Genomic DNA, 44,768 nt, shown 5'->3' with positions numbered 1-44,768 from the left:
CGTTCGACAGGTCATATTCGACCTCAAGATAGTGATCGACGAATGTGCTGTTCTGCTCTGGATCAAGCACCTCGAGCATTGCCGACGCGGGATCGCCACGGAAATCCTGCCCCATCTTGTCGATCTCATCGAGCAGGATCAGCGGGTTCGTGGTTTTCGCCTTCTTCAACGCCTGAATGATCTTACCGGGCATGGAGCCGATATAGGTCCGGCGGTGACCGCGAATTTCGGATTCGTCACGCACACCACCCAAAGAGATGCGAATGAATTCGCGCCCTGTGGCTTTGGCGACGGACTTGCCAAGCGATGTTTTACCCACACCTGGAGGGCCGACCAAACACATGATCGGGCCTTTCAGCTTGGCCGAGCGTTGTTGTACCGCAAGATACTCGACGATGCGTTCCTTGACCTTCTCAAGACCGTAGTGGTCGTTATCAAGCACCTCTTGCGCCTTGTGCAGGTCCTTTTTGGTGCGTGATTTGACGCCCCAAGGAACGCCCAAGATCCAGTCCAGATAATTGCGCACCACGGTCGCTTCCGCAGACATCGGCGACATGTTCTTGAGCTTTTTCAGCTCTGCATCGACCTTTTCGCGGGCTTCCTTGGACAGTTTGGTTTCGGCGATCTTGGCTTCAAGCTCGTCAACCTCGTTCTGGCCTTCTTCGCCATCGCCAAGTTCTTTCTGAATGGCCTTCATCTGCTCATTCAAATAGTACTCGCGCTGGGTGCGCTCCATCTGGGTTTTGACGCGGGTCTTGATCTTTTTCTCGACCTGCAGCACGGACATTTCGCCCTGCATCATGCCAAAGACTTTTTCCAGCCGTTCAGCCACGGACAGAGTCTCAAGCAAGCCCTGCTTTTGATCCACTTCGATCCCAAGGTGACCTGCAACCAGATCGGCCAGCTTTGCAGGCTCGGTGGCTTCGCCGACGGCGGCCATCGCCTCTTCGGGGATGTTTTTCTTGATCTTGGCATAGCGCTCGAACTCTGCCGCGACATTGCGCACCAGTGCTTCGACCTCGTCAGGATCGCCCATTGTTTCGGTCAGATAGGCACAAGATGCTTCAAAGAAGCTGTCATTGGGCAGAAAGCCTGTGATCTTCACACGGCTGCGCCCTTCGACCAGCACCTTTACTGTGCCATCGGGCAGTTTCAGCAGTTGCAGCACATTGGCCAGAACACCGGTTTTATAGATGCCCTCTTGATCAGGATCATCTGCACCGGGGTCAACCTGGCTGGACAGCAGGATTTGCTTGTCGTCCTGCATCACTTCTTCAAGCGCGCGAACAGACTTTTCCCGGCCCACAAACAGCGGCACGATCATATGCGGGAACACCACAATATCGCGCAGCGGCAGGACAGGGTAGGATGAACTCAATGGTTCTTGCATGCTCATTTTCCTTTTTTGGCAAGACGCCCAGTCCCGCTACTGCGGCAACATGGAGCATCTCCTCTTGGCCTCAATATGTGGGGTCGCATTTGTGATGATGCAACTAGACTTTCGTGCAGTTGTTACAATTCTTGCCGCAACACATCCCAAACCGCAACCAATCCTCTGTGGAATGGCACATTCAGGTAAAGGAACCACCAAGCCGATCACAGCGGTTCGATATCGCCCAATGCTCGGTGATTGTGAAAATCCGCTTCCCAATCAGCAAACGCGCCCGCGCTGATCGCATCCCGCATCCCCTGCATAATATCCTGAAAGTAATGCAGATTATGCCATGTCAGCAGCATGCCAGAGATCATTTCCTGCGCCCGAAACACATGGTGCAGATAGGCGCGGGAATAGTTGCTGCACGCCGGACAGGTGCAATTTTCATCCAAGGGCCGCGGATCATCCGCATGGCGCGCATTCTTGATGTTCACAACTCCGCGACGGGTAAATGCCTGTCCGGTGCGGCCGGACCTGCTGGGCAGGACGCAATCCATCATGTCGATTCCGCGTTTGACCGCGCCCACGATATCATCGGGCTTGCCCACCCCCATCAGATAGCGGGGTTTATCCGTGGGCAGTTGGTCAGGCGCAAAGTCGAGCACACCGAACATGGCCTCCTGACCCTCGCCAACAGCAAGACCGCCGACAGCATAGCCGTCAAATTCCACCGCGCGCAGTGCCTCGGCAGATTGCCCGCGCAGGTCTTCTTCCAGCCCGCCCTGCTGAATACCAAAGAGCGCGTGACCCGGACGATCCCCAAACGCATCGCGCGACCGCTGCGCCCATCGCATCGACAATTCCATACTTTCCTGGATGCGCTTGCGATCCGCCGGCAGCGCGGGACATTCGTCGAAACACATGACGATATCGGAGCCGAGCAGCTTTTGGATTTCCATCGACCGTTCCGGCGTCAGTTCATGCTTGGACCCGTCGATATGGCTTTTGAAGGTCACGCCATGTTCGGTCAGCTTGCGCAGATCGGCCAGACTCATCACCTGAAAACCGCCGCTGTCGGTCAGAATCGGCTTTTGCCAATTCATGAATTTGTGCAGGCCACCCAAACGGGCAATCCGCTCTGCCGTCGGGCGCAGCATCAGGTGATAGGTATTGCCAAGCAGGATATCTGCACCTGTGGCCGCCACGCTTTCGGGCATCATTGCCTTGACGGTCGCCGCAGTGCCCACCGGCATAAAGGCTGGCGTGCGGATATCGCCGCGGGGCGTAGAGATAACCCCTGTGCGGGCCTTGCCGTCTGTGGCGTTCAAAGAAAAGGAAAAACGTTTTGTCATGGCCTCTCTTCCCCGATCTGAGGCAATTTGCCAAGAGCCAGCGCGGCCAATCGAAGCGGGCACTTCGCGCGGCACTTGCCAAACACCTTACAAGGCCCTCTTTACGCCCCCGCCGCCAAACCCTATATGTTTGGTCAGGAATACAGGAACCGATGACATGACCGACAGCACCGCCCCCCTTGAAGGCGCGCCCTTGATCGCCCCCTCGTCCACCGAGCATCCGCTGTACGATGATGTCGTAATGGCGTGCAAATCGGTCTATGACCCTGAAATTCCGGTCAATATCTATGATCTAGGCTTGATCTATACGATTGATATCAACGAAGATAACGCCGTCAGCATTGTTATGACGCTGACCGCGCCCGGATGCCCTGTCGCCGGTGAAATGCCCGGCTGGGTCGCCGATGCGGTAGAGCCCTTGCCCGGTGTAAAGCAAGTCGATGTGGAAATGACATTCGAGCCGCAATGGGGCATGGATATGATGTCCGACGAAGCGCGGCTTGAACTGGGTTTCATGTAATCCTGCCCTTTCGCCGGAAATCGATCACAATTCCCGCAAGCGACACCCCGCCATCTTGAGTGGTAGGGCTATCTGTCCTACATATGGGACCAAAGGAGCCAATCATGTTCGGCATTCCAGGCAAGCAAGCGGTGAGCATCACCGATAAAGCAGCGGCGCAAATCGCAAAGCTGATGCAGAAAGACGGCCATCAGGGTCTGCGGATCGGCGTCAAAAAGGGCGGCTGCGCGGGCATGGAGTATACGATGGACTACGTGACCGAAGTTGATCCACTTGATGAAGTGGTCGAGCAGGACGGCGCACGCGTCATGATCGCGCCTATGGCGCAGATGTTCCTTTTCGGCACCGAAATCGACTACGAAGTGTCTTTGCTGGAAGCGGGATTCAAGTTCCGCAATCCCAATGTGGTCGATGCCTGCGGCTGTGGCGAATCCATCAAGTTCAACGAGAATATCAGCGCAGGCTGATGTCTGCCTCGGACGCCGATATTGCTTTTGCAACCGATCTGTTTGCCGATCTTGGTCATCTGACAACCCGCAAAATGTTCGGAGGCCTGTGCCTTTATCATCAAGGCGTGGTCTTTGCCCTGCTGAACAGCGACGGGCGCATATATTTGAAAGCAAAAGGCGCTTTGGCGGGCGCGCTGCAATCCGATGGTTCCGAGCAATTCCACAACATGCCTTATTGGTCTTTGCCCATGTCCGCCCTTGACGATCCGGAAGAGGCCTGCACATTGGCCCGACGCACGCTCGCCACGCTCTAGCAAAAGGATCAGCCCATGCCGCGCAAGATTGCAGCCGGAAACTGGAAAATGAATGGTTTACGCGGCGATCTGGCCACGTTGAAAACCCTTGCGAATGCGCATGGTGATGCCGGCGTCGATATCCTGATCTGCCCGCCAGCGACACTGATCAGCGCCTGCGCCGACCTGCCCTTTCAAATTGGCGGGCAGGATTGCCATGCCGAAGCCTCTGGCGCGCACACCGGCGACATCAGCGCGCAAATGCTCGCGGATGCAGGCGCCACGGCTGTGATCACCGGACATTCGGAACGGCGCGCGGATCATGGCGAAACGGACGCCATCGTTGCCGCGAAATCCATGGCCGCCTATGCAGCGGGTCTGGTCGCAGTGATCTGTATCGGCGAGACCCTGACCGAGCGCGAAGCGGGCACAACGCTTGACGTGATTGATGGCCAGCTTGCGGGATCTGTCCCTGACGGGGCGACCGCATCGAATACAGTCATTGCCTATGAGCCGGTCTGGGCGATCGGCACCGGCAAGGTGCCCACGCTGGACCAGATTGCCGAAGTCCACGCCCATATCCGCGCAAGACTGACCGCGCGCTTTGCAGACGGGGCCGCGTTTTCCTTGCTTTATGGCGGATCGGTCAAGGGCAGCAATGCGGCCGATATCTTTGGCGTGCCGCATGTCGATGGCGCGCTTGTCGGCGGCGCAAGCCTGAAGGCGGATGACTTTTCACCCATCATCACAGCACTCCAGAACGCCTGACCGCCGCTCGTCTAACCTTTGATGCTTATACGTCCAGCGGCGTATCGATCACGCCCCGCAATTTGGCGACAGCCGTTCCGATATCGCTGATCACAGCATCTGCGCCGACAAGATCACAAATGTCGGGGTAGTGGTTTTGGATGTTACCGGTGACCACCAGATGCGCCAGCGGATGCGAAATCCGCAGAGCCAGAATAAGACGCGCCAGAGGTTTCAGCATCTGATCCGAATTGGCAACCAGGACAATCGCGCGATAGACCCGCCGGTCGGATTGATCCACCAGCATATCGTGGTCAAGGCCGACCATCATATCCACGTCCCATCCTTCGCGCCGGAACATATCTGTCGCGATCTCAATGCCCAGTGTATGCGTCTCTCCGGGGACAAGTGCGAACATAGCGGGCCATTCATCCCTGTCATGGACAATGCCGGGCGCAATCGCATGGCGCAGGCCGCGGATGATCCGATAAAGCTTGCCGCAGCCAAGGGTCACGTCGATGAATGACACCTCGTCGTCGTCCCACATCTCGCCCAGTCGGGTCGCGGCGCCGGCCATATACCCCAGATAGATCGTCTTGATGCTGGCGCCATCGCGCCGCACGGCAAGGATGAACCGCTCTGCGGCACGGTCATCCTTGGACAGGAGTGCCTCGCAAAGCTGGTCGATGTCCGCCTTATCGGGCATCTCTTCTTTCTTCACTTCCTTTGGCATCTGGACGGCAAGTCGTTTGACGACTTCGCGCGCAAGGTCGATGACGGCCTCTGGAGGCAAAGTCTTCTCTACCAATCGGAACTGTTTGTAGGCTCTCTCGTACTCGGATCGATCGAATGTCTTAAAGCTTAGCGCCTCGTCAGCCATAACCATCCCCCCATGTGTGCGTTGACCGCAGACTGTCCCAACTTGTTTTGGGCAGCTTTATGTATTCAACTGTATGCAAATCACACTAAAACACACGTACTTTCAGCGTGTCAGAGTGTCGCGGCTGCGTCACTTTGCATCAGATTTTGCACACCGCATTTGGGCTGCATCGGCGACCCGAAGTCCTTGATCAAGCGTTACTTTTCGTCCTTTTGTCACGCAAGGACCCTTGCAAAGCCCATGATGCCCGTACAAAGCTGTCATCATGATCCGCTTGCAGCAATCCCCCACCGATCCCGCTTTTGTCCAGAATCCCTATCCGTTTTATGACGTCGCGCGCGCGGAGGGTGATTTCATCTGGTGGGATGACTATGACATGGCCTGTGCTGTATCCCACACGATGGTTCACAAAGTCTTGCGGGACCGTCGCATGGGGCGCGAGTGCCCGCCTGAACTGGCCCCGCACGTCCCGCAGCATCTTCAGCCGTTCTATGATGTCGAGGCCCATTCCATGCTGGAACTGGAACCGCCCCGCCATACGCGGCTCCGCGCCCTTGTCCTGCGCGCCTTCACAAGCCGGACGATTGCGGCAATGGCACCGGAAATCACGCGCCTTTGCCACGCGCTGATTGATGCCTTTCCGTCCGGCCCCTTTGACCTGCTCACCGCTTATGCGCAGCCCGTGCCTGTCGTGATCATCTCGCGTCTGCTGGGCGTCCCCGAAGAACGCGCCGACGATCTGGTGCGCTGGTCCAACGCGATGGTCGCCATGTATCAGGCCCGCCGCACGCCGCAGATCGAAGCGGATGCCATTGCGGCCACGAATGATTTTGTCAGCTTCATGCGCGGTTATATCGCCAAGCGGCGCAAGACGCCCACCGATGATCTGATCTCGACCCTGATCGCTGCCGAACAGGACGGCGAGCGCCTGAGCGAAGACGAGTTGATCACCACCTGCATCCTGCTTTTGAACGCCGGCCACGAGGCCACCGTGCATACCTTGGGCAATGGCACCAAGACCTTGCTGGAGCATGGGGTGACCGCAATCACCGAGGCTGCGGTCGAGGAGATCATCCGCTTTGACCCGCCTTTGCATATGTTCACCCGCTGGGTTTACGAGGACGTCGCAATGAACGGCCACAGCTTCAAGCGCGGCGACCAGATCGCCTGTCTGCTGGGGGCCGCAAACCGTGATCCGGCGGCTTATTCCAATCCCAACACATTCGATCCGATCCGCAACGGCCCCCAAAACACTAGCTTTGGGGGCGGCATTCATTTTTGTGTGGGCGCACCACTCGCGCGTCTGGAACTGAAAATCGCGCTTGAGGTCCTTTTCGCACGCTGCCCCGGCCTGCAGCTTGAAGGGCAGCCCCGCTATGCCGATGTCTTTCATTTTCACGGATTAGAGCGGTTGATGGTTAGCACCCGCTGACCGCTAGAACCGTTGCAACCGGTCCGGCATGACCCGATAGACTTCATCAGCCAGATCATTGCTTTGCATGAACCGCGCGATGGAACCAAAGGTTGCCGTGCGCACCTCGGACCCGTGATCGGCTGTGGTCAAGGCTTGCGATGCGGCGGGGGCGAAAGCGCGTTGCAAACCGTTCAGCCTTACGGTCTGTGGCGTGAAATAGGCCGCGATATTGGCCTTGATCTGCGTGCGGTCGCTTGTGTCGTAAAGTGCGGCCATCAGCACATCGAGTGTATGTTCCGTGCAGTTCTGGAATTGCCCCGAACTGGGATTCGCCAGAACCGAATAGGAGGGGTTATGCAGCGCCGCATAGGTGGGGCTGGCGATGACGCCCAACAATTTGCGCTGCAAACGTGGATCAGGAATGATGACCCCGGCATCCAGACTATGCGCCCCGGCAAAGAAATCGGCAGGCGTATCCTGCACCAGATCGCTGCGGGTCAGGTCGCCTTCGGTTTGGTAAAGGTTATAGACACGGTAGCCCATGCCTGTGCTGCCATCCGCTTGGGTGATCCGCGAATACACCCAGAACGCGACATGCGTGTAGTTGATCCCATCCGGCAGAACCGAAGGGTCTCGCCCTACACGGGACACGATGGCGACATTTGCGCCGCGAGAGGCAAGGTCCTGCTGGACGCGGTTCGCGAAGGCCGCGACCTGCTCTGCGGGCAAAACCGGATTGCCTGCGGCACTGCTGCCAGCGGTGGCCTGAATAGGCAGCAATGCGGCAAGGGCAAAGGCGATGATGGATACCATGCGTTTCATGATCAGGTCTCCTTAGTCCAACCGCGGTGGGCCGTTAGGCGCCACACATGCTGGAGTTTGTCCTTGCGGACAGGTTGCGGCGTTCTGGGGACCAAGGCTGGCATCGAGGACCGCTGCTCCGGCTGACATCGAGGCATTGCCGACCTGCTCCAATGCGGCACCGCTGACGGTCAGAACCGACCCCGCCGCAATGACCGGCACGGCCGAGACTGTGGCGACACCTGATGCCACTGCACTTGCCCCGTGGCTGGCCGCCTGGGCGCTATGGTCGACCGATTGCGCCGTGTGCTGGACGCTGGGTGCAGCACAGGCAGAGGTCAGGAAAAGAACCGCGACACCAGCGGATTTGATGAAATATGTCATTGCTTCGCTCCAAATATGAACATTGTTCACATTTGGTAGCGAGTCATTTTACCGCAGTCAACACAAAAATGAACATTGTTCAATAAATGGCATTCCCAGCTACAAAGGCAGCGCCACCGTCGACTTGATCTCTTCCATCGACAAAAGCGCCGTCACGTTGTGCACCTTCACTTCGGAAATCAGTGCCTGATAAAACGTGTCATAGGCCCGCGCATTGCGCACCCGCACCTTCAGGATATAGTCGATATCCCCTGCCAGCCTGTGCGCCTCCTGCACTTCCGGCCGTGATTTCAGCGCCTTAAGGAACCGAGCCTGCCAGTCGGTGTCATGTTCCGACGTGCGGATCAGGACAAAGAAACAGGCCTCGAACCCCAGCGCTTCGGCATCGAGCAAAACCGTCTGCTGGCCGATAATTCCGGCCTCGCGCATTTTGCGAATCCGGTTCCATACGGGGGTCTTGGATGACCCTACCGCCTTGGCAATATCGTCCAGCGACTGGGCCGCATCCGCTTGCAGCGCCGCTAAAATCTTCCGGTCTGTGGCATCAATCCGTACCGACATTCTCAATTCTCCAAAATCACAGGACAGGCGGTCCAAAATTGGGTTCATCAAGAACATATGTCCTTAACAACGCCCATGGGGGAGCAAATAGCAGAACAATATTCTATATTGAAGACAAGAAATCAGAGGTTCGCTATGAAGCACTTTCCAATATTCCTTGCCGTCGAAGGCCGCAGGATCGTTCTATCCGGCGGCGGCGATGCCGCGATGGCAAAGCTGCGCCTGCTGATGAAAACGCAAGCGCACCTCACTGTGATCGCGCCCCAGATCGCGGACGACATCCGCAAATGGGCCGCCCAAGGCAAATTACGGATCATCGAACGCGCCATGGAACCGGGGGATGCGCTCTGTGCTGCCCTTTTCTATGCGGCAAACGAGGACGATGCCGAAGACGCCCGTGTCGCCGCAATCGCCCATGCCGAGGGCGCGCTGGTCAATATCGTGGACAATCTGGCTGACAGCCAGTTCATTACTCCCGCCATTGTCGACCGCGACCCTGTCACCGTTGCGATCGGCACCGAAGGTGCAGCGCCCGTGCTGGCCCGCGCGATCAAGGCCGACCTTGAAGCGCGCCTGCCCACGTCGCTGGGTGTGCTGGCGCGGATCGGCAAGACCTTCCGCCATGCGGTCGATGTCCTGCCCATGGGCCGCAAGCGGCGCGATTTCTGGTCAGAATTCTACTTTAACCACGGCCCCAAAGCTTTTGAAGACAAAGGTGAAACCGGTGTGTTGCCCGCACTGGAAACTCTGCTGGATGCCCATATTACCGCCAAGCAATCCGAAGGCCATGTTGATTTCGTCGGCGCAGGCCCCGGTGATCCGGAACTTCTGACGCTCAAAGCCCGCAACGCCTTGGACAAGGCTGATGTGGTCATCCACGACCGTCTGGTCACTGGGGAAATTCTTGAACTGGCCCGCCGAGAGGCGATCATCATTGATGCCGGCAAAGAGGGTTTTGGCGCCTCCATGTCCCAAGCCGCCATTGACGCGCTGATCGTGCAGCATGCGCTGGACGGCCACCATGTTGTGCGCCTCAAAGCGGGCGACCCGACCGTCTTTGGACGTCTGGACGAGGAAATCGAAGCCGTCACCGCCCACGATATCCCCTACCGCATTATTCCGGGGATCACCGCCGCCTCTGCCGCAGTCGCGGGAATCGGGCAAAGCCTGACCAAGCGCAATCGCAATTCCGCCGTGCGCCTGATTACGGGCCACGACACCAAAGGCTATGCCGATCACGACTGGAAAGCGCTTGCACAGCCCGGTGAGGTGGCCGCGATCTACATGGGCAAGAAATCCGCCCGCTTTATCCAAGGCCGTCTTTTGATGCATGGCGCGGACCCGGCCACGCCCGTGACAATCATTGAAAACGTCAGCCGTGCAGATCAACAGATCATCGCGACCACATTGGCGCAGCTTGAACCGACATTGACCCGAGCCGACCTCAAAGGCCCTGCCATCACATTCTATGGCCTTGCGCCACGTGACGCGCAGGCACGCGCCGAAACCCTTCAGGAGTTTGCATGATGTCCCCGCGTTTCACACCTAAAGTCATCACCGCAAATGCACTGCTTGAAGGTGATGCGGTCTGGCTGACCGAAGCCGACACATGGACCCGTGATATCAGAGAGGCCGAATTGATCACCGACGAGGCCCATGCCGATTTACGCCTGCTCGAAGCGCAATCGCGCGCGGGCGAGGTCGCGGGCGTTTATCTGGCAGATGCCAAGGCAGGGGCAAACGGGCCGGAGCCTGTGCACTTCCGCGAGGAATTCCGCACGCGCGGCCCTTCAAACTATGCCCATGGCAAGCAAGTGGAGCTTTCATAATGTACGTCTATAACGACTTTGACGAGGCCTTTGTCCGCGAACGTGTGGCCCAGTTTCGTGGTCAGGTGGAACGCCGGATTGATGGCGCGCTGACCGAGGATGAATTCAAACCGCTGCGCCTGATGAACGGACTTTACCTGCAACTGCACGCCTATATGCTGCGGGTCGCTGTCCCTTACGGCACGCTGAACCCTGCGCAAATGCGCCAGCTTGCCTATATCGCTGACCGTTGGGACAAGGGCTATGGCCATTTCACCACGCGCCAGAACATCCAGTACAACTGGCCCAAGCTACAAGACGTGCCTGACATGCTTGACGCTTTGGCCGATGTGGGGATGCATGCGATCCAGACCTCTGGCAACACGATCCGCAATGTGACTGCGGACCATTTCGCCGGCGCTGCCGCCGACGAGATCGAAGACCCGCGCGCGATAGCAGAGCTTTTGCGCCAGTGGTCCACAGATCACCCCGAATTCCAGTTCCTGCCGCGCAAGTTCAAGATTGCCGTGACAGGCGCAGAACAGGACCGCGCCGTGACCCGCGCCCACGACATCGGTCTGCGCATGGTCCGCAATGGCGTAGGCGAACCCGGTTTTGAGGTCATCGTCGGCGGTGGCCTTGGCCGCACACCGATGGTGGGCAAGGTCTTGCGTGACTTCCTGCCCAAAGCCGATCTGCTGCCCTATTGCGAGGCAATCGTCAGCGTCTACAACCTGCTGGGCCGCCGCGATAACAAGTACAAGGCGCGGATCAAGATCACTGTGCACGAGAACGGTTTGGAGAAGATCCAAGAACTGGTCGAAGACCGCTTTGCCGCGATCCGTGCGGACTTCGGTGGCCACGATCAGGCCCTACTGGCCCAGATCGAAGCGGCCTTTGCACCACCCGCCTTTGTCACCAAATCGGTTGACGGGTTCGAGGCGGCACGTCTGGCCAACCCCGCCTTCCGGTCGTGGACTGACACCAACCTTGCCGCCCACAAGAACCCAGACTACGCCATCGTGTCGATCAGCATCAAGAAACACGGGAACACACCCGGTGATGCGACCTCTGACCAGATGCGCGCTATGGCCGATATCGCCGAGGCTTACGGTCACGGCGAGCTACGGATCAGCCACGAACAGAATGTGATCCTGCCGCATGTGCACAAAGGTGACCTTGCCAAGGTCTATGCCGCCCTGCGCGATGCGGACCTTGCCACCGCGAACATCGGCCTTGCCTCTGATATCATCGCCTGCCCGGGCATGGACTACTGCGCCTTGGCCACGGCACGGTCGATCCCGATTGCACAGGAAATCGCAACACGGTTCGATGAGCTGAAGATCGAGCATGAAATCGGGCAACTGAAGATCAAGATCTCGGGCTGCATCAATGCCTGCGGGCACCACCATGTGGGTCACATCGGGATTCTTGGCCTCGACCGGGCCGGTGTGGAGAATTACCAGATCACCCTTGGCGGTGACGGAACCGAGACAACCACGATCGGCGAACGCGCAGGCCCCGGTTTCAGCGCCGATGAAATCGTGCCTGCGATCGAGCGGCTGGTGATGGGTTACCTCGATCTGCGCCTGAATGCGGATGAAACTTTCCTGCAAGCCTACCGCCGCCTTGGGATCGCGCCCTTCAAAACAATTCTTTACCCCGCAGAGGACAAAGCCAATGCCGCTTAAAGAACTGGCTGAACGCCGCAACATCCTGCACCGCAAATCCGATGCGCAAACGCTGCTCAGACATGCGTTGTCAGACGTTCAGATCGGAAAGGTCGCCCTTGTGTCCTCTTTCGGGGCAGAGGCGGTTGTGCTGCTGCATATGGTGTCCGAGATCGACAAAAGGACACCCGTGATCTTTCTGGACACCGAAATGCTGTTTCCAGAGACGCTGAGCTATCAACGCGACCTGTCTGCCCAACTGGGCCTGACAGACGTGCGGATCATCGGCCCTGAACGCAACGCTGTGCTGACCGAAGACGTGGACGGTTTGCTGCATCAGGCAGACCCCGATGCCTGCTGTGACCTGCGCAAGACACGGCCCCTGAATGCGGCCCTTGCCGAATTTGGCGGCTGGGTCACAGGGCGCAAGCGGTATCAGGGCGGGCAACGGGCGCAGCTGCCCTTGTTTGAGATGGAAGACCGCAAGATCAAGATCAACCCGCTGGCGGATTGGACGTCGCAAGACGTGCAGGACTATATCGCAAGGCATGACCTGCCACGCCACCCGCTTGTGGCCCAAGGCTATCCGTCCGTGGGCTGCATGCCCTGCACAACGCGGGTCAGCGCACTTGAAGATCCCCGCGCAGGCCGTTGGCGGGGCATTGAAAAAACCGAATGCGGTATCCATAACCGCCCCCGCAAGGAAATAGCCGCATGAGCGTGATCGTCACCGATAACGGGTTTGCACCCGATGACTTTGCCTGCGGTTTCGTGGCGCTGCATGATGCCGCGGCCAATGACTGCGACTACGGGATTGATCTGCCATCAGATACCAGCCCCGCAGCACTGTCCAACCTGGGCAATCCGCCGTTGATCCGGATCAACTTTCCGTCTTTCGCGGATGGACGCGGCTTTACGCTCGCGGCCATGCTGCGGCGGGCAGGCTATAAGGGCCGCTTGCGGGCCAAGGGCCATGTGCTGGCTGACCAATATGCGATGGCCCGCCGGTCCGGTTTTGACGAAGTCGAAATCGACGATGCCCTTGCCGCACGCCAACCACAAGACCAGTGGACATACCGCGCAGACTGGCAAAACCACAACTATCAGGCACGATTGCGCGGCTAGAGCCTTTCCCTGATCCAGATCAATGACTAAACGGAGGGCGTGTCTGTAAAGATGCGCCATGATCCTTATGACCGAGCAAACACCAGTGACCCTAGATACCGCCAAAGCCGTCCCGACCCTGCCAGATGCGCAAACGATCACCGAAGTGAAACACTATACCGACCGGTTGTTCTCGTTTCGCGTGACCCGTCCGGCGTCCTTGCGGTTCCGCTCTGGCGAGTTTGTGATGATCGGCCTGATGGGTGATCCCGATCCTGCAACGGGCAAACAAAAGCCGCTGCTGCGGGCCTATTCCATCGCCTCGCCTTCGTGGGATGAGGAACTGGAGTTCTATTCGATCAAGGTGCAGGACGGCCCGCTCACCTCGCGGCTACAACACATCCAGCCAGGTGATGAATTGATCTTGCGTCCCAAACCGGTCGGCACGCTGGTCCATGACGCGCTTTTGCCCGGGAAACGGATCTGGTTCTTTGCAACCGGAACCGGATTTGCACCCTTTGCATCCCTGCTGCGCGAACCGCAGACCTACGAGGATTACGACGAGGTCATCATCACGCATACCTGCCGTGAAGCCGGCGAACTGACCTATGGACGCGATCTGATCGAGGCCCTCAAGACGGATGAATTGCTGAACGAAGTCATCGGCGAAGGGTTCTGGAAAAAGATCAAATACTACCCCACGACGACACGCGAAGAGAGCCCCAAGATGGGCCGCATCACAGACCTGATGCGCAGCGGTGAAGCCTTTGCCGACCTGGGCGTGCCGCCCCTGTCGCCCGAGACTGACCGCGCAATGATATGCGGCAATCTGGCCTTCAATCTGGAACTGAAGGACATGCTGGAAGAATACGGGCTTGTTGAGGGCGCGAACTCCAATCCGCAGCACTATGTGGTCGAAAAAGCATTTCTTGACTGATCCAAAGCTTGCGAAAATGCAAAAGGCCGCGTCATTGCTGACGCGGCCTTTTTGTTTCGCGGTTGGCCGTATCTTACATGCCAAGCAGGTTTCTGATGTTATCCAGAACCGGCTGCAGCAATGCCGGATTGTTGCTGGCAAAAGACAGCGCATTTGTCAGCGTGTCCTTCTGGCTCTGATCAATATCGAGTGTGTCAAGCAGCGCGGTCACGCGCTCGGCGTCAAAGCCTTCGATTGTCAGCAGGTCATCCGCCATCGCCATCAGATCTTCGCCTGCGCCCGCAACTTCTGCGGCGGCGGCCTCAACAGCGGCAGCAGCTTCTGCGGCAGCGGCTTCTGCGGCAGCCGCAGCAGCCTCCAACTCGGCAGCGGCAGCAGCTTCGGCAGCAGCGGCTTCTGCGGCGGCGGCTTCGGCAGCAGCGGCTTCAGCGGCAGCAGCTTCGGCAGCAGCAGCTTCGGCAGCAGCAGCGGCAGCGGCTTCTGCGGCAGCGGCTTCTGCGGCAGCGGCTTCGGCAGCGGCAGCTTCTGCCGCTTGGGTGGCGCCGGTCAGGACACCAACGGCGGCACCCGGGCCACGGCCTTCAGCGGCATATTGGTAGCCAAAAAAGCCAACAACAGCCAAAATAACGAGGATTGCGATTGCACGCATTGGTCAAATCCTTCCAAATCTGTTCATTTGGGCCCCCATCGGACCTTGACCGTGGCATATGTCAGACGCCGGCCTAAAGGGGAAGAACAATCGCGGGGGAAAATTCGGCGGAAAACCGCATCTTTTGCGGGTTGAAGACGCCTCTCGGGAGGTTTAGTTTGCACATCACCTGAATGGAACAACGTAAGGATAAAGACCATAGGACGCAGACCCCACAACGCGCCTCCACAGCGCGAAACCGGCCCACGCATCAACGAACGGATCACGTCGGACGAAATCCGCCTGATCGGCGCAGACGGCGAAAACGTCGGTGTTGTCACACCCGCCCGTGCGATGGAAATGGCCGATGAAGCTGGCCTCGATTTGGTAGAGATCTCTCCAAATGCCAACCCACCGGTTTGCAAAATCATGGACTATGGCAAGTACAAATACGAGACTCAGAAAAAAGAAGCTGAGGCCCGCAAGAAGCAAAAGATCATCGAGATCAAAGAGATCAAGTTCCGCCCGAACACCGACGACCATGACTATGGCGTCAAGATGCGCAGCGTATTCAAGTTTCTGGAAAACGGCGACAAGGTAAAAATCACCCTTCGCTTCCGTGGCCGCGAGATGGCCCACCAGGAACTGGGCCGCCAACTGCTGGAGCGTGTCGCTGAAGACACCAAAGATGCAGGGCGCGTCGAGAACTTTCCGAAAATGGAAGGTCGCCAGATGGTTATGCTGATTGGGCCATTGCCGAGGTAGCGGCAATTTTTAAAGGCGACAGAGAACAAAAAACCCCCGATTTCTCGGGGGTTTTTACGTTTTAGGCGGCGGCTGCGACAGCCCGTCCTGTGATGACCTTGACCAGATGCGCCCGATACGCGGACGATCCGTGAAGATCAGCGATCATGCCATCTGCGGCAACGGACAGCCCCTCAAGGGCCGATTTGTCAAAATTGGCACTCAGCGCTTCTTCGGCCTCGGTCCAGCGGAACACACCATTCTCTGACGCGCCGGTGACGGCTACGCGCACGCCGTCGGCGTATTTGGCGACAAAGACGCCGACCAGCGCGAAGCGTGACGCAGGCTGCACAAACTTTTCGTAATGCGCCTTCTGTGGTACCGGGAAACGGACCTCGGTGATGACTTCGCCTTCGTTGAGGGCTGTAGCGAACATCCCTTCAAAGTAATCATCGGCCGCGATCTGCCGTGCATTCGTGATGATTGTCGCACCCGACCCCAAGGCCGCGGCGGGATAGCAGGCCGAAGGGTCATTGTTGGCCAGTGACCCGCCAATGGTGCCGCGATTGCGGACCGCAGGATCGCCAATATGCGCTGCCAGTGCGGCAAGCCCCGGATAATGGGCTGCGGCCTCTTTCGCGACAGTCGCATGCGTTGTCGCGCCACCGATGCAAACGGCACCGTCATCGGCCAGACAGATGCCCTGCATTTCGCCAATGCCGGTGAGGCTGACCAAGGTTGCAGGCATCGCCAGCCGCGCTTTCAGCGTCGGGATCAGTGTTTGCCCCCCGCCCAGCGCCTGTGCGTCCTCTTGCGTGAGCGCCTTGACCGCATCCGCAATCGTGGAAGGCCGTTCAATTTCAAAAGCATACATGAGCGTTCTCCCTTATGCGTTATTCATGGCCGCCCAGACACGCGCAGGTGTCAAAGGCATGTCGATATGGGTGACGTTCTTGCCGCCCGATTGCAGCGCGTCAATCACGGCATTCACCACGGTGGCCGGCGAACCGATGGCACCCGCCTCGCCGCAGCCTTTCACCCCAAGCGGGTTATGGGTGCAGGGCGTGCCTTGCGAGTGATCGACGCGATAGAAGGGCAGATCATCCGCGCGCGGCATGATGTAATCCATATAGCTGGCGGACAAAAGCTGGCCATTGGCGTCATAGCTTGCGTTTTCAAGCAAAGCCTGCCCGATCCCCTGCCCCAGACCGCCATGAACCTGGCCCGTGACGATCATCGGATTCATCACATTGCCAAAGTCATCGACTGCGGTGAAGCTTTCGACGGTCACTTTCCCTGTCTCCGGGTCCACTTCGACCTCGCAGGCATAAGCGCCTGACGGATAGGTAAAGTTGGCCGGATCATAGAAAGCCGTTTCTTCCAGTCCCGGTTCGATATTCTCGATCGGGTATTCGTGGGGAATATAGGCTTTCAGCGCAACTTCACCAAAGCTGACGGATCGGTTCGTCCCTTTGACCTTGAACTGCCCGTCGCTGAAATCCACGTTTTCGGGAGTGTCTTCCAGCATGTGCGCCGCGATTTTCGTGGCCTTCACGATGATCTTTTCAGTCGCCCGCACCATGGCAGAGCCGCAAACGGCAAGGCTGCGTGACCCATAGGTTCCCATGCCAAAGGGAATTTTCGAGGTATCGCCATGCACGATATCAATCGTTGACGCATCAATCCCCAGCATATCCGCGACGATCTGCGGGAATACTGTCTCGTGTCCTTGCCCGTGGCTATGGGCGCCGACCATGACGCTGATGTTGCCTGTGGCGTTCACACGCACAGTGGCCGCATCATAAAGCCCGACGCGTGCGCCCAGAATGCCGATAAGGTTTGACGGCGCGATACCGCAGGCCTCGACATAAGAATTTATGCCCAGACCGCGCAGCTTGCCTTTGGCCTCACTGGCCGTGCGGCGTGCCGCAAAACCGGCGCGATCAATCAGGCTTTCGATCTTGTCCATCAGCGCATCATAATTGCCAGAGTCATACTCAAGCCCTGCAGCGCTTGCGAAGGGATACTGATCGGGCTTGATGAAGTTTTTCCGCCGCAGTTCAACCGGATCCATGCCCAATTCGCGCGCGGTCATATCAATCACCCGCTCGATGGAATAGGTGGCTTCCGGACGCCCTGCACCTCGGTACGCATCTACAGGGGCGGTATTCGTAAAGACGGCTTTCACGTTCACATAGACATTAGGCACCGTATAATTGCCCGCCATCAGCGTGCCGTGCAGATAGGTTGGCGTCACGGTCGCAAAGTTTGACAGATAGGCGCCCACGTTGGCCATGGTTTCGGTGCGGAAGGCGATAAATGTTCCGTCCTTCTCGCAGGCCAGTTCGATCTTGGTCACATGGTCACGGCCATGGGCATCGGAAAGGAACGCCTCGGTTCGGTCAGCGACCCATTTCACAGGGCGGCCCACCTTCTTGGCCGCCGCCAGTACAAGGGCTTCCTCGCCATAGTGATAGATTTTCGACCCAAAGCCGCCACCGACGTCTGGCGCGATCACGGTCAGCTTGTTTTCAGGGATCCCCAGCACGAACGCCGAAATCAAAAGCCGCGTCATATGCGGGTTTTGCGACGTGGTTTGCAGCACATAGGAATCGGCGGCGCGGTTGTATGTTCCGATCGACGCGCGCGGCTCCATCGCGTTGGGCACCAGACGGTTGTTCACCAGTTCCAAGGTCGTCACATGCGGGGCCGCCTTGATTGCAGCATCGGTGGCGGCGCGGTTGTCTTCGATCCAGCCCCAGTCAAAGCACTGGTTGGTGCCGATCTCGTCATGCACGAAGTTGTCGCCGGCCAGCGCTGCCGCCATATCGACCACTGCGGGCAGTTCCTCGATATCTGCGATGATTTCCTCGGCGGCGTCACGGGCCTGTTGCTCTGTTTCGGCAATAACGGCCGCATAGGCATCACCCACATGGCGCACCTTGCCATGGGCCAGAACGGGGCGCTTGGGCTCTTTCATCGGCTCGCCATTGCGGCTGTTGATCAGCCAGCCTGCGGGGTTGCCCCCCACATCGGCAAAATCCGCCCCGGTAAAGACAGCCAGCACGCCGGGCATCGCCTCTGCCGCACTGGTATCAATTGATTTGATGATCCCATTGGCCACATTCGAGCGCACAAAGATCGCCGAAACCTGTCCGTAGGTGTTGATGTCTGCCGTATATGTCCCAGTACCCGTCAGAAACCGCACGTCCTCCCGACGTGTTGTGCTGGCACCGATTCCACCATCTTTAGGCATGTTCTTCCTCCCTTTGGGAGCAGCAGTCCTTCAGTGAAAAACTGGCTCCAAATTTTCGTTGAAAACTGGCTTACGCTGCCGCAATGGCAGAGACATCCTGACCGGATGCGGCCATGATGGCTTTCACAATGTTGTGGTAGCCGGTGCAGCGACAGATATTCCCTTCAAGATAGGCACGGATCTCCCCTTCCGTGGGCTTGGGGTTCTCTTTCAGCAAGGCCGCCGCCGACATCACCATCCCCGGCGTACAAAAGCCGCATTGCAGACCGTGATGGTCCTGAAAGGCCTGCTGGATCACATTGAGCGAACCGTCCGCGTTCGCCTGCCCCTCGATTGTCGCGACCTCGGCACCGTCGGCTTCGGCCGCGAACATCGTGCAGGCCTTTACGGCTTCGCCGTTCACGTGGACGATACAGGCCCCGCATTGCGACGTGTCGCAGCCAACGTGGGTGCCTGTCAGATGCAGGTCATTGCGCAGGAAATCGACGAGCAATGTGCGCCCTTCAATTGTGCCCGACACGGCTTTGCCGTTCACGGTCATAGTTACCGATGCCATTCTTACCTCCCAAAAGTCATCTTCTTTGGGCAGAGTTAAACACGCCCATGCAGCCTTGAGAACACATATCTTACGCTGCAGTTGCACATCGGCGTGCTGCAGGTGCTAAATATCCGCGCGGGGTTTCGGGCGGGTCGGTATTTCTTTCAGAAGTCCCCCCACGCCCATGAGGGCAAAGTCAGCAGGCGTCAGATCAATCCCACAGATCACCCGCTCCAACACCCAATCGGCGCCATTCAGCGCAGGCGAGCGCGCACAGCCGGGCAAGCCGATCACCGGCTTTTGATCAAGCTGCCCCAGAAAAAGCAGGTTTCCGGGGTCAACCGGCATCCCGAATTGCGTCACCACCCCGCCAGCCTGGCGCAATGCGGCGGGTCCGACATCAAAACTGTCTGATGTGGCCGAGGCCGTCTGAATGAAGATCACATCGCCAGCGGCCTCTTGCAGCGCCGCAGCAAGAGGGTCTTGGGCATGGGGCACAATCACAGGCGGCGTCAGGGACACACCCAAGCGGTCAAGCCGCCCCGCAAGCGCGCGCCGCCCCTTGTCCGTGCCCTGCGTTTCGATCCGGGTCTCGATCAGGCTGGCAGTCTTGAAGCGCGGCGGCAAAACACGAAGCGCGCTTTGTGCTGCAGCGCAAGCGCGCGCCACATCCTCTTTGGGGACCGCATAAGAGATAATCTTGATTGTGGCGATCATCACATCAGGACCAACGCGCTGCATTGGCGGCACGGTCGCGACCGTGATCATCGGGTTGACACTGTTGCAGGCATTGATCGCTGCCACATCAATCGACGCAACACCCGGACCCGTGGCAAAGATATTGACGCGGCCGGTTGCGGCTTGGCTCAGCCGGACCCCCGCACCAGCCAGAGCGGCAGCCAGTTCTGCGGCCGCGTCATCTTCGTTCAGGTCGCCCGCGTCATATCGCGCCACCGTGATCCTGGCATAGCCAGCCGCTTGCAGCGCCGCGATATCCTGCGCAGCCAGGACATGCCCCTTGCGCAAGCGCCCTTTGCCCAAGGGCACGGAATGGGCCAGCACAGCGCCCAGCGCATCACCGGTCTGGACCGGGCCAAACTTCACTTTGGCTTCCTGAGCGTTTCGGTCACCTGCGCCATGATGCTCACCGCAATCTCGGCCGGATCGCGGCCACCCAGATCAAGCCCGACAGGGGCGTGGATCCGCGCAATCTCCTCATCGGTAAACCCGACCTCTTTCAGCCGCTCAACACGCTTTGCGTGAGTGCGTGTGGACCCGAGGCAACCAAGATAGAAAGCCGCCGATTCAAGCACGGTGACAATCGCCGGATCATCCAGCTTGGGATCATGTGTCAGCGTAACCACTGCCGTGCGCGCATCAAGCTTGAGCCCGCGCAAAGCCTCATCAGGCCAGTCATCCAGAATGGTTTCACCGGGAAAGCGGGCAGCGGACCCGAAAGCCGGACGCGGATCAATGAGGATCGGCGTGTACCCGCAGGCGCGTGCCATTTCGACCAGATGCTGGGCAATATGCACAGCACCCACGATGATCATGCGCAGCGGCGGGTTATGGATGGCAACGAATGTCTGGCCGTCTTCTTCGACACCGGACCGGTCCAGGCGAAACCTTTCCGGATAGGCCCCGATGGGTTGCAGCCGCGCACCGCCCCTTTCAAGGTCCGTCACATAGGCGACCGGGATGGCCTTTTCGCGGGCCTCGACCAGCCGTTCCAGCAGTTCCACAGGCACAACAGTGCCCACAGGTTCCACCAGCACTTTGATCTCGCCTCCGCAGGCAAGGCCGACAGCAAAGGCTTCGTCGTCACTGACGCCGAAATGCAGGAGTTTCTGTTTCCCATCAATCACGGCCTCAATCGCTTCGGTGATCACCGCCCCTTCGACACAACCACCCGAGACAGACCCTTCCATCGCGCCATCGGCGTCGATCACAAGTTGACTGCCCACCGGACGCGGAGCCGAACCCCATGTCTGCACCACGGTTGCAATAGCCACACCACGCCCGGCGCGATGCCAAGCAAGGGCCAGTTTCGGAAGATCGGTTATCGTCTGTGTCATATCATCCATATCGCCGCAAATCGTGTTCCCTGTTACCATAGACCTTTGAACAGCGACGCAACAATCCCGTTATCACACGGCCAAGGCAGACGACAGGATCGCCAATTCCGCACCAGTCATGGACGGGGAGCGCAGGCCCGATATCTCCGCCTTCCATTGCCCCGCCTGCCCCAAAAGCGTAGCTTGCCCGCAGAACGCGCGGAGTATTGGCCATGAATGATTCCTCACCTATCAAAGCAACCGGCTTTGGTCCCGACCTTGGTCCATTTGACTGGGCCGATCCTTTGCGGCTTGAAGATCAGTTGACCGAAGACGAACGGATGCTGCGTGATGCCGCCCGCACTTTTGCGCAATCGCAGTTGCAGCCCAAGGTGACGGATGCCTACCGCAACGAAACCATTGATCCGGGCGTTTTCAAAGCGATGGGCGATGCGGGCCTTCTGGGTCTGACCATCCCCGAAGAATACGGCGGATTGGGTGCGGGCTATGTCACTTATGGTCTTGTCGCCCGCGAGGTTGAACGGGTGGATAGCGGCTATCGGTCGATGATGTCGGTGCAAAGCTCGCTGGTGATGTATCCGATCCATGCATACGGCAGTGAAGAGCAGCGGCAAAAGTACCTGCCCGGACTGGCTGCGGGTACTTTGATCGGCTGCTTTGGTCTGACCGAACCCGACGCGGGCAGCGACCCCGCAGGCATGAAGACGACAGCGAAGAAGACACAAGATGGCTACGTCCTGAACGGGTCGAAGATGTGGATCAGCAATGCACCCATCGCAGATGTCTTTGTGGTCTGGGCCAAATCCGACGCCCACGACGGAAAGATTCGCGGGTTTGTGCTGGAAAAAGGCATGAAGGGCCTCACAGCGCCAAAAATTGGCGGCAAACTCAGTCTGCGCGCCTCGGTCACGGGCGAGATTGTCATGGACAACGTGGCCGTAGGCGAAGACGCGCTTTTGCCCGGCGTGCAGGGCCTGAAAGGGCCATTCGGCTGCTTGAACCGCGCCCGCTATGGTATCGCATGGGGGGTTATGGGGGCCGCCGAAGCCTGTTGGCATGCCGCACGGCAGTATGGGCTGGATCGCAGGCAGTTCGGCAAACCGCTGGCACAGACCCAGCTTTTCCAGAAGAAACTGGCCGATATGCAAACGGAGATCGCCCTTGGGACACAATCCGCATTGCAATTGGGCAGGTTGATGGAACAGGGCAAGGCCGCGCCAGAAATGATCAGCCTGATGAAGCGCAACAACTGCGGCAAGGCGCTTGATATCGCGCGGATGTCACGCGACATGCATGGCGGGAACGGGATCAGTGAAGACTTCCAGATCATGCGCCATATGGTCAACCTCGAGACCGTGAATACCTATGAAGGCACCCATGATGTGCACGCTTTGATCCTCGGGCGGGCGCAGACGGGACTACAGGCATTCTTCTAAGGGGCGCACGGGCGCATAAAAATTCCCAATATGCCCATTTGCTGCCGCAAACGTCATCTAGACTCGCATGAAATTCGGGGCTTAACCCGGTTTCGGAGCAGATGAATGGAAGACAGGCAGCTTGCCATCGCAGCAGACCTCAAGGACCTTGGTGCCAATGACTGGCTGGCCGAGATTGATGAAATTTGTGAGGAATTTGGCTTTTTCGAACAGTTGGGTATGGGGCACTGCGCGGGTTTTCTGGAAGCCGGCAACAACCTGCTTGTGACCTTCGAAAACGCAGAAGCCGTGCGTGAACACAATATTGATGCCGAACCGCGCGGGTTTGCCTATGCGCGCCATGATGGATGGTCTCATCTTGCGCTGATTTCCTTTACCGAAAGCTGGTTTCGGGATGAGGCCGTCTATGCCTTTTTTGACCGCTTGGTAGACGAGGAGTTCTTTGGCGATTTCTCGCAAATCGTCTTTTACGGCGGTGATGGTGGCGCGGCTTATGCGGCGGCGGCTTTTTCCGTGGCTGCACCCGGCGCAACAGTCATCGCGTTACGCCCGCAGGCCACTTTGGATGCCGGAACTGCGGGCTGGGATCCGCGCTATAAGGCCGCCCGCCTCAATGACTTCACCGGTCGATATGGTTATGCGCCAGAGATGATCGAAGCGGCCGATAAGGTCTTTGTCGCGTATGATCCGCATCAGCGCTTCGATGCGGTTCATGCCGCCCTCTTCCGTAAACCGCATGTCACACTCCTGCCCTGCCCGCTTTTTGGCGATGCACTGGATCGCGCATTTGACCGGATGGGGATCCAAGACATTATGATCAAGCTGGCAATGGACTATGCGCTGGACAAGAAGCGGTTTCTCCAGCTTTTGCGCGCGCGGCGCTATGATCAGACCTATGCGCGCACCCTTGTGCGGCAACTGATCATGACAAACCACCCGCGGCTTGCGCGGGTTGTTTGCGAATATATGTTACGGCGCGGCGAGAATGCGTTTTTTGAACAGAAACTCGCTGAACTCAACGCATCGGACGACGATTAGATGTGGTAGATATCGCGGTAGACATAGCGCACGATATCGTCACGATTCACGCCAATGTCTTCCAACTCGCGGTCGGAAAGGCGCTGCATCCGCTGGACTTCGACCGAGCGGTTTTGCGATGCGATCACGCGATCAAAAAAACCTGCGATGCTGTTGAAGAAAGCAAAACCGGATGACGCTTTGGTGCGTGTTGCGATTGTATCAGTATAAAAGGCCATGACGAGCACTCCTGTCAGGAAACATTGTGTTGCCTGCTACATATGCTGTCTGTCGTGGAGTGAAACCGCCAATGCTGCATTGCGGCATTGCAGCTACTGCATGCCTATTGGCTATCGGTCCGCCCTTCGATGATCTTTTTGATCACCGTGTAAATACGAGAACCAAAATAGCCGAGAACCGCACCGAAGATCACGCCAAAGACGGTTCCACTGTCCAGCAAAGCTGCACAAATGGCCGCAGCCAGCAGCGCCACCATGAATGCAATCAGGCGTTTTTCATAAGGCTCGACCTTGAAGTAACCCTCCAAAGTCTTGACGATTGGACCGGCAACAGGCCCTTCAATCTGCGGTGTCAGAAAGCCTGCAAGCGCTGCAATAAGAAAACCGAGCATATGTTCTCTCCCTTGAGGAGGTGGTTGTACATGAAATATCGCCGAAAACCGGCCTCTTCCGCAATGGGAAACACATGCCCTATAGCATCCCTCCGCGCAACGGTGTAATCGGGAACAATGCCTGATAGACACCTGACAAGCCTGACAATCCGCCGCCCTGATGATTGGCATTTGCACCTGCGTGATGGTGCAATGCTCAAGGCCGTGCTTCCTGAAACAGCCCGTCATTTCGCCCGCGCGATCGTGATGCCGAACCTTGTGCCGCCGGTCGTCACATCGGCGCAAGCCCTTGCCTACCGGGAAAGGATCATGGCAGCACTTCCGCCAGGGGCAAAATTCCAGCCTTTGATGACGCTCTATCTGACGGAAACCACCGACCCCGAAGATGTGCGCGAGGCCTATGCGGCAGGCATCGCGACCGCTGTAAAGCTTTACCCGGCGGGCGCGACGACCAACTCTGACTCGGGCGTGCGCGAAATCGAAAAGGTGCGCGCCGTACTGGATGTGATGGCGGAAATCGGGATGCCCTTGTGTATCCACGGCGAAGTGACCGACCACGATGTCGATATCTTTGACCGCGAGGCTGTCTTTATCGACCGGGTCATGAAACCACTACGCAAGAAGGTCCCTGACCTGCGCATCGTGATGGAACATGTCACCACTCAGGACGCGGTCGACTATGTGCGCGACAGCAACAAAAATCTGGGTGCAACCATCACAACGCACCACCTCATCATCAATCGCAATCACATCCTCGCCGGGGGGATCAAGCCGCATTTCTATTGCCTGCCTGTGGCCAAGCGCGAGGCGCATCGCGTGGCGCTGGTGCAAGCCGCGATCTCTGGCGACAAACGGTTCTTTCTGGGCACCGACAGTGCGCCGCACACGGACCCCAACAAGTTGCAGGCTTGCGGCTGTGCCGGAATCTTTAGCGCACCCAACACGATGTCCTGTCTGGCCGAGGTTTTTGACGCCGCAGGGCGCATCCGCAAGATCGAGGACTTCGCCTCGCTGAACGGTCCGCTGTTTTACGGCCTGCCCCCCAATGAGGACACGATCACATTGATCAAGGGCGATCCGGTCACCTATCCGGCTCAGATCGCAACGGGCGACGGACCGGTCACTGTGTTTGACCCCGGATTTGACCTGCACTGGCGGGTCGTTGATTGACACGGCAGATGCCTCCGGCGGAGGTATTTTTGAACAAAAGAAGACAAAGGCTGCATGATGATCCCTTCCTCCTTCCCCACAAAAGAAGAAATGGCGCGCCTGACCGCGGGCATGCTGATCGAAATCGGGGCCATTGATTTCAATGCAACCACCCCCTTTACCCATGCCTCGGGCAAGCAGGCCCCCACCTATGTGGATTGCCGCAAGCTGATCTCTTATCCGCGTATCCGGTCGACACTGATGGATTTTCTGGCTGCTTCGGTCATGCGCGAGGCCGGATTTGAAGCCTTTGACAATGTCGCCGGTGGCGAAACTGCGGGCATCCCCTTCAGCGCCTTGGTGGCAGAGCGTCTGGCCCTGCCCATGACCTATGTGCGCAAGAAACCCAAAGGCTACGGTCGCAACGCCCGCATCGAGGGTGTGATGACCGAAGGCCAGCGCGTTTTGCTGGTCGAGGACCTGACCACCGATGGCGGATCAAAGCTGTCTTTTGTGGATGCGATCCGTGAAACAGGTGCGACCTGCAACGCGACGGCGGTCATTTTCTTCTACGGCATCTTTGACGGGGTCGAGCAGAGGCTGGCCGAGCACGGGGTACAACTGATCTCTTTGTGCACATGGTGGGATGTGCTGGCCGAGGCCAAGGCGCGCGGCGCCTATGATGCGGCCACCTTGACTGCTGTCGAGGCCTATCTGAACGATCCGGCCGGGTGGAAGCCTGCGTAAAAACTTATCCCCCGCACTGTGAACAACCTCTGCGGGGAATCATCTGCTTGTGGCGCATCTTGTGTTCCTTTTGCGTCGAATGACTAAATGGGGTATGGTTCTGGTTCGACCGGTGTTGTCCACAGGTTTATCCCGCCTTTTGTCCCCGATCATATCAAGATGGTCATCGGCGCGGACAGGCTGCTAAGAGGACACGGGCGCGATGTGAGGGATGGTCATGAACGAAATAGCTGCATTTAATCCAACCGGGATCGAGCAGGCATCGATCGATCAGATGCCCCATTCGATTGAGGCCGAACAGCAGCTCTTGGGCGCTATCCTGACCAACAACGACGTGTTTGACCGGATTGCGTCGATCATCGGCCCCAAGCACTTCTATGATCCGGTCCACGCCCGAATCTTCGAAACCGCCGCCGATCGCATTACCAAAAACATGCTGGCGAGCCCTGTGACGCTCAAGGCGTTCCTTGAGGAAGACGAGGGCTTACAAGAGCTTGGCGGGCCGTCCTATCTTGCGCGGCTTGCGGGGGCGGCGATTTCATCGTTTGCGGCACGAGATTATGCGCAGATGATCTATGACTTTGCGACGCGGCGCGAATTGATCCGTCTTGGCCGCGACATTGCAGACAAAGCGGCCTCTGTGAATGTTGACAGCGAACCCAAAGAACAGATCGTCGAGGCCGAACAAGCGCTTTATTCATTGGCGGAGCAAGGGTCTACCGAAAAAGGATTTCAATCTTTTCTTGCTGCGGTGACACAGGCGGTGAATGTCGCCAACTCCGCTTATCAGCGTTCAGGCGGGCTTGCGGGTGTTGCAACAGGATTGAAGGATCTGGATAGCAAGCTTGGTGGCTTGCACAAATCCGATCTCTTGATCCTTGCGGGCCGTCCGTCGATGGGCAAGACCTCGCTGGCCACAAATATCGCCTATAATGTCGCCAAGGCCTATCGCAAGGGCATCCTGCAAGATGGAACCGAAGGTGCGGTTGATGGTGGTGTGGTCGGGTTCTTTTCCCTGGAAATGAGTGCCGAGCAGTTGGCGGGTCGTATTCTTTCGGAAGCCTCGGAAATTTCGTCGCATAAAATACGCCAAGGCGACATGACCGAAGGCGAGTTCCGCCGCTTTGTGGATGCGGCGAAGAAACTCGAGTCTTGTCCGCTTTATATTGATGACACTGCGGCGATCCCGATTTCACAGCTTTCGGCGCGCGCGCGTCGCCTCAAGCGCACCCATGGGCTTGATTTGTTGATTGTGGACTACTTGCAGCTTGTGCGCGGCACGTCCGAGAACCGTGTGCAGGAGATTGGCGAAATTTCCATGGGCCTCAAGGCGATTGCCAAGGAACTGAACATCCCCGTCATCGCCCTGTCACAGCTTTCACGGCAGGTTGAAAACCGTGAAGACAAGCGCCCGCAATTGTCGGACCTGCGCGAATCCGGGTCCATCGAGCAAGATGCCGATGTCGTCATGTTCGTTTATCGCGGCGAATATTATACCGAGCGTGAGAAGCCGGAGGATGACAATATGGAAGCCATGGCCGCTTGGAAGGATAAGATGTCCCGCCTGCATGCCAAAGCCGAAGTCATTGTCGGCAAGCAGCGTCACGGGCCGATTGGCATGGTCGAACTGTCATTTACGGCCGAGTTCACCCGCTTTGGCAATCTCGCAAAAGAATGGCAACAGGCCCCGCACGAAGACCAATACTGATCTTATTCTGCGGGCTCTTTCTTTTCCGGCTTCAGGAACGGATGCATCGGGGCAAAGAAATGGCCCTTATGCGATTGCCGGCACGCGTGTCGGCAAAGAGCTCAAAAAGGCGGCCGATACGCTGGCCTGTCACGCGGGTGTTGACCATTGCAGCGGGACCACGCTCTGATCCGCTTCGCGGCGCCCCCCACGGTAAAGGACTTGCCGCCTAGGCCCACCCCTGCCAAAAGACTGGCATGAGCACTGGACGCCTCACGATTGACCTTGACGCTGTCGTCGCCAATTGGCGCGCGCTTGACGCCATGACCAATTGCAGAACCGCCGCCGTCGTCAAGGCCAACGGCTATGGTCTGGGCGCAGCCAATGTCGCCAAGGCCCTGTTCAAGGCTGGCGTGCGCCAGTTCTTTGTCGCCGTCGCCGAAGAGGCCGTACCGATCCGCGAGGAATTGGGGCCAAAGCCTGAAATCAATGTCTTTTCGGGTCATATGAAGGGCGACACGGAACTGATCCGCGATTTGCGCCTGACACCGATGCTGAATTCGGTGGAGCAACTGACACATCACTTTGAAACCCTGCCCGGCCATCCTTTTGGCATCCAGCTTGATACGGGCATGAACCGTTTGGGCATGGAAATGCAGGAATGGGCCGCGATTGCGGAACTGGCCCTGGCGCAGAACCCGACGCTGGTCATGTCGCATCTGGCTTGTGCGGATGAACCTGACCATCCGATGAACCCCTACCAGCTTGAAAACTTTCGCAAAATGACCGACGGCATTCAGGTGCCGCGCTCGTTTGCGGCGACCGGTGGCATCCTGCTGGGGCCTGCCTACCACTTTGATCTGACCCGCCCGGGGATCGGTCTTTATGGCGGCCTGCCTTTTGCGACCGCAACGCCGACGGTCGAATTGGATCTACCTATCGTGCAAGTGCGCGATGTGGCCGAGGGTGAAGTCGTGGGCTATGCCAATGCATGGCAGGCAGAGCGTCCGTCACGGATTGCCACCGTATCAGGTGGTTATGCGGACGGGATTGCACGTATTTTGTCGGACAAGGCGATACTTTATCATGGCGATATTCCTTGTCCTTTGGTGGGGCGGGTGTCCATGGACCTTTTGACGATTGATATCACCGACCTGCCCGACACACCGGCGAAACTCACGTTGATCGGTCCACAGCAGACAGTTGATGATCTGGCAAAGGCCGCAAATACCATCGGATACGAGATTCTGACGCAACTTGGCCGACGGTACGAGCGCAAGACCTATGGCAAGTGATCGCGCCAGCGACTTGCGCTGATTGTTGTAAGGAAGACACCCCATGCTGAATGTCCTGCGGATCGCCAACCTTTCCCTTCTGATCCTCTTTCCAATTGCTTGGTTCGCGCCGCTGATGCGGGCGGGCTTGCTGCCACTGTTCGGGCTCAGCGAAATTTCAGTGATATCGGGGATGCAGGCGCTTTGGAAAAGTGATGTGGCGCTGGCACTTCTGGTCACTGCATTTGCGCTTTTCGCGCCCTACCTCAAGACCATCGGCATCGCACTTGTGCATTTTAACCTTCTGAAAGATAAGACTTTACCCGCGCTGTCGTGGATCGGAAAACTGGCTATGGCCGATGTGTTTCTGATCGCGCTTTATATCGTTGTGATCAAGGGTGTTGGCGTGGGGCGGGTCGAAACCGGCTGGGGGCTGTATCTGTTTACGGCCTGCATTCTGGCCTCTATCGTCATCTCTGCCCTGACGCCGCAAGCCAAGGCAAAATCATAAGCCATTGCCCAGCGGCCCGAATTGGTCCAAAAGGTGAACATGGCCAAAGATTTCTCCTTTTCCTGCTCTGCCTGTGGCGCTGCGTTTCGCAAGTGGTCCGGCCAATGTGATGCCTGTCAGGCGTGGAACACGATCAGCGAATCCAAAGCCTTGTCCAGCGGACCCAAGGGCAAATCGCTGGGGGCATTGCGCGGCACACCAATCCCGCTGACAGATCTGGACACCCAAGAAAAGGAACCGCCCCGCACCCAGGCTGGCGTGGGCGAGCTTGACCGCGTTCTGGGGGGTGGCTTGGTCAAAGCCTCTGCACTTCTGGTGGGTGGTGATCCGGGGATCGGCAAGTCAACGCTGCTGCTGCAAGCCGCTGCAAGATTTGCCCGTAACGGTCTGAAAGTTATCTATATTTCCGGCGAGGAATCAAATGCGCAGGTCCAGATGCGTGCCCGCCGCCTTGGGCTGGAGAAAAGCCCGGTGCTGCTTGCCGCTGAAACAAACCTGCGCGATATCCTGACCACTCTGGAGGCCGAAAAGCCTGATCTTGCGATCATCGATTCCATTCAGACCATGTGGGCCGACAATGTGGACAGCGCGCCCGGCAGCGTGTCGCAGGTCCGGTCCTCTGCGCATGAGTTGACCACGTTCGCCAAGCGCAACGGCATGTCGGTTGTCATGGTCGGGCATGTGACCAAAGACGGCTCGATTGCGGGGCCGCGTGTTGTCGAACATATGGTCGATACGGTCCTTTATTTCGAAGGCGAACGCGGGCACCAGTTCCGCATTCTGCGTTCGGTCAAGAACCGCTTTGGTCCTGCCGACGAGATCGGTGTCTTTGAAATGACGGGTAAGGGACTGGCGGAAGTCAAGAATCCCTCGGCCCTGTTTCTGTCCGAACGCGGCGCCCCTACACCGGGTTCAGTCGTGTTTGCGGGCTTTGAAGGCACCCGCCCGATGCTTTGCGAGATCCAGGCACTTGTGGCTCCTTCGCCACACAGCCAACCGCGCCGGTCCGTGGTCGGATGGGATGGTGGGCGGCTTGCAATGATCCTTGCGGTACTCGAATCGCGCTGTGGCGTGCCCTTCACCGGATTGGACGTTTACCTCAATGTAGCAGGGGGTTTGCGCATCACAGAGCCCGGTGCAGACCTTGCCGTTGCAGCAGCCTTGGTATCGGCCCGCGAAGACGCCGCATTGCCCGCCGAAGCGGTGGTTTTCGGGGAAATCAGCCTGTCAGGTGCGCTGCGTCCGGTGGCCCAGACCGAAAATAGATTGAAAGAAGCGCAGAAACTTGGTTTTACAACAGCGATCATACCGCAACAGGCCAAACAGCCTGCGGTATCCGGTCTGGCTCTGCGTGTTTCTGTGGACCTTGCCGGTTTTGTACAAGAGGTATTCGGCGCGCGTTAGCGTCTGAGGCAGGAGACAGGCAATGGAAGGTTTCACACTCGTCGACGCGGGCGTCGCGATTATCGTGTTGTTGTCGGGCGTTCTTGCCTACAGCCGCGGTTTTGTCCGCGAGACGATGGCGATCTTGGGCTGGATTGGTGCAACAATCGTGGCCTTTATCTTTGCCGATCAGGTGGAACCACTCGTGCGCCAGATCCCGGTCGTGGGCGATTTCATCGGGGATAGCTGCGAACTGGCGATTATTGCCGCCTTTGCCGCTGTTTTTGCGGTGGCTCTTGTCGTTGTGTCCATCTTCACGCCTCTGTTCTCGAGCGTCGTTCAACGCTCGGCGCTTGGTGGCGTTGACCAAGGGCTTGGTTTCTTCTTTGGCGTCCTGCGGGGCATCCTGCTCGTGGCGGTCGCCTTCTTTGTCTACGACACGATCTTTGCGACCCAACAGTTTGCCGTGATCGACGAAAGCCGTTCCGCCGAAGTCTTTGCGCAGCTGACTGGTCAGATCGAACAGCAAAATCCAGAGCAAGCCTTGGGCTGGATCACAGAGCAGTACCAGCAGTTGGTCGGCAACTGTGGCGCACCTGCCGAGTAGCGCCTGAATTTACAGCACAGGCTTTTTGCTTCGCCCTCCGCAAAGGGGGCGCGGCGCGTTTATGTTGCCGATTGATCCGCAGGCCGTTTGGAATGACCGGATAGCGACACCAGCGTGGAGCGGGCGTGCAAATGAAACGTGTTTTGCAAACCATTGCGATGGTCCTTGCCGTTCTGGCCACCGGTGCCGCCTTGCCTTTGGCTGTGATGGCTTTTGGCGCCTAGATCACGAAGGTTTCGTGACACCGCGCCCCTGAGCGACTAAGAGGGGGTAACATCCCTGAAAACGGATTCGGAGCTGCCCTCTTGTCCATCCTCATGCCCCCCGCCCATCCCTTTGATGACGATAAACTGCGAGAGGAATGTGGCGTCTTTGGCGTTGTCGGTGTCACCGACTCTGCGAATTTTGTCGCGCTTGGCTTACATGCCCTGCAACATCGCGGCCAAGAAGCGGGCGGCATTGTCACCTATTGTCCTGAAACCGGCTTTAACCAGCAGCGTCGTCTGGGACTGGTGCGGGATAATTTCACCAGCCCGAAAATCATGAAAATGCTGCCCGGCAGTATCGGGATCGGGCATGTGCGGTATTCGACCTCCGGGTCCAAAGGTCAAACGGCGCTGCGCGATGTGCAGCCATTCTTTGGCGAGTTCTCGATGGGCGGTGCTGCCATTGCGCATAACGGCAACATCACCAATGCGCTGTCGCTGCGCCGCGAATTGATCGAGCGCGGGTCGATCTTTCAAAGCTCCTCTGACACCGAATGCATCATTCACCTGATGGCCCGCTCGATGGGCCGGACCATCCCCGACCGCATGGAAGAAGCCCTGCGCAAGGTCGAAGGCGCGTTTTCCATCGTCGCCATGACACGCACCAAGCTGATCGGCTGCCGCGACCCGTTGGGTGTGCGCCCCTTGGTTCTGGGCAAGATCGGTGACGGCTGGGCGCTGTCATCGGAAACCTGCGCGCTGGACATCATCGGTGCAGAGTTCGTCCGCGAGATCGAACCGGGCGAAATGGTCGTCGTCACCGAAAAAGGCGTTTCAAGCCATTTCCCCTTCCGCCCCAAGAAATCGCGGTTCTGCATCTTCGAGCATGTCTATTTCAGCCGCCCTGACAGCATCCTTGGCGGGCGGTCTGTCTATGAAACCCGCGAAAATATCGGCCGCGAACTTGCCAAAGAAGCGCCGGTCGAGGCTGATCTGGTTTGCCCAGTTCCTGACAGCGGCACGCCTGCGGCCATCGGCTATTCGCTGCAATCGGGTATTCCCTACGCGATGGGGATCATCCGCAACCAATACATGGGCCGGACCTTTATCGAACCGACCGAAAGCATCCGCAACATGGGTGTACGTCTGAAACTGAACGTCAACCGCGCGCTGATCAAAGGCAAACGGGTAATCTTGGTCGATGACAGCGTGGTGCGCGGCACCACCAGTCGCAAGATCAAGGAGATGATCCTTGATGCCGGTGCGGCCGAGGTGCATTTCCGGATTGCCTCTCCGCCTACGGCCTGGCCTTGCTTTTACGGGGTGGACACGCCACAGCGCGAAAAACTGCTGGCCGCGACCATGTCAGAAGAGGAAATGCGGGACCACTTGGGGGTCGACAGCCTCAAGTTCATCTCGCTCGACGGGCTTTACCGTGCCGTGGGCGAGGCAAAGGGCCGCGACAAGACCGCACCAGCCTACTGCGATGCCTGTTTCTCGGGCGAATACCCTGTTGCCCCGTCCGATATGATCGAACAGGGGTTTGTGGCAAAAACAGCTGCGGAGTAGTCCATGCCGACCGTCATCCACCACAACCCCGATTGCGGCACGTCGCGCAATGTCTTGGCCGTGATCCGCGCCTCCGGGACTGAACCGGTCGTGATTGAATACCTCAAGACTGGCTGGACACGGCCGCAGCTTCAGGCGCTTTTTGCCGCCGCCGACCTCACGCCGCGCGCCGCTTTGCGGACCTCGAAATCACCCGCAGAAGAGCTTGGCCTGCTTGACCCCGCAGTCAGTGATGATGCGCTGCTGGATGCGATGGTGGCACATCCGATCCTTGTCAACCGACCCATTGTTTGCACCCCCAAAGGCGTGGCCCTTTGCCGTCCTTCCGAGGCCGTGCTGCCGCTTCTGGAAATCCCGCTGACCACAGCAGTCTATAAGGAAGACGGTGCCCTGATCGTCGCCCCCTAACGGCGATGTGATCGGAATAAGGCAGTGGCGCAGCTTAGGGCGGCGATTTGTCTCTTTTGTTTGCTGCGCGGCTCTGGCATGAGCGCGCCAACAGCAAAAATTGACGCAGTATCACAATGGCAGAAATACCCTCAGAATCGGCTCTCGTGGCCGAAAAGGCCACGATGCCTGATGCATTGGCGCTGGATGCGCTGTCTGTTATCGGCTTGATCGCGGCCCATGACGGGGCAACCGCCCTGCTGCGCTCTTCGCGCGGAGATGTTGCGCGGGTGCATGTCGGCGACGAAGCTTTTGGTGTGCATGTGACAGCCATCGGCGAAGACCTTGTGTTGCTGACGGATCGCTGGGGGCGCACGCAATCTTTGCAACTGCCACAAAGCTAGTGCTTGACCTGAAGCGAAGTTCGGCACATCACGCCTTTCATGACAAAAACAGTATTGATCACCGGTGCTTCGCGTGGCCTAGGGGCCGCACTTGCCAAAGCGCTCGCGCCCACCCATCACATCATTGCCGTGGGCAAGACTGTGGGGGCGCTCGAGGAACTTGACGACGCCATTCAGGCGCTGGGGGGCCACGCAACCCTTGCCCCTATGGACATCAGTATTGATGCGGCCATGCAGCAGCTTTGCCGTGGTATCTTTGACCGCTGGGGCAACCTTGATTTGTGGCTGCATACGGCAATCCACGCGGCACCTCTGGCCCCTGCCGGCCATATCGGCCCCAAGGACCTTGCCAAATCAATGACAATCAACATCGAGGCGACCGCGCGGCTGATCGCCTATGTCAGCCCGCTTTTGGGGCAGAACGGTCAGGCGGTCTTTTTTGACGATCCGCGCGGTGGCGCTCAATTCTTTGGTGCCTATGGCGCAACAAAGGCGGCACAGATGGCGCTGGCCCGCAGCTGGCAGGCCGAAAGCGTCAAGACCGGACCGAAAGTGTCGATTCTGACGCCAGCCCCCATGCCGACCGCAACGCGCGCACGCTTTTATCCGGGCGAAGACCGCGCGGTTCTGGCCGAACCTGCCGCCGAAGCGGCGCGGCTTCTGCCCATGATCCTTGGCTGAAAGAGCAATAGCGTTGCCCAGTGTCAACGGTATCCGACAACGTCGCCCGTGTGTTGCGCGCTGTCTTGCCGTACCTTGCCCCCTCGCTTAGGAACATGGGCAACGGCAAAGGGGCGGCTATGCGTATTCTGATCACCAACGACGACGGCATCAATGCCCCCGGCCTGAAGGTACTGACCGACATCGCGACCGAGATTGCAGGCCCTGATGGCGAGGTCTGGACTGTTGCGCCGGCGTTCGAACAATCCGGCGTTGGTCACTGCATCAGCTACACCCATCCCACCATGATCGCACAGCTTGAAGAACGGCGTTTTGCGGCAGAAGGATCACCTGCGGACTGCGTGATTGCAGGACTCTATGATGTGCTCAAGGACACACCGCCTGACCTGATCCTCTCTGGTGTGAACCGGGGCAACAACGCTGCCGAGAACACGCTTTATTCCGGCACGATCGGGGCCTGCATCGAAGGCGCGCTCCAAGGGGTGCGGTCGATAGCACTGTCGCAATTCTATGGCGACGGCAACAAAGACCTCGACGACCCTTTCGAAGCTGCTGCGGTCCATGGCGCCGCCACCGTGCGGGCGCTTTTGCATGATACGCTTTGGGATGAGGAAGATTACCGGTTGTTCTACAACGTGAATTTCCCCCCCGTCCCCGCTGCACAGGTCAAGGGCATGGCCGCGACGACCCAGGGGTTTCGCCTCAACACCCGTTTTCGGGCAGAAGCCCAGACATCACCCACGGGGCGCAAGTTCTTGTGGGTCAAAGGAGGCCCGCAGCATGAACCGACTGCACCCGGCACAGATGCGGCCGCCAACCTTGACGGCTATATCTCGATCACACCGATGCGGACCGATCTGACGGATTATACCATGGTTGCAACCCTCAAAGAGGCGCTTTCGTGACGTTTGACGCGGCCACAAAGATGCAATTCCTTTTCGCGTTGCGCAGCAAGGGCGTCACCGATGCGCGGGTCCTGACCGCGATGGAACAGGTTGACCGCGCCGATTACGTCAAAGGCACATTTGCCGATCGTGCCTATGAGGACATGCCGCTGCCCATCGCTTGCGGGCAAACGATCAGCCAGCCCTCTGTTGTGGGGTTGATGACCCAGGCGCTGCAAGTCACAGCACGCGACAAGGTGCTGGAGGTGGGGACAGGCTCTGGCTACCAAGCAGCGATCCTGAGCAAGCTGGCGCGCCGGGTCTATACCGTGGACAGATATCGCAGGCTGGTCCAGGCCGCGCGGGACGTTTTCGAGGCCAAGGACATCACCAATATCACCGCGTTCACCGCCGATGGCAGCTATGGTTTTGCCGAGCAAGCCCCTTTTGACCGGATTTTGCTGACCGCGGCTGCCGAAGACCCGCCCGGGCCCTTGCTTGCACAACTCAGGGTTGGGGGGATCATGGTGCTTCCGGTGGGCCAGTCGGATGCGGTCCAAAGTCTGATCCGTGTGACACGCCACGAAACAGGCTATGAATACGATGAATTGCGCGCAGTCCGCTTTGTCCCCTTGCTAGAAGGGCTCGGACCAGAGTAAACTCTCACAAAATATGGTACGACCCCAGCAAAAAGGGGCGACTTGGCACAAGGAGCGGTAGGATGGCAAATGGGCATATCCCCCTAAGACGCGTGATGATGGCCACAGTAGCCGTGGCCACGCTTGCAGCATGTGAAGGCTTTGATCCCGACCTGCGCGACGTGGGCAATGGTTTCGACACAAGTTCTGCGGTCCAGAATTTGCCAGGTCGGCCCCGACCTGATGATCGCGGCGTGATCTCTTACCCAAATTATCAGGTGGTCGTGGCACGGCGTGACGACACGATACGGCAGATCGCGATACGTCTTGGTTTCGATGTCAACGAGCTTGCCACATTCAACGGGATCGAACCGGATGTTATTTTGCGGCGGGACGAAATCATTGCTCTGCCGGCAAGGGTGCCAGAACCGTCAGCTGCGACCGGTGCCTTTGGAACCGGGCCTGTTCAGTCACTTGATGTCACTGCGGTCGCGACGACCGCGCTTGACCGTGCCGATGCGACAAATACTGGCGTGACCACAGCGGCTCTCCCTGCGGCACCGGCCGCCGCCGCGAGCCCTGCCCCGGTTGTCAGCGGTACCGAACCGATCCGCCATCAGGTGCAGCGCGGCGAGACCGTCTTTTCGATTTCGCGGCTTTACAACGTGCCTGTGACGAATATCGCGGAATGGAACGCGCTTGATTCCGCATTCACAATTCGTGAGGGGCAATTCCTGTTGATCCCGCAAGGTGCGCAGGCTGCTGCGCCCACGCCCGCGGTTGACGTAACAGAACCCGGCAGCGGATCTGTAACACCTGTCCCACCCAGTGCAGCACGTCCTTTGCCCGATGACTCCACGGCCGCACCGCTTGCCGTCGTGGCGGCCCCGGCCGCACCGGACCTTGGCTCCGAGGCCACGCAGCCCGCAAGCAGCGGCGCGCGCTTCGAAATCCCGATACAAGGGCCAATCATCCGCGCTTATGCCCCCGGCCAGAACGAGGGCATTGATATCGCAGCGCCCGCCGGGGCAACGGTCAAGGCCGCAGGAAGCGGAACAGTGGCTGCCGTCACCGCCGACACCAGCGGCGGGGCGATTGTCGTGATCAAGCACAGCGACGGGCTGCTGACGGTTTACACTCAGATGGACAACCTGACAGTCGCCAAAGATGAAACTGTGTCGCGCGGGCAGACAATCGGGCAGGTCCGGGCGGCTGATCCAAGCTTCTTGCACTTTGAAGTGCGACGCGGGTTGCAAAGCCTCGATCCGGCGGATTTTCTTCCCTAAGAAGATGGAGAGGTAAGGTGGATCACGATCCACCTTACGCCAGCGTGACGCCGCGCCTGCCTGCGAGATCGGTAAAATATTGCCATGCGACCCGACCGGACCGGCTCCCGCGGGTGGCCTGCCACTCGATCGCTTCGGCCCGCAGTGTCGCATCGTCAATCTCAACACCATGCGCCTCGCAATAGCCACGGATCATCGCAAGATAGTCATCCTGATCACAAGGATGGAACCCGAGCCAAAGCCCGAAGCGATCCGATAGCGAAACCTTTTCCTCGACCGCCTCGGACGGAGAGATCGCAGAAGACCGCTCGTTTTCGATCATATCGCGCGGCATCAGATGGCGGCGGTTCGACGTTGCATAAAGCACGACATTTTCAGGCCGCCCCTCGATACCGCCATCCAGCACCGCCTTGAGCGATTTGTAATGGGCATCGTCGTGGCCGAATGACAAGTCATCGCAAAACATGATGAAACGTTCTTGCGCACCGCGCAGCAGGTTCAGGCAACGCCCGATGCTTGGCAGGTCTTCACGCTGCACTTCGACAATCTTGAGGGCTTCATAATTTGCATGAACAGCGCCATGCACGGCCTTGACAAGACTTGACTTTCCCATCCCGCGCGCGCCCCAAAGCAAGGCGTTGTTTGCAGGCAGCCCGGCGGCAAACTGGATCGTATTCGTCATCAAGGTATCGCGCGAACGGTCGACGCCGACCAAAAGGTCAACGGCCACGCGGTTGACCTTGGTGACGGGTTCCAAACGGTCGGGATCCGCATGCCACACAAAGGCCGAGGCTTGCGAGAAGTCCGGTGCCGCCTGAGGCGCAGGGCTGAGACGTTCAAGCGCATCCGCAATCCGCTTCAGAGCCTTCTTGGTCACGCCTTGGGGTCCTTGTCAGCCGCGGCTTCTACATCGCCAAGATCATCTTCGTCGATATCGAACAGGCTCTCGTTTTCGCCAATGATCCCTTCGGCACGGGCCGCACGGTCTTTCTTGCGTTCCACCGCCGCGACCAGGTGGATCGAAATCTCATAAAGACCGTAAACCACAACAAAGAGGATCAACTGGGTTGTGACATCAGGTGGGGTCACGAGGGCTGCAACGATCAGGATGCCAACAACCGCGTATTTGCGTGTCCCGCGCAAACCGCGCGAACTGGCCAGACCGGCAGAGCCCATCAAGGTTAGCAGCACCGGCAACTGGAAACACACACCGAAGGCCACGATCATCTTGAGCGTGATATCAAGTGTCTCATTCACCTTGCCGTTAAAAACGATATCAATTCCCGTGTCCGGCAGGGCCAACCCCGCCGCAGCACCGGGCAGGAATTCAGTGCCCGGGGGTGGCGGCAAGGCGTCGGTCATTATGGCAGACACAAATGACGGCAAGTCCGCAAAGCCCAGAAAGAAGGCCATCGCCAGTGGCACAACGATATAGTGGGCGAAGGCCGCACCAATCAGGAAAAGCACTGGCGAGGCAATGATAAAGGGCAAGAATGCGTTCTTTTCATTGCGGTAAAGCCCCGGCGCCACAAAACGCCAGAGTTGATACGCGATGATCGGGAAGGAGAGCGTCAGCCCCCCCACCACCGAAATACGGATCAGTGTGAAAAAGTATTCCTGCGGCGCGGTATACTGCATGACCGGGTTCGGATTACCCAAGCTCCGCATGGTTTTTTCAATCGGCATCAGCAGGAAATCAAGCAGCATGCCACCGAATGAAAAACAGATGATCATGCCGACAAGAAAGGCCGATACAGAATAGATCAGCCGCGAGCGCAACTCTGTCAGGTGTTCCAGCAGCGGGGCAGAGCTGTCTTCGATATCGTCGTTGGCGCTCATTGTTTTGCCTCGGGTGACGGGCTGTCCGTATCAGGCGCAGGCGTTTCAGGCTTGGCTGCCTCTGCTGTTTCTCGGGCTTTCCGTTCGGTAGCGGCATCCGCCATGGCTTTGCTCATTTTTTCCTTCGCAGCCTGACGCTCTTCGGACAGGGCCGTGGTCTCTGGCCCCTTTGTCATGCCGGTGGCTTCCTTGAGCTTGTCGGTGCCAAATTTTGTCGGGTTTGCAGCGGCCTTGAATGTCTTGGAGATATCATTAACCCCCGAGTCGTTGGCCGCCTGTTCCATGGCGCGCGAAAACTCCCGCGCCATCATGCGCGCCTTGCCCGTGAACTGCCCCATCGTGCGGAACAGGCGCGGGAAATCCTTGGGCCCGATGACAATCAGGGCCACGATGCCGATCACCAACATTTCGCTCCAGCCGAGACCAAACATCAGGCGCAGTCCTTTACATCAAATGAGCAAGTCAATCAGACTTTGTCTTTTTCTTCGGTTGGGGTCACGTCTTTGGCGTCAGCCATGCTGTCTTCGATTTCTTTCTTGCCGTCATCAACACCTTTCTTAAAGGCGGTGATGCCCTTGCCAACCTCACCCATGAGGCTTGAAATCTTGCCGCGTCCAAAAAGGACCAGCACCACAACTGCGATCAAAAGAAGACCTGGAAGGCCAATATTATTGAGCATGTCTCTCTCCTCTTGCGGACTGGCTGTCCGCGTCAATTCAACTCTCTGCCCAGACAAATAGGCCCGGATGGGCACCAAGGAAAGCGGGAATTGCAAATTTCAGGCATCATAAGCCCCTTTTTCACAAGGGTTTTTGTAATTTAGTGACAAAAACTTGTCAGTTGCCAGAAAATTGGCAAAACTACACCGAATCGGAGGGAAGATCATGCGCCGCGCCGACCGCCTTATGCAGCTTGTCCAATTCCTGCGTGACGGGACGCTGCACCGCGCCTCCGATCTGGCCGCAGCCACGCAGGTATCATTACGTACAATCTACCGCGACATGGAAACCCTCGCTGCCTCTGGCGTACCCATCGAGGGCGAGCGCGGCATCGGCTATCGTGTGACTGCCGCGATCACCCTGCCCCCGCTGAACCTGACCATGACCGAGATGGAAGCGCTCCATCTGGGACTTCACGCCGTCGGCCAAAGCACAGATGCAGAACTGTCTGCCGCCGCCCGCGCCCTTTCGTCAAAACTGGATGCCGTGATGCCCGAGGATCGCAGCCGCGCACCGAGTGGCTATGGCTTTGCCATCTACCCCTTTGCAGATGCCGCGCGCGGGTTCCAGCACTTGCCCAGCCTGCGCCAAGCGGTCCGCACCCGCCAGAAACTGGAATTGACGCTGCAAGACGAAACCCGCACCGTGCGCCCCTTGCAGATTGACTACTGGGGCCGCCTTTGGACCTGCGTGGTCTGGTGCGAACGCAAGGCCGGTTTCGACGAAATCCGCGTCGACCAGATCACCAGAATGCGTATCCTGCCCAGCCTCTTTGTCGATGAGAAAGGGAAATCACTGCGCGACTTCAATGCATTGCGGCAAGGAAGTTAAAGCCAGTCCTGCGGTGCGATCAGCGGGCGAAAATAAGCCATCATCCGCATGTCGCCGTGCTGATCGGCATCCCAAGGTGCGACCCCATGCACAAGATGACGATCCAGCAGGATGGCTTGACCGGGGCGGGCTGTGATCTCCACCCTCGGGCAGGCTTCAAAGATAACCTTCCGGGTGGCTTGATAGACATCGGTGACATCAATCTTGTCCCAAGTATCCGGCGCGTGGTTCGCAAACACCCCGGCGAATGCCGCGCGCATCATCACATGGCTTCCCTCCCACACCACCAGCGGGCTCGCGGGCACATGGTTCAACGGAAAACCGACGATAAAGCCGTGCGGCTCTTGCAGATACCGCCGCTTTTCAGGCCCGACGGCAAGCAGACCATCAACATGGGCCGCATCACGGTTGCGCCGATACCGATGTGCCGCATCGCTCTCATCAGCATCGCGTCGGGGATAGCCGGGAAAGACGACCGACAACTGCGCCAGATGCCATTGCTGCGGTGCCGCCACATGGTCCAGCCATGCGCCTGCCAAAGGGACACCAGCCACGCTCCCGTCCGTTGCATTCGGCAAGGCATCCACGCCCACAAACCATGTGCGTCCATGCCGCCGCTCGCCTGCGCCCTGCAACACCTCGCACCCGACCCGATAGGCCGCATCGGCCCAGGCGCTGACCGCCGGTTCGGGGGCAAAGACGGCATAGCCTTTGGTCTTGAGCGCCTGCTCTACCATCCCACTGCCTTGCGCAGCATATTCAGCGCCACCAAAATCAGAAAACCCGCAAAGACCCGTCTGAGCGGTACGGGGTCCATCCTATGCGCCAAAGCAGCACCTAGCGGCGCCGTGAGATAGGTCATCGACACCACCAGCCCAAAGGCCACGAGGTTGACAGCCCCCACCGTGAATGGCGGGGCATTGGCAATCTCGAACGTCAGAAACCCGATCACCGAAGGCACGGCGATCAGCACCCCGAAACCTGCCGCAGTCGCGACCGCGCGGTGAATGGGCACGCCGTAAAGTGTCATCACCGGCACACCGAACGATCCCCCGCCAATCCCCATCAGAACGGAAAGAAAGCCCATGACCGGGGCCAGTACCGCCCGCTTGATGCCGCGCGGCATGTGATCGCCCAAGCGCCATTCCTCGCGGCCAAAGGCCATATAAAGGCCAACGGTGATCGCAAGAATACCAAAAATGGCCTGCAATGTCTCGGACCGGAGCGATGCCGCAACCACCACGCCGACCGTCGCGCCAACCGCAATGCCGAGCGCCCATGCCTTGAGAATGGGCCAATCCACGGCGTCTTTCTTGTTGTGTGCGGCCACCGACCGCAACGACGTGACGATGATCGTGGCAAGCGAGGTGCCAAGGCAAAGCTGCATCAATTGCGGGCTGTCAAAGCCCAAGGCGCGGAAGACATAAAAGAAGGCCGTCACAAGGATCAACCCGCCGCCAACCCCCAAAAGCCCCGCAAGAATGCCGGCAAAGGCACCAACCACCAGCAGGATTGCCACCATGCTGGCAAGCAAGGTCATGTCTTCCATTGGTTGCCCCTCAGGCTGCGCGCTGGGTCACATGATCAAGGGCGGCAAGGACCACTTCGGGACCGGCACCATCAATGTGCGCGTTCTCTGACAGATGCCTGCGCCATCCACGCGCGCCCGGACGCCCTTGAAACATCCCCAACATATGCCGCGTGACCTGCCCTAAACGCCCGCCCTGCGCAAGATGGTTGGCAATATAGGGCAGCATCAGATGCACGACCTCTTCGGCCGTCCGCCCCAAAGGATCGCCAAAAATGCGGGCATCGGCATCCAGCAGGATATCACAGGGTGTGTGATAGGCCGCGCGCCCGATCATGACGCCGTCCAGACCGCGCTGCAAGAAACCTTCGGCCTCATCCAATGACCCGATACCACCGTTGATAGATAGATGAAGATGGGGAAATAACCCTTTCATCTGCATCACTAAATCATAATCCAATGGCGGAATATCACGGTTCTCTTTCGGGCTCAGACCCTGCAACCATGCCTTGCGCGCATGGATCGAAAAACGGTCGACGCCAGCAGCCGAGACCCGCGCCAGAAAATCGGGCAAAACGACATGGGGGTCCTGATCATCGACCCCGATCCGGCATTTGACCGTCACCGGCACCCGCACCGCTGCAATCATGGCGGCGACACAATCCGCGACCAGACCCGGGTTTTCCATCAGCACAGCCCCAAAGCTGCCCGACTGGACCCGATCCGACGGACACCCGCAATTGAGGTTGATCTCGGCATAACCGAACCCTTCGGCAATCCGCGCCGCCTCTGCCAGTTGCGCAGGATCAGACCCTCCCAGTTGCAGGGCAACCGGCTGCTCTAAGGGATCAAAGCCCAACAACCGGTCCCGATCCCCGTGAACAACAGCAGGCGCGGTCACCATTTCGGTATACAACAAGACATGCCGCGACATCAAACGATGGAGATACCGGCAATGACGGTCTGTCCAATCCATCATAGGGGCAATCGACAAACGCCAAGGTGCGATATTCTGCGAGTTTGTTTCCATAGAGGACGTTTACCGCAGCACGCACAATCGCGCCAGAGCATCATTTCAGTCCGTTTCATGCCTGTCCGCGCCCATTCTTGGTCGAGTTACAACACAAGATGTGACTTGGCCGCCATAATGTAACTCACCCCGCCCATCCCCGTTTCTCGGTGGTAATGTTACCCAAAGCGGGCGCTTAGATTTGCCGCCGTTTATCTAGGACAGCCCAAACTCACGATCTGCGGGAAGTAGTCGTCATTTGCTGCGCGAACGACGATGGACCGCCTTTTGCGCCTTTCGACAACACATACCTTCGGTCTCGGCGGCATCTGGGAATTCACCGCTGACAAGCGAGAATTCTGCGGAACTTCCAAATCATATGTCAGCCTTTGAAAACGTAGTTTCGCCAAACTTGGTGCTCTAATTGATCAGTTGCGTGTATGCGATTCAGGCAGCGGAGCAGTAGCGCACTCGCTCAAAACGGCCACGGACTAGCCAAGCAGTTCAAACCTCATCACATCGACAATGCCCCGGTCCGTGATCTTCAGTGCCGGGATCACCGGCAGGGCCAGAAAGGCCAGTTGCAGGAACGGTTCTTTCAGCGTCACCCCCAGCGAAAAGGCGGCGCTGCGAAGCTTCTCGAGATCACTCTGGACTTGCTCAAACGGGTCAAGGCTCATCAAACCGCCAATGGGCAAGGCAAGTTCCGCCAGCACTTTGCCATCGCGGGCCACGACAAAGCCACCCTCAATCTCGGACAGCCGATTGGCGGCCAACTACATATCCGCGTAATCCAATCCGACACAGGC

50 protein-coding genes and 1 pseudogene are annotated in these 44,768 nt (G+C 58.3%); 29 read left to right on the top strand and 22 right to left on the bottom strand.

Annotation, left to right across the window (positions count from 1 at the left end; translation table 11 throughout):
* The coding region (locus tag NWQ23_RS07965) for an LON peptidase substrate-binding domain-containing protein (protein ID WP_306165744.1) at positions 1-1,390 on the bottom strand (1,390 nt) is incomplete at its 3' end.
* A 206-nt stretch (positions 1,391-1,596) separates the two neighbouring features.
* Positions 1,597-2,727: a tRNA guanosine(34) transglycosylase Tgt gene (tgt, locus tag NWQ23_RS07960; protein WP_306165743.1), complete on the bottom strand. Its 1,131-nt coding sequence runs from the start codon at positions 2,725-2,727 to the stop codon at positions 1,597-1,599.
* A gap of 157 nt (positions 2,728-2,884) precedes the next feature.
* On the opposite strand from tgt, the gene NWQ23_RS07955 reads away from it, so the two are divergent.
* The 4 genes from NWQ23_RS07955 (at position 2,885) to tpiA (ending at position 4,757) form a co-directional block, all read left to right on the top strand.
* Entirely contained in the window at positions 2,885-3,247 is a 363-nt protein-coding gene (locus tag NWQ23_RS07955) for an SUF system Fe-S cluster assembly protein (RefSeq protein ID WP_306165741.1), read from the top strand.
* 104 nt (positions 3,248-3,351) lie between these two features.
* Complete coding sequence (locus tag NWQ23_RS07950) at positions 3,352-3,714, top strand: iron-sulfur cluster assembly accessory protein (RefSeq protein WP_306165740.1); 363 nt, start codon at positions 3,352-3,354, stop codon at positions 3,712-3,714.
* Positions 3,714-4,010, top strand: a complete 297-nt coding sequence (locus tag NWQ23_RS07945; RefSeq protein ID WP_306165738.1) for a TfoX/Sxy family protein — start codon at positions 3,714-3,716, stop codon at positions 4,008-4,010. Before NWQ23_RS07950 ends, NWQ23_RS07945 begins: the two co-directional genes overlap by 1 nt.
* Before the next feature lie 15 nt (positions 4,011-4,025).
* Complete coding sequence (tpiA, locus tag NWQ23_RS07940) at positions 4,026-4,757, top strand: triose-phosphate isomerase (RefSeq protein ID WP_306165736.1); 732 nt, start codon at positions 4,026-4,028, stop codon at positions 4,755-4,757.
* 25 nt (positions 4,758-4,782) lie between these two features.
* On the opposite strand, the gene NWQ23_RS07935 is transcribed toward tpiA, so the two are convergent.
* Positions 4,783-5,622 (bottom strand): B12-binding domain-containing protein, encoded by an 840-nt coding sequence (locus NWQ23_RS07935; RefSeq protein ID WP_306165735.1) that lies wholly within the window; start codon positions 5,620-5,622, stop codon positions 4,783-4,785.
* A gap of 259 nt (positions 5,623-5,881) precedes the next feature.
* Here NWQ23_RS07935 and NWQ23_RS07930 point away from each other — a divergent pair, with 259 nt between their 5' ends.
* Positions 5,882-7,048 carry a cytochrome P450 gene (locus tag NWQ23_RS07930; protein ID WP_306165733.1) on the top strand — a complete coding sequence of 389 codons (1,167 nt, stop codon included), beginning with the start codon at positions 5,882-5,884 and terminating at the stop codon, positions 7,046-7,048.
* 3 nt (positions 7,049-7,051) lie between these two features.
* Here the strand turns inward: NWQ23_RS07930 and NWQ23_RS07925 are convergent, their stop codons facing one another.
* The 3 genes from NWQ23_RS07925 to NWQ23_RS07915 all read right to left on the bottom strand — a co-directional run bounded on the left by NWQ23_RS07925 (position 7,052) and on the right by NWQ23_RS07915 (position 8,776).
* Complete coding sequence (locus NWQ23_RS07925; RefSeq protein WP_306165731.1) at positions 7,052-7,852, bottom strand: DUF2145 domain-containing protein; 801 nt, start codon at positions 7,850-7,852, stop codon at positions 7,052-7,054.
* Between the two features lie 12 nt (positions 7,853-7,864).
* Complete coding sequence (locus NWQ23_RS07920; protein ID WP_306165730.1) at positions 7,865-8,215, bottom strand: hypothetical protein; 351 nt, start codon at positions 8,213-8,215, stop codon at positions 7,865-7,867.
* Positions 8,216-8,314: 99 nt separating this feature from the next.
* Entirely contained in the window at positions 8,315-8,776 is a 462-nt protein-coding gene (locus NWQ23_RS07915) for an Lrp/AsnC family transcriptional regulator (protein ID WP_306165728.1), read from the bottom strand.
* A 135-nt stretch (positions 8,777-8,911) separates the two neighbouring features.
* Here NWQ23_RS07915 and cysG point away from each other — a divergent pair, with 135 nt between their 5' ends.
* From cysG to NWQ23_RS07885, 6 genes are all read left to right on the top strand, one after another.
* Entirely contained in the window at positions 8,912-10,303 is a 1,392-nt protein-coding gene (cysG, locus tag NWQ23_RS07910) for a siroheme synthase CysG (protein ID WP_306165727.1), read from the top strand.
* Complete coding sequence (locus tag NWQ23_RS07905; protein WP_306165726.1) at positions 10,303-10,605, top strand: DUF2849 domain-containing protein; 303 nt, start codon at positions 10,303-10,305, stop codon at positions 10,603-10,605. Before cysG ends, NWQ23_RS07905 begins: the two co-directional genes overlap by 1 nt.
* Entirely contained in the window at positions 10,605-12,275 is a 1,671-nt protein-coding gene (locus NWQ23_RS07900) for a nitrite/sulfite reductase (RefSeq protein ID WP_306165725.1), read from the top strand. The genes NWQ23_RS07905 and NWQ23_RS07900 overlap by 1 nt, the downstream gene beginning before the upstream one ends.
* A complete protein-coding gene (locus tag NWQ23_RS07895; RefSeq protein WP_306165724.1) occupies positions 12,265-12,972 on the top strand; it encodes a phosphoadenylyl-sulfate reductase in 708 nt (235 codons plus the stop codon). The genes NWQ23_RS07900 and NWQ23_RS07895 overlap by 11 nt, the downstream gene beginning before the upstream one ends.
* The gene (locus NWQ23_RS07890) at positions 12,969-13,379 is read left to right on the top strand and encodes a DUF934 domain-containing protein (RefSeq protein WP_306165723.1); all 411 of its coding nucleotides are present in this window, start codon (positions 12,969-12,971) and stop codon (positions 13,377-13,379) included. Before NWQ23_RS07895 ends, NWQ23_RS07890 begins: the two co-directional genes overlap by 4 nt.
* Before the next feature lie 67 nt (positions 13,380-13,446).
* On the top strand, positions 13,447-14,295 hold the full coding sequence (locus tag NWQ23_RS07885; RefSeq protein ID WP_306165749.1) for a ferredoxin--NADP reductase: 849 nt from the start codon (positions 13,447-13,449) through the stop codon (positions 14,293-14,295).
* A 73-nt stretch (positions 14,296-14,368) separates the two neighbouring features.
* On the opposite strand, the gene NWQ23_RS07880 is transcribed toward NWQ23_RS07885, so the two are convergent.
* Positions 14,369-14,944 (bottom strand): hypothetical protein, encoded by a 576-nt coding sequence (locus tag NWQ23_RS07880; protein ID WP_306165722.1) that lies wholly within the window; start codon positions 14,942-14,944, stop codon positions 14,369-14,371.
* Between the two features lie 198 nt (positions 14,945-15,142).
* Between NWQ23_RS07880 and infC the strand changes: the two genes are divergently transcribed.
* Positions 15,143-15,688 (top strand): translation initiation factor IF-3, encoded by a 546-nt coding sequence (infC, locus tag NWQ23_RS07875; protein WP_372340117.1) that lies wholly within the window; start codon positions 15,143-15,145, stop codon positions 15,686-15,688.
* A 61-nt stretch (positions 15,689-15,749) separates the two neighbouring features.
* Here the strand turns inward: infC and NWQ23_RS07870 are convergent, their stop codons facing one another.
* The 5 genes from NWQ23_RS07870 to NWQ23_RS07850 form a co-directional block, all read right to left on the bottom strand.
* Positions 15,750-16,541, bottom strand: a complete 792-nt coding sequence (locus tag NWQ23_RS07870) for a xanthine dehydrogenase family protein subunit M (RefSeq protein ID WP_306165721.1) — start codon at positions 16,539-16,541, stop codon at positions 15,750-15,752.
* A gap of 12 nt (positions 16,542-16,553) precedes the next feature.
* Entirely contained in the window at positions 16,554-18,923 is a 2,370-nt protein-coding gene (locus NWQ23_RS07865; protein ID WP_306165720.1) for a xanthine dehydrogenase family protein molybdopterin-binding subunit, read from the bottom strand.
* 70 nt (positions 18,924-18,993) lie between these two features.
* Complete coding sequence (locus NWQ23_RS07860) at positions 18,994-19,479, bottom strand: (2Fe-2S)-binding protein (protein ID WP_306165719.1); 486 nt, start codon at positions 19,477-19,479, stop codon at positions 18,994-18,996.
* A 105-nt stretch (positions 19,480-19,584) separates the two neighbouring features.
* A complete protein-coding gene (locus NWQ23_RS07855) occupies positions 19,585-20,565 on the bottom strand; it encodes a molybdopterin-binding protein (protein WP_306165718.1) in 981 nt (326 codons plus the stop codon).
* Positions 20,562-21,536 (bottom strand): XdhC family protein, encoded by a 975-nt coding sequence (locus NWQ23_RS07850; RefSeq protein WP_306165717.1) that lies wholly within the window; start codon positions 21,534-21,536, stop codon positions 20,562-20,564. The genes NWQ23_RS07855 and NWQ23_RS07850 overlap by 4 nt, the downstream gene beginning before the upstream one ends.
* 212 nt (positions 21,537-21,748) lie before the next feature.
* On the opposite strand from NWQ23_RS07850, the gene NWQ23_RS07845 reads away from it, so the two are divergent.
* Together NWQ23_RS07845 and NWQ23_RS07840 are read left to right on the top strand one after the other, a co-directional pair.
* Positions 21,749-22,972: an acyl-CoA dehydrogenase gene (locus NWQ23_RS07845; RefSeq protein ID WP_306165716.1), complete on the top strand. Its 1,224-nt coding sequence runs from the start codon at positions 21,749-21,751 to the stop codon at positions 22,970-22,972.
* Between the two features lie 105 nt (positions 22,973-23,077).
* Positions 23,078-24,010, top strand: a complete 933-nt coding sequence (locus NWQ23_RS07840) for a phosphoadenosine phosphosulfate reductase (RefSeq protein WP_306165715.1) — start codon at positions 23,078-23,080, stop codon at positions 24,008-24,010.
* Here the strand turns inward: NWQ23_RS07840 and NWQ23_RS07835 are convergent.
* Both NWQ23_RS07835 and NWQ23_RS07830 read right to left on the bottom strand, forming a co-directional pair.
* The gene (locus tag NWQ23_RS07835) at positions 24,007-24,228 is read right to left on the bottom strand and encodes a DUF1127 domain-containing protein (RefSeq protein ID WP_306165714.1); all 222 of its coding nucleotides are present in this window, start codon (positions 24,226-24,228) and stop codon (positions 24,007-24,009) included. The genes NWQ23_RS07840 and NWQ23_RS07835 overlap by 4 nt on opposite strands.
* A 104-nt stretch (positions 24,229-24,332) precedes the next feature.
* Complete coding sequence (locus NWQ23_RS07830) at positions 24,333-24,620, bottom strand: hypothetical protein (RefSeq protein WP_306165713.1); 288 nt, start codon at positions 24,618-24,620, stop codon at positions 24,333-24,335.
* 117 nt (positions 24,621-24,737) lie between these two features.
* Here NWQ23_RS07830 and pyrC point away from each other — a divergent pair, with 117 nt between their 5' ends.
* The 14 genes from pyrC (at position 24,738) to NWQ23_RS07760 (ending at position 38,033) form a co-directional block, all read left to right on the top strand.
* The gene (gene pyrC, locus NWQ23_RS07825; protein WP_306165712.1) at positions 24,738-25,790 is read left to right on the top strand and encodes a dihydroorotase; all 1,053 of its coding nucleotides are present in this window, start codon (positions 24,738-24,740) and stop codon (positions 25,788-25,790) included.
* 57 nt (positions 25,791-25,847) lie between these two features.
* The gene (locus NWQ23_RS07820; RefSeq protein ID WP_306165711.1) at positions 25,848-26,516 is read left to right on the top strand and encodes an orotate phosphoribosyltransferase; all 669 of its coding nucleotides are present in this window, start codon (positions 25,848-25,850) and stop codon (positions 26,514-26,516) included.
* A gap of 217 nt (positions 26,517-26,733) precedes the next feature.
* On the top strand, positions 26,734-28,224 hold the full coding sequence (locus NWQ23_RS07815) for a replicative DNA helicase (RefSeq protein WP_306165710.1): 1,491 nt from the start codon (positions 26,734-26,736) through the stop codon (positions 28,222-28,224).
* Positions 28,225-28,460: 236 nt separating this feature from the next.
* Positions 28,461-29,498, top strand: coding sequence for an alanine racemase (gene alr, locus NWQ23_RS07810; protein ID WP_306165709.1), 1,038 nt, complete (start codon positions 28,461-28,463; stop codon positions 29,496-29,498).
* Between the two features lie 43 nt (positions 29,499-29,541).
* The gene (locus NWQ23_RS07805) at positions 29,542-29,988 is read left to right on the top strand and encodes a paraquat-inducible protein A (RefSeq protein ID WP_306165708.1); all 447 of its coding nucleotides are present in this window, start codon (positions 29,542-29,544) and stop codon (positions 29,986-29,988) included.
* A gap of 39 nt (positions 29,989-30,027) precedes the next feature.
* Positions 30,028-31,392, top strand: a complete 1,365-nt coding sequence (gene radA / locus NWQ23_RS07800) for a DNA repair protein RadA (RefSeq protein WP_306165707.1) — start codon at positions 30,028-30,030, stop codon at positions 31,390-31,392.
* A 22-nt stretch (positions 31,393-31,414) separates the two neighbouring features.
* Positions 31,415-31,978: a CvpA family protein gene (locus NWQ23_RS07795; protein ID WP_306165706.1), complete on the top strand. Its 564-nt coding sequence runs from the start codon at positions 31,415-31,417 to the stop codon at positions 31,976-31,978.
* 317 nt (positions 31,979-32,295) lie between these two features.
* On the top strand, positions 32,296-33,753 hold the full coding sequence (purF, locus tag NWQ23_RS07790) for an amidophosphoribosyltransferase (protein WP_306165747.1): 1,458 nt from the start codon (positions 32,296-32,298) through the stop codon (positions 33,751-33,753).
* Between the two features lie 3 nt (positions 33,754-33,756).
* Entirely contained in the window at positions 33,757-34,161 is a 405-nt protein-coding gene (gene arsC / locus NWQ23_RS07785; RefSeq protein WP_306165705.1) for an arsenate reductase (glutaredoxin), read from the top strand.
* A 116-nt stretch (positions 34,162-34,277) separates the two neighbouring features.
* Positions 34,278-34,544, top strand: coding sequence for a hypothetical protein (locus tag NWQ23_RS07780; protein WP_306165704.1), 267 nt, complete (start codon positions 34,278-34,280; stop codon positions 34,542-34,544).
* A gap of 39 nt (positions 34,545-34,583) precedes the next feature.
* Positions 34,584-35,225: an SDR family oxidoreductase gene (locus NWQ23_RS07775; RefSeq protein ID WP_306165703.1), complete on the top strand. Its 642-nt coding sequence runs from the start codon at positions 34,584-34,586 to the stop codon at positions 35,223-35,225.
* A gap of 119 nt (positions 35,226-35,344) precedes the next feature.
* A complete protein-coding gene (gene surE, locus NWQ23_RS07770) occupies positions 35,345-36,130 on the top strand; it encodes a 5'/3'-nucleotidase SurE (RefSeq protein WP_306165702.1) in 786 nt (261 codons plus the stop codon).
* Positions 36,127-36,768 (top strand): protein-L-isoaspartate(D-aspartate) O-methyltransferase, encoded by a 642-nt coding sequence (locus NWQ23_RS07765; RefSeq protein ID WP_306165700.1) that lies wholly within the window; start codon positions 36,127-36,129, stop codon positions 36,766-36,768. The genes surE and NWQ23_RS07765 overlap by 4 nt, the downstream gene beginning before the upstream one ends.
* A gap of 98 nt (positions 36,769-36,866) precedes the next feature.
* On the top strand, positions 36,867-38,033 hold the full coding sequence (locus NWQ23_RS07760; RefSeq protein ID WP_306165699.1) for a peptidoglycan DD-metalloendopeptidase family protein: 1,167 nt from the start codon (positions 36,867-36,869) through the stop codon (positions 38,031-38,033).
* Between the two features lie 34 nt (positions 38,034-38,067).
* Here the strand turns inward: NWQ23_RS07760 and NWQ23_RS07755 are convergent, their stop codons facing one another.
* The 4 genes from NWQ23_RS07755 to NWQ23_RS07740 are packed head-to-tail and all read right to left on the bottom strand — an operon-like array spanning position 38,068 to position 40,551.
* A complete protein-coding gene (locus NWQ23_RS07755) occupies positions 38,068-38,910 on the bottom strand; it encodes an ATP-binding protein (RefSeq protein ID WP_306165698.1) in 843 nt (280 codons plus the stop codon).
* Entirely contained in the window at positions 38,907-39,872 is a 966-nt protein-coding gene (locus NWQ23_RS07750; protein ID WP_306165697.1) for a twin-arginine translocase subunit TatC, read from the bottom strand. The genes NWQ23_RS07755 and NWQ23_RS07750 overlap by 4 nt, the downstream gene beginning before the upstream one ends.
* On the bottom strand, positions 39,869-40,303 hold the full coding sequence (tatB, locus tag NWQ23_RS07745; RefSeq protein ID WP_306165696.1) for a Sec-independent protein translocase protein TatB: 435 nt from the start codon (positions 40,301-40,303) through the stop codon (positions 39,869-39,871). Before tatB ends, NWQ23_RS07750 begins: the two co-directional genes overlap by 4 nt.
* A gap of 35 nt (positions 40,304-40,338) precedes the next feature.
* Complete coding sequence (locus NWQ23_RS07740; RefSeq protein ID WP_306165745.1) at positions 40,339-40,551, bottom strand: twin-arginine translocase TatA/TatE family subunit; 213 nt, start codon at positions 40,549-40,551, stop codon at positions 40,339-40,341.
* 205 nt (positions 40,552-40,756) lie between these two features.
* Between NWQ23_RS07740 and NWQ23_RS07735 the strand changes: the two genes are divergently transcribed.
* Complete coding sequence (locus NWQ23_RS07735) at positions 40,757-41,422, top strand: YafY family protein (protein WP_306165695.1); 666 nt, start codon at positions 40,757-40,759, stop codon at positions 41,420-41,422.
* Here the strand turns inward: NWQ23_RS07735 and NWQ23_RS07730 are convergent.
* The 4 genes and pseudogenes from NWQ23_RS07730 to NWQ23_RS07715 form a co-directional block, all read right to left on the bottom strand.
* Positions 41,419-42,159, bottom strand: coding sequence for a hypothetical protein (locus tag NWQ23_RS07730; RefSeq protein WP_306165693.1), 741 nt, complete (start codon positions 42,157-42,159; stop codon positions 41,419-41,421). The two genes, NWQ23_RS07735 and NWQ23_RS07730, sit on opposite strands and share 4 nt — an antisense overlap.
* The gene (locus tag NWQ23_RS07725; RefSeq protein WP_306165691.1) at positions 42,153-42,971 is read right to left on the bottom strand and encodes a sulfite exporter TauE/SafE family protein; all 819 of its coding nucleotides are present in this window, start codon (positions 42,969-42,971) and stop codon (positions 42,153-42,155) included. The genes NWQ23_RS07730 and NWQ23_RS07725 overlap by 7 nt, the downstream gene beginning before the upstream one ends.
* Before the next feature lie 10 nt (positions 42,972-42,981).
* Complete coding sequence (dusA, locus tag NWQ23_RS07720; protein WP_306165690.1) at positions 42,982-43,980, bottom strand: tRNA dihydrouridine(20/20a) synthase DusA; 999 nt, start codon at positions 43,978-43,980, stop codon at positions 42,982-42,984.
* Between the two features lie 470 nt (positions 43,981-44,450).
* A pseudogene (locus NWQ23_RS07715) lies at positions 44,451-44,768 on the bottom strand (adenine deaminase C-terminal domain-containing protein); the annotation flags it as partial.

Source organism: Yoonia sp., from assembly GCF_030731595.1.
Taxonomy (GTDB): domain Bacteria; phylum Pseudomonadota; class Alphaproteobacteria; order Rhodobacterales; family Rhodobacteraceae; genus Yoonia.
This window is presented reverse-complemented; position numbering and strand designations above follow the sequence as displayed.

Coding starts and splice junctions, on each gene's coding strand:
- NWQ23_RS07835 (WP_306165714.1), bottom strand. CDS start 24,228: ATGGCCTTTTATACTGATACAATCGCAACACGCACCAAAGCGTCATCC.
- NWQ23_RS07795 (WP_306165706.1), top strand. CDS start 31,415: ATGGAAGGTTTCACACTCGTCGACGCGGGCGTCGCGATTATCGTGTTG.
- radA (WP_306165707.1), top strand. CDS start 30,028: ATGGCCAAAGATTTCTCCTTTTCCTGCTCTGCCTGTGGCGCTGCGTTT.
- NWQ23_RS07890 (WP_306165723.1), top strand. CDS start 12,969: ATGAGCGTGATCGTCACCGATAACGGGTTTGCACCCGATGACTTTGCC.
- NWQ23_RS07955 (WP_306165741.1), top strand. CDS start 2,885: ATGACCGACAGCACCGCCCCCCTTGAAGGCGCGCCCTTGATCGCCCCC.
- NWQ23_RS07900 (WP_306165725.1), top strand. CDS start 10,605: ATGTACGTCTATAACGACTTTGACGAGGCCTTTGTCCGCGAACGTGTG.
- NWQ23_RS07850 (WP_306165717.1), bottom strand. CDS start 21,536: ATGACACAGACGATAACCGATCTTCCGAAACTGGCCCTTGCTTGGCAT.
- NWQ23_RS07925 (WP_306165731.1), bottom strand. CDS start 7,852: ATGAAACGCATGGTATCCATCATCGCCTTTGCCCTTGCCGCATTGCTG.
- NWQ23_RS07760 (WP_306165699.1), top strand. CDS start 36,867: ATGGCCACAGTAGCCGTGGCCACGCTTGCAGCATGTGAAGGCTTTGAT.
- NWQ23_RS07905 (WP_306165726.1), top strand. CDS start 10,303: ATGTCCCCGCGTTTCACACCTAAAGTCATCACCGCAAATGCACTGCTT.
- NWQ23_RS07780 (WP_306165704.1), top strand. CDS start 34,278: ATGGCAGAAATACCCTCAGAATCGGCTCTCGTGGCCGAAAAGGCCACG.
- NWQ23_RS07840 (WP_306165715.1), top strand. CDS start 23,078: ATGGAAGACAGGCAGCTTGCCATCGCAGCAGACCTCAAGGACCTTGGT.
- NWQ23_RS07945 (WP_306165738.1), top strand. CDS start 3,714: ATGTCTGCCTCGGACGCCGATATTGCTTTTGCAACCGATCTGTTTGCC.
- NWQ23_RS07820 (WP_306165711.1), top strand. CDS start 25,848: ATGATCCCTTCCTCCTTCCCCACAAAAGAAGAAATGGCGCGCCTGACC.
- NWQ23_RS07920 (WP_306165730.1), bottom strand. CDS start 8,215: ATGACATATTTCATCAAATCCGCTGGTGTCGCGGTTCTTTTCCTGACC.
- arsC (WP_306165705.1), top strand. CDS start 33,757: ATGCCGACCGTCATCCACCACAACCCCGATTGCGGCACGTCGCGCAAT.
- NWQ23_RS07775 (WP_306165703.1), top strand. CDS start 34,584: ATGACAAAAACAGTATTGATCACCGGTGCTTCGCGTGGCCTAGGGGCC.
- NWQ23_RS07740 (WP_306165745.1), bottom strand. CDS start 40,551: ATGCTCAATAATATTGGCCTTCCAGGTCTTCTTTTGATCGCAGTTGTG.
- cysG (WP_306165727.1), top strand. CDS start 8,912: ATGAAGCACTTTCCAATATTCCTTGCCGTCGAAGGCCGCAGGATCGTT.
- NWQ23_RS07735 (WP_306165695.1), top strand. CDS start 40,757: ATGCGCCGCGCCGACCGCCTTATGCAGCTTGTCCAATTCCTGCGTGAC.
- NWQ23_RS07805 (WP_306165708.1), top strand. CDS start 29,542: ATGCTGAATGTCCTGCGGATCGCCAACCTTTCCCTTCTGATCCTCTTT.
- tatB (WP_306165696.1), bottom strand. CDS start 40,303: ATGTTTGGTCTCGGCTGGAGCGAAATGTTGGTGATCGGCATCGTGGCC.
- NWQ23_RS07815 (WP_306165710.1), top strand. CDS start 26,734: ATGAACGAAATAGCTGCATTTAATCCAACCGGGATCGAGCAGGCATCG.
- NWQ23_RS07930 (WP_306165733.1), top strand. CDS start 5,882: ATGATCCGCTTGCAGCAATCCCCCACCGATCCCGCTTTTGTCCAGAAT.
- purF (WP_306165747.1), top strand. CDS start 32,296: ATGCCCCCCGCCCATCCCTTTGATGACGATAAACTGCGAGAGGAATGT.
- NWQ23_RS07870 (WP_306165721.1), bottom strand. CDS start 16,541: ATGTATGCTTTTGAAATTGAACGGCCTTCCACGATTGCGGATGCGGTC.
- NWQ23_RS07935 (WP_306165735.1), bottom strand. CDS start 5,622: ATGGTTATGGCTGACGAGGCGCTAAGCTTTAAGACATTCGATCGATCC.
- NWQ23_RS07730 (WP_306165693.1), bottom strand. CDS start 42,159: ATGGTAGAGCAGGCGCTCAAGACCAAAGGCTATGCCGTCTTTGCCCCC.
- NWQ23_RS07915 (WP_306165728.1), bottom strand. CDS start 8,776: ATGTCGGTACGGATTGATGCCACAGACCGGAAGATTTTAGCGGCGCTG.
- tgt (WP_306165743.1), bottom strand. CDS start 2,727: ATGACAAAACGTTTTTCCTTTTCTTTGAACGCCACAGACGGCAAGGCC.
- NWQ23_RS07950 (WP_306165740.1), top strand. CDS start 3,352: ATGTTCGGCATTCCAGGCAAGCAAGCGGTGAGCATCACCGATAAAGCA.
- tpiA (WP_306165736.1), top strand. CDS start 4,026: ATGCCGCGCAAGATTGCAGCCGGAAACTGGAAAATGAATGGTTTACGC.
- NWQ23_RS07845 (WP_306165716.1), top strand. CDS start 21,749: ATGAATGATTCCTCACCTATCAAAGCAACCGGCTTTGGTCCCGACCTT.
- NWQ23_RS07725 (WP_306165691.1), bottom strand. CDS start 42,971: ATGGAAGACATGACCTTGCTTGCCAGCATGGTGGCAATCCTGCTGGTG.
- pyrC (WP_306165712.1), top strand. CDS start 24,738: ATGCCTGATAGACACCTGACAAGCCTGACAATCCGCCGCCCTGATGAT.
- NWQ23_RS07880 (WP_306165722.1), bottom strand. CDS start 14,944: ATGCGTGCAATCGCAATCCTCGTTATTTTGGCTGTTGTTGGCTTTTTT.
- NWQ23_RS07830 (WP_306165713.1), bottom strand. CDS start 24,620: ATGCTCGGTTTTCTTATTGCAGCGCTTGCAGGCTTTCTGACACCGCAG.
- NWQ23_RS07885 (WP_306165749.1), top strand. CDS start 13,447: ATGACCGAGCAAACACCAGTGACCCTAGATACCGCCAAAGCCGTCCCG.
- NWQ23_RS07865 (WP_306165720.1), bottom strand. CDS start 18,923: ATGCCTAAAGATGGTGGAATCGGTGCCAGCACAACACGTCGGGAGGAC.
- surE (WP_306165702.1), top strand. CDS start 35,345: ATGCGTATTCTGATCACCAACGACGACGGCATCAATGCCCCCGGCCTG.
- NWQ23_RS07895 (WP_306165724.1), top strand. CDS start 12,265: ATGCCGCTTAAAGAACTGGCTGAACGCCGCAACATCCTGCACCGCAAA.
- NWQ23_RS07750 (WP_306165697.1), bottom strand. CDS start 39,872: ATGAGCGCCAACGACGATATCGAAGACAGCTCTGCCCCGCTGCTGGAA.
- NWQ23_RS07860 (WP_306165719.1), bottom strand. CDS start 19,479: ATGGCATCGGTAACTATGACCGTGAACGGCAAAGCCGTGTCGGGCACA.
- alr (WP_306165709.1), top strand. CDS start 28,461: ATGAGCACTGGACGCCTCACGATTGACCTTGACGCTGTCGTCGCCAAT.
- dusA (WP_306165690.1), bottom strand. CDS start 43,980: ATGGAAACAAACTCGCAGAATATCGCACCTTGGCGTTTGTCGATTGCC.